This is a genomic window from Actinomadura sp. 6N118 (assembly GCF_044326415.1).
GTDB lineage: Bacteria > Actinomycetota > Actinomycetes > Streptosporangiales > Streptosporangiaceae > Spirillospora.
The window spans coordinates 226220-283890 of the sequence record NZ_JBIRAZ010000014.1; the positions used below are offsets into that span (position 1 = coordinate 226220).

Annotated in this window: 51 protein-coding genes, 6 tRNA genes and 1 pseudogene (2 of these 58 running past the window's edge); 24 read left to right on the plus strand and 34 right to left on the minus strand. The window is 68.5% G+C overall.

Going from position 1 to position 57671, the window contains the following annotated elements:
• Positions 1-1356: the 3' portion of an FAD-dependent monooxygenase gene (locus ACH34W_RS33355; protein WP_395965127.1), read on the plus strand. The gene continues 168 nt to the left of window position 1, outside the view; 1356 of the gene's 1524 nt are visible here — the last part of the coding sequence; the start codon falls outside the window, past its left edge; its stop codon occupies positions 1354-1356.
• 7 nt (positions 1357-1363) lie between these two features.
• Here the strand turns inward: ACH34W_RS33355 and ACH34W_RS33360 are convergent, their stop codons facing one another.
• Positions 1364-2167, minus strand: a complete 804-nt coding sequence (locus ACH34W_RS33360; protein WP_395965128.1) for a helix-turn-helix transcriptional regulator — start codon at positions 2165-2167, stop codon at positions 1364-1366.
• Between the two features lie 199 nt (positions 2168-2366).
• Here ACH34W_RS33360 and ACH34W_RS33365 point away from each other — a divergent pair, with 199 nt between their 5' ends.
• Positions 2367-3332 carry an aldo/keto reductase gene (locus tag ACH34W_RS33365; RefSeq protein WP_395965129.1) on the plus strand — a complete coding sequence of 322 codons (966 nt, stop codon included), beginning with the start codon at positions 2367-2369 and terminating at the stop codon, positions 3330-3332.
• Here the strand turns inward: ACH34W_RS33365 and ACH34W_RS33370 are convergent.
• From ACH34W_RS33370 to accD, 9 genes and pseudogenes are all read right to left on the minus strand, one after another.
• A complete protein-coding gene (locus tag ACH34W_RS33370; RefSeq protein WP_395965130.1) occupies positions 3300-4010 on the minus strand; it encodes a response regulator in 711 nt (236 codons plus the stop codon). The two genes, ACH34W_RS33365 and ACH34W_RS33370, sit on opposite strands and share 33 nt — an antisense overlap.
• Positions 3988-5061, minus strand: coding sequence for a sensor histidine kinase (locus tag ACH34W_RS33375; protein WP_395965131.1), 1074 nt, complete (start codon positions 5059-5061; stop codon positions 3988-3990). The genes ACH34W_RS33370 and ACH34W_RS33375 overlap by 23 nt, the downstream gene beginning before the upstream one ends.
• 238 nt (positions 5062-5299) lie before the next feature.
• Positions 5300-6280: a dTDP-glucose 4,6-dehydratase gene (gene rfbB, locus ACH34W_RS33380; RefSeq protein ID WP_395965132.1), complete on the minus strand. Its 981-nt coding sequence runs from the start codon at positions 6278-6280 to the stop codon at positions 5300-5302.
• The gene (locus tag ACH34W_RS33385; protein ID WP_395965133.1) at positions 6277-8190 is read right to left on the minus strand and encodes an AfsR/SARP family transcriptional regulator; all 1914 of its coding nucleotides are present in this window, start codon (positions 8188-8190) and stop codon (positions 6277-6279) included. The genes rfbB and ACH34W_RS33385 overlap by 4 nt, the downstream gene beginning before the upstream one ends.
• Before the next feature lie 285 nt (positions 8191-8475).
• Positions 8476-8784, minus strand: a complete 309-nt coding sequence (locus ACH34W_RS33390; protein ID WP_395965184.1) for an acyl carrier protein — start codon at positions 8782-8784, stop codon at positions 8476-8478.
• A pseudogene (gene rfbA, locus ACH34W_RS33395) lies at positions 8770-9630 on the minus strand (glucose-1-phosphate thymidylyltransferase RfbA); the annotation flags it as partial. The gene ACH34W_RS33390 and the pseudogene rfbA, both read right to left, overlap by 15 nt.
• A 1-nt stretch (position 9631) precedes the next feature.
• Positions 9632-10987 (minus strand): acetyl/propionyl/methylcrotonyl-CoA carboxylase subunit alpha, encoded by a 1356-nt coding sequence (locus ACH34W_RS33400; RefSeq protein WP_395965134.1) that lies wholly within the window; start codon positions 10985-10987, stop codon positions 9632-9634.
• Between the two features lie 4 nt (positions 10988-10991).
• A complete protein-coding gene (locus ACH34W_RS33405; RefSeq protein ID WP_395965135.1) occupies positions 10992-11516 on the minus strand; it encodes an acetyl-CoA carboxylase biotin carboxyl carrier protein in 525 nt (174 codons plus the stop codon).
• Positions 11517-11525: 9 nt separating this feature from the next.
• Entirely contained in the window at positions 11526-13208 is a 1683-nt protein-coding gene (accD, locus tag ACH34W_RS33410; protein ID WP_395965136.1) for an acetyl-CoA carboxylase, carboxyltransferase subunit beta, read from the minus strand.
• Positions 13209-13421: 213 nt separating this feature from the next.
• Between accD and ACH34W_RS33415 the strand changes: the two genes are divergently transcribed.
• A complete protein-coding gene (locus ACH34W_RS33415; protein ID WP_395965137.1) occupies positions 13422-14078 on the plus strand; it encodes a hemerythrin domain-containing protein in 657 nt (218 codons plus the stop codon).
• A 13-nt stretch (positions 14079-14091) separates the two neighbouring features.
• Here the strand turns inward: ACH34W_RS33415 and ACH34W_RS33420 are convergent, their stop codons facing one another.
• The 3 genes from ACH34W_RS33420 to ACH34W_RS33430 all read right to left on the minus strand — a co-directional run bounded on the left by ACH34W_RS33420 (position 14092) and on the right by ACH34W_RS33430 (position 17392).
• Entirely contained in the window at positions 14092-14535 is a 444-nt protein-coding gene (locus tag ACH34W_RS33420; protein WP_395965138.1) for a DUF1801 domain-containing protein, read from the minus strand.
• A gap of 92 nt (positions 14536-14627) precedes the next feature.
• On the minus strand, positions 14628-15974 hold the full coding sequence (locus tag ACH34W_RS33425) for a cation:proton antiporter (RefSeq protein WP_395965139.1): 1347 nt from the start codon (positions 15972-15974) through the stop codon (positions 14628-14630).
• 47 nt (positions 15975-16021) lie between these two features.
• Complete coding sequence (locus tag ACH34W_RS33430) at positions 16022-17392, minus strand: NAD(P)/FAD-dependent oxidoreductase (protein ID WP_395965140.1); 1371 nt, start codon at positions 17390-17392, stop codon at positions 16022-16024.
• Between the two features lie 500 nt (positions 17393-17892).
• Here ACH34W_RS33430 and ACH34W_RS33435 point away from each other — a divergent pair, with 500 nt between their 5' ends.
• The 5 genes from ACH34W_RS33435 to ACH34W_RS33455 all read left to right on the plus strand — a co-directional run bounded on the left by ACH34W_RS33435 (position 17893) and on the right by ACH34W_RS33455 (position 24642).
• The gene (locus ACH34W_RS33435) at positions 17893-18186 is read left to right on the plus strand and encodes a hypothetical protein (protein WP_395965141.1); all 294 of its coding nucleotides are present in this window, start codon (positions 17893-17895) and stop codon (positions 18184-18186) included.
• An 84-nt stretch (positions 18187-18270) separates the two neighbouring features.
• Positions 18271-19275, plus strand: a complete 1005-nt coding sequence (locus ACH34W_RS33440; protein ID WP_395965142.1) for a helix-turn-helix domain-containing protein — start codon at positions 18271-18273, stop codon at positions 19273-19275.
• Between the two features lie 610 nt (positions 19276-19885).
• Positions 19886-20383: a hypothetical protein gene (locus tag ACH34W_RS33445; protein WP_395965143.1), complete on the plus strand. Its 498-nt coding sequence runs from the start codon at positions 19886-19888 to the stop codon at positions 20381-20383.
• A 35-nt stretch (positions 20384-20418) separates the two neighbouring features.
• Entirely contained in the window at positions 20419-21726 is a 1308-nt protein-coding gene (gene secY / locus ACH34W_RS33450) for a preprotein translocase subunit SecY (RefSeq protein WP_395965144.1), read from the plus strand.
• Between the two features lie 357 nt (positions 21727-22083).
• On the plus strand, positions 22084-24642 hold the full coding sequence (locus tag ACH34W_RS33455; RefSeq protein WP_395965145.1) for a glycoside hydrolase family 9 protein: 2559 nt from the start codon (positions 22084-22086) through the stop codon (positions 24640-24642).
• Between the two features lie 169 nt (positions 24643-24811).
• On the opposite strand, the gene ACH34W_RS33460 is transcribed toward ACH34W_RS33455, so the two are convergent.
• Complete coding sequence (locus ACH34W_RS33460) at positions 24812-25108, minus strand: RidA family protein (RefSeq protein ID WP_395965185.1); 297 nt, start codon at positions 25106-25108, stop codon at positions 24812-24814.
• 270 nt (positions 25109-25378) lie between these two features.
• Here ACH34W_RS33460 and bioB point away from each other — a divergent pair, with 270 nt between their 5' ends.
• Positions 25379-26458: a biotin synthase BioB gene (gene bioB, locus ACH34W_RS33465; protein WP_395965146.1), complete on the plus strand. Its 1080-nt coding sequence runs from the start codon at positions 25379-25381 to the stop codon at positions 26456-26458.
• 39 nt (positions 26459-26497) lie between these two features.
• Here the strand turns inward: bioB and ACH34W_RS33470 are convergent, their stop codons facing one another.
• From ACH34W_RS33470 to ACH34W_RS33495, 6 genes are all read right to left on the minus strand, one after another.
• The gene (locus tag ACH34W_RS33470) at positions 26498-27253 is read right to left on the minus strand and encodes a cupin domain-containing protein (RefSeq protein ID WP_395965147.1); all 756 of its coding nucleotides are present in this window, start codon (positions 27251-27253) and stop codon (positions 26498-26500) included.
• A gap of 27 nt (positions 27254-27280) precedes the next feature.
• On the minus strand, positions 27281-27847 hold the full coding sequence (locus ACH34W_RS33475; RefSeq protein ID WP_395965148.1) for a TetR/AcrR family transcriptional regulator: 567 nt from the start codon (positions 27845-27847) through the stop codon (positions 27281-27283).
• Positions 27848-27940: 93 nt separating this feature from the next.
• Positions 27941-28831: a helix-turn-helix domain-containing protein gene (locus ACH34W_RS33480; protein ID WP_395965149.1), complete on the minus strand. Its 891-nt coding sequence runs from the start codon at positions 28829-28831 to the stop codon at positions 27941-27943.
• A gap of 410 nt (positions 28832-29241) precedes the next feature.
• Positions 29242-30306, minus strand: a complete 1065-nt coding sequence (locus tag ACH34W_RS33485; protein WP_395965150.1) for a CU044_5270 family protein — start codon at positions 30304-30306, stop codon at positions 29242-29244.
• On the minus strand, positions 30303-30809 hold the full coding sequence (locus ACH34W_RS33490; protein WP_395965151.1) for an RNA polymerase sigma factor: 507 nt from the start codon (positions 30807-30809) through the stop codon (positions 30303-30305). Before ACH34W_RS33490 ends, ACH34W_RS33485 begins: the two co-directional genes overlap by 4 nt.
• A gap of 224 nt (positions 30810-31033) precedes the next feature.
• Complete coding sequence (locus ACH34W_RS33495; protein ID WP_395965152.1) at positions 31034-31492, minus strand: Lrp/AsnC family transcriptional regulator; 459 nt, start codon at positions 31490-31492, stop codon at positions 31034-31036.
• A 143-nt stretch (positions 31493-31635) separates the two neighbouring features.
• On the opposite strand from ACH34W_RS33495, the gene ACH34W_RS33500 reads away from it, so the two are divergent.
• A complete protein-coding gene (locus ACH34W_RS33500; protein WP_395965153.1) occupies positions 31636-32850 on the plus strand; it encodes an ArgE/DapE family deacylase in 1215 nt (404 codons plus the stop codon).
• 49 nt (positions 32851-32899) lie between these two features.
• On the opposite strand, the gene ACH34W_RS33505 is transcribed toward ACH34W_RS33500, so the two are convergent.
• From ACH34W_RS33505 to ACH34W_RS33530, 6 genes are all read right to left on the minus strand, one after another.
• Positions 32900-32971 (minus strand) — tRNA-Glu (locus ACH34W_RS33505).
• A gap of 181 nt (positions 32972-33152) precedes the next feature.
• Positions 33153-34352 (minus strand): glycosyltransferase family 4 protein, encoded by a 1200-nt coding sequence (locus tag ACH34W_RS33510; RefSeq protein WP_395965186.1) that lies wholly within the window; start codon positions 34350-34352, stop codon positions 33153-33155.
• 148 nt (positions 34353-34500) lie between these two features.
• Positions 34501-35745 (minus strand): Ig-like domain-containing protein, encoded by a 1245-nt coding sequence (locus tag ACH34W_RS33515; RefSeq protein ID WP_395965154.1) that lies wholly within the window; start codon positions 35743-35745, stop codon positions 34501-34503.
• Positions 35746-35944: 199 nt separating this feature from the next.
• A complete protein-coding gene (locus tag ACH34W_RS33520; protein ID WP_395965155.1) occupies positions 35945-36988 on the minus strand; it encodes an Ig-like domain-containing protein in 1044 nt (347 codons plus the stop codon).
• 321 nt (positions 36989-37309) lie between these two features.
• Complete coding sequence (locus ACH34W_RS33525) at positions 37310-38086, minus strand: VC0807 family protein (RefSeq protein ID WP_395965156.1); 777 nt, start codon at positions 38084-38086, stop codon at positions 37310-37312.
• A gap of 461 nt (positions 38087-38547) precedes the next feature.
• Positions 38548-39486: a LysR family transcriptional regulator gene (locus tag ACH34W_RS33530; protein ID WP_395965157.1), complete on the minus strand. Its 939-nt coding sequence runs from the start codon at positions 39484-39486 to the stop codon at positions 38548-38550.
• Positions 39487-39625: 139 nt separating this feature from the next.
• Between ACH34W_RS33530 and ACH34W_RS33535 the strand changes: the two genes are divergently transcribed.
• Complete coding sequence (locus ACH34W_RS33535) at positions 39626-40978, plus strand: pyridoxal phosphate-dependent aminotransferase (RefSeq protein WP_395965158.1); 1353 nt, start codon at positions 39626-39628, stop codon at positions 40976-40978.
• A 77-nt stretch (positions 40979-41055) separates the two neighbouring features.
• Here ACH34W_RS33535 and ACH34W_RS33540 read toward each other — a convergent pair.
• The 6 genes from ACH34W_RS33540 to ACH34W_RS33565 all read right to left on the minus strand — a co-directional run bounded on the left by ACH34W_RS33540 (position 41056) and on the right by ACH34W_RS33565 (position 42057).
• Positions 41056-41143: transfer RNA gene (locus ACH34W_RS33540), tRNA-Ser, on the minus strand.
• Positions 41144-41148: 5 nt separating this feature from the next.
• A tRNA-Lys gene (locus ACH34W_RS33545) sits at positions 41149-41221 on the minus strand.
• Between the two features lie 6 nt (positions 41222-41227).
• A tRNA-Gly gene (locus tag ACH34W_RS33550) sits at positions 41228-41299 on the minus strand.
• A gap of 22 nt (positions 41300-41321) precedes the next feature.
• Positions 41322-41392, minus strand: a tRNA-Ala gene (locus ACH34W_RS33555).
• Between the two features lie 16 nt (positions 41393-41408).
• Positions 41409-41480: transfer RNA gene (locus ACH34W_RS33560), tRNA-Trp, on the minus strand.
• 79 nt (positions 41481-41559) lie between these two features.
• Positions 41560-42057 carry a PaaI family thioesterase gene (locus ACH34W_RS33565; RefSeq protein ID WP_395965159.1) on the minus strand — a complete coding sequence of 166 codons (498 nt, stop codon included), beginning with the start codon at positions 42055-42057 and terminating at the stop codon, positions 41560-41562.
• 230 nt (positions 42058-42287) lie between these two features.
• On the opposite strand from ACH34W_RS33565, the gene ACH34W_RS33570 reads away from it, so the two are divergent.
• The 7 genes from ACH34W_RS33570 to ACH34W_RS33600 all read left to right on the plus strand — a co-directional run bounded on the left by ACH34W_RS33570 (position 42288) and on the right by ACH34W_RS33600 (position 49583).
• Complete coding sequence (locus tag ACH34W_RS33570) at positions 42288-42827, plus strand: hypothetical protein (RefSeq protein WP_395965160.1); 540 nt, start codon at positions 42288-42290, stop codon at positions 42825-42827.
• A gap of 234 nt (positions 42828-43061) precedes the next feature.
• Positions 43062-43622, plus strand: a complete 561-nt coding sequence (locus ACH34W_RS33575; protein WP_395965161.1) for a CGNR zinc finger domain-containing protein — start codon at positions 43062-43064, stop codon at positions 43620-43622.
• Positions 43623-43860: 238 nt separating this feature from the next.
• A complete protein-coding gene (gene gmd / locus ACH34W_RS33580) occupies positions 43861-44895 on the plus strand; it encodes a GDP-mannose 4,6-dehydratase (RefSeq protein WP_395965187.1) in 1035 nt (344 codons plus the stop codon).
• A 171-nt stretch (positions 44896-45066) separates the two neighbouring features.
• The gene (locus ACH34W_RS33585) at positions 45067-45330 is read left to right on the plus strand and encodes a UBP-type zinc finger domain-containing protein (RefSeq protein WP_395965162.1); all 264 of its coding nucleotides are present in this window, start codon (positions 45067-45069) and stop codon (positions 45328-45330) included.
• Positions 45330-46874, plus strand: coding sequence for an MFS transporter (locus ACH34W_RS33590; RefSeq protein ID WP_395965163.1), 1545 nt, complete (start codon positions 45330-45332; stop codon positions 46872-46874). The genes ACH34W_RS33585 and ACH34W_RS33590 overlap by 1 nt, the downstream gene beginning before the upstream one ends.
• A gap of 146 nt (positions 46875-47020) precedes the next feature.
• Positions 47021-47887: a LysR family transcriptional regulator gene (locus ACH34W_RS33595; protein ID WP_395965164.1), complete on the plus strand. Its 867-nt coding sequence runs from the start codon at positions 47021-47023 to the stop codon at positions 47885-47887.
• 91 nt (positions 47888-47978) lie between these two features.
• Complete coding sequence (locus tag ACH34W_RS33600) at positions 47979-49583, plus strand: Na+/H+ antiporter (RefSeq protein WP_395965165.1); 1605 nt, start codon at positions 47979-47981, stop codon at positions 49581-49583.
• Positions 49584-49744: 161 nt separating this feature from the next.
• Here the strand turns inward: ACH34W_RS33600 and ACH34W_RS33605 are convergent, their stop codons facing one another.
• The gene (locus ACH34W_RS33605) at positions 49745-50656 is read right to left on the minus strand and encodes an Lrp/AsnC family transcriptional regulator (protein WP_395965166.1); all 912 of its coding nucleotides are present in this window, start codon (positions 50654-50656) and stop codon (positions 49745-49747) included.
• A gap of 707 nt (positions 50657-51363) precedes the next feature.
• Here ACH34W_RS33605 and ACH34W_RS33610 point away from each other — a divergent pair.
• The 6 genes from ACH34W_RS33610 (at position 51364) to ACH34W_RS33635 (ending at position 57421) form a co-directional block, all read left to right on the plus strand.
• Entirely contained in the window at positions 51364-52800 is a 1437-nt protein-coding gene (locus ACH34W_RS33610; protein ID WP_395965167.1) for a GuaB1 family IMP dehydrogenase-related protein, read from the plus strand.
• Between the two features lie 230 nt (positions 52801-53030).
• Complete coding sequence (locus tag ACH34W_RS33615) at positions 53031-54542, plus strand: LCP family protein (RefSeq protein WP_395965168.1); 1512 nt, start codon at positions 53031-53033, stop codon at positions 54540-54542.
• Between the two features lie 50 nt (positions 54543-54592).
• On the plus strand, positions 54593-55027 hold the full coding sequence (locus ACH34W_RS33620; RefSeq protein ID WP_395965169.1) for a hypothetical protein: 435 nt from the start codon (positions 54593-54595) through the stop codon (positions 55025-55027).
• Positions 55028-55122: 95 nt separating this feature from the next.
• Positions 55123-55419: a hypothetical protein gene (locus ACH34W_RS33625; protein WP_395965170.1), complete on the plus strand. Its 297-nt coding sequence runs from the start codon at positions 55123-55125 to the stop codon at positions 55417-55419.
• Between the two features lie 356 nt (positions 55420-55775).
• On the plus strand, positions 55776-56837 hold the full coding sequence (locus tag ACH34W_RS33630) for an enolase C-terminal domain-like protein (protein ID WP_395965171.1): 1062 nt from the start codon (positions 55776-55778) through the stop codon (positions 56835-56837).
• The gene (locus tag ACH34W_RS33635) at positions 56834-57421 is read left to right on the plus strand and encodes an AAA family ATPase (protein ID WP_395965172.1); all 588 of its coding nucleotides are present in this window, start codon (positions 56834-56836) and stop codon (positions 57419-57421) included. The genes ACH34W_RS33630 and ACH34W_RS33635 overlap by 4 nt, the downstream gene beginning before the upstream one ends.
• Here the strand turns inward: ACH34W_RS33635 and ACH34W_RS33640 are convergent.
• Positions 57418-57671 carry the end of an RDD family protein gene (locus ACH34W_RS33640; RefSeq protein ID WP_395965173.1) on the minus strand. It continues 958 nt past the right edge of the window, so the window shows 254 of its 1212 coding nt (coding positions 959-1212); its start codon lies beyond the right edge, outside the window — the gene reads right to left on this strand; its stop codon occupies positions 57418-57420. The genes ACH34W_RS33635 and ACH34W_RS33640 overlap by 4 nt on opposite strands.

Below are 57671 nucleotides of genomic sequence, written 5' to 3' on the forward strand. Positions count from 1 at the left end.
CGAGGGCTGCTGGGCAGGCTCGGCGAGGTGGAACCCGCCGACAGTCATCTCGGCGGTGTGCGGATCGACCTCACCAAGGCCGAGGAAGATCATTCCGGTGTCCGGGGAGTCTCCCAGTTCCGCACCGAGCGGATGCTGGAAGGCTGGGCGGGCGAGCTCGGGGTACCGGTGCGGCGCGGTTACGAGGTGACCGGCTTCCGCGAGACGCCGGACGGCGTCACCGTCACCTTCGACGGGCCCGAGGGCCCCGGCGCGGACACCGCCAGGTACCTGGTCGGCTGCGACGGGGGGCGCAGCGCCGTCCGCAAGCTGGCCGGCATCGATTTCACGGGCTCGGCGCCCAGGCGGGGTTTCTACACGGCCGACGTCACCGGGATCGAAACCCGCCGTCGGCTCACCCCCGAGAACCTGCCGGGCGGCAGCATGGTCCTGTCGATGGACCTGGAGAACGGCGTCACCAGGGTGGTCGTGCACGAGAAGGGCATGGCGCCACGGGACCGGGACTCACTCAGCTACACCGAGCTCGCGGACGCGTGGCAGCGGCTCACCGGCGAATCCATCCATCACGCGCGATGCCGCTGGCTGAGCTGCTTCACCGATGCCTCCAGGGTGGCCGCCGAATACCGGCGCGGCCGGGTGTTCCTGGCCGGCGACGCCGCACACGTGCAGCCTCCCGCCATGGCTCAGGGGCTGAGCGTGGGCGTGCAAGACGCGGTGAACCTCGGCTGGAAGCTCGCCGCGACGATCAACGGCTGGGCACCCGACGGCCTGCTCGACACCTACCACGCCGAACGCCACCCCATCGGGCGGCAACTGGCGCGCAACGCCCGCGCGGCGATCGAGCTGCGTCTCACTGGCGAGGAGATGGATCCTGTCCGCGAACTGATCGGCGAGCTGGTCTCCCACAAAGACGCCGCAAGCCACCTAGCCGGAATGCTCAGCGGACTAGGCATCCGCTACGACATGACCCCCGACCGCCACGAGATGGCCCCCGTCGAGCACCCCCACCTCGGCGGCCTCGGCCACCTCGGAAAACGCATGCCACCCAATCACCAACTCACCCTGCCCAACGGCACTCACACCAGAATCGCCGACGTCCTCCACACCGCCCGAGGCCTCCTTATCATCACCAACAACACCCACCACATCCACAAACAAGCCCAAAACTGGACCGACCGAATCGACATCATCATCGCCACATGGCACCCCCACCAACACCCCACACCCGACGCCACCCTCATCCGCCCCGACGGCTACATCGCCTGGACCACCCCCGACACCCACCAGCACCTCACCCACGCACTCACCCAATGGTTCGGCACCGCACGAACCCTGGCCACCTCACCATCCGTGTAGATGGAGTTCAGCCGCAGTGCGCACGTGGCGCCGGAGGCGAACCGATGACGGGGCACCCGGTAGCCCCCGTGAGGGCAGGCGGCGGTTCGAGGTCGGGCAGCGCGAGCAGGATCGGTGGGTCGGCCGGCTGCGGGCGGTGCAGGCGGACCGCGGCGCTGGTGATGCTGCCAGCGGTCACCGTCACCGTGTCCTTCCTGCCGACCAGCGAGCTCCGGGTGGACGACGGATCGGGTCCCACCCCTTCGGCCACTCCCACTGCGTGCACGAACCAGGTTCCTTCGGGTACGTCCGGAAGCTGATAGCACGCCGGACGGCCACCGGGCACGTCGACTATCACTCCTGCGGCCGGCGAACGCTGGACGATGGGAGTCGGGAAGGCCCCCAGGTACACGCGCGCGTTCCCGTGGCCCTCCGACAGGCTGATCGTCCCCGCGACCGCGCCGGTCGCGGTAGGCCGATCCGGCTGCGGGCTGGGCACGCCGAACCCGCCGGTCCGCGACAGGCGGCGGAACCTCGCGGGAGAGACGCCGACGCTGGCCGTGAAGTAGTTGGTGAACGAGCCCAGGCTGCTGTACCCGACCGCGGAAGATACGTCGCTCACGCTCATCGGGGTGTTCAGGAGCAGGAGCTTGGCCTGGTGGATTCGGATCGCGGCAAGGAACCTGCCCGGGGTGACTCCGGTCGCGTCCCTGAACAGGTGAGCGAAATAGAAGCGGCTGAGCAGAGCGCTTCTTGCGATTTCCGTGAGAGACAACGGCTCGCTGTAGCGCTCCCAGATGCACTCGATCGCCTTTTCGACCGCGTTGTCCATATGTACCTCACCACCTCGGCCCAGCCGTCAGGTTGGCTCGCGGTCGTCGCGATTGGCTCGAGCAGCGCTAGGACATGTCTCCCTTTTGTTCAACCGCGAAGACTTCGCGGACGAACACGCGGTCCGTTATCTCCCGTCACAATGTGAACCAATGATTGCGAGCTAAGGGCAGGGCGTCGACGGCCGAGGGTACCTAGAGATGCAGGTGAGGAAGCTCGGCGATGCCGGTCTGGCTTCGTCGGCCATCGGATTGGGCACGCTCGCCCTCACCGGACGGTCCGGTCCGGTGGACGACGCGGCGAGCGTGGACACCATCCGCTTCGCGCTCGACATCGGCGTCACCCTGATCGACGCCGCGACCGGCTTCGAGGCCGAAAGGGCCGAACGGCTCGTCGGGCGTGCCGTCGCCGGGCGGCGGGACGAGGCCATGATCGCGGTCGGCGGCGGGAGCCGGCCGGACGCAGGCGGCCGGAGGAGACGGCTCGACGGGACGCCCGAGCACCTGCGGCGATCCTGCGAGGCCTCGCTCGCCCGCCTCGGCGTCGACCACATCGATCTCTACTACCTCGACGGAGCCGACCCACGGGTTCCACTCGAAGACAGCATGGGAAAGCTCGCCGAGCTGGTCGCGGCCGGCAAGGTCCGGCACGTGGGCCTGTCGGGCGCTTCCGCCGACCAGCTTCGACGTGCCCACGCCGTGCATCCCGTCGCCGCGCTCGCCGCCGAATACTCGCTGTGGGAGCGGCACGTCGAGGCCGAATGCCTGCCCGCCGCCAGAGAACGGGGCGTCGCCGTCTTCGCCTGCCGCCCCCTCGGCCGGGGCTTCCTCACCGGCCGGATTCGCTCGGCGGACCAGCTCTCCGCCAACGACCTCCGCCGTGACGACCCGCGCTTCTGGCCGGAGAACCTGCCGGCCAACCTGGATCTGCTGCGGGCGGTGGAAGAGATCGCCGCGCAGCGGGACCTCGGCCTCCCTCGCCTCGCCATCGCCTGGCTCCTGGGCCGGGGCGACGACATCACGCCGGTTCCGAGCACCCGCGACCGGGTTCATCTTGAGATGAACTCGGCCGCGGCCGGGGTGCGACTCACCCCTGATGAATGCGAGCACCTGGCGGCTCTGTTCCCGCCCGCGTCAGTCGCCGGGCGCGGATGCACCTTGCCCTAGCGGCGCGGCGGACTCGGCTCCCTTGTGCTTCCCCTCCCCCGTCTCGATCAGCGCCGCCGCCACCGCCTTGTTGACGGCGTCGATGCGGGAGACCGCGCCCAGCTTCACGAAGATGTTGCGCAGGTGCCGCTTGACGGTCGCCTCGGTGAGCGAGAGCTGGGCCGCGATCTGCCGGTTGCTCAGCGCCTGGGCGGTGAGCTCCAGAACCTCGCGCTCACGCTCGGAGAGGGTCATCGAGCCCGCATGCCTCATGGTGATGGTCTCCCGGGAGACCGACACGATCACCCGCCTCTTGTCGAGGCGAACACTGCGGATCGCCGACACCAGGTCCTGTCTTGTCACGCTTTTCAGCAGATAGCCTCGGACGCCGACATCGAGAAGGCTCTGCAGGAGTTCCGGCCCTTCGTACATGCTCAGAATGAGAACGGCCGAGTGCGGCGACCGCTTGCGGATCCGGCCCACCGTGGTAATGGCGTCGTCTCCGGGAATCTCGATGTCGAGCAGGACGACATGAGGGCGTTTCTCCGCGGCCAAGGCCACGGCGCCTTCGCTGTCGCCCGCTTCCCCCACGACGACCAGGTCCTCCTGATATCCCAGGATTTCCCGCAGCCCCTCCCGGACCAGATCGTGGTCGTCCACGAGCAGTATCGTCGTCTTACCTTCCTCGAGCTGAACCATGTTCGCTTCCCGGAAGCGGTATGAACAGTTCCACGTGGGTGCCCTGGCCCGGCGTGCTCGACACGGCGAGCGTGCCGCGCACGAGCTCCGCTCGTTCGCGCATGATGGACAGGCCCATGCCCCCGGAGGCCGGAGTCCTGCGCGTGTCGAAGCCACACCCGTTGTCGTCGACGTAGATGCGCATCTCGTGCGGCGCGATGTCAATGCGCACCAGCACCAGCTTGCTCTTGCCGTGAACCACCGCGTTCCGAACGGCTTCCCTGACGACGAGGAACGACTCGTCCTTGACCGCGGGCGGCGCCCATATCTCGTCGCCATTGATTTTCAGCTGAACGGTCGGGTCGTCGGTCGCCACCGCCTCGAACGCCCGCAGCAGCGCCTTCTCCAAACCGCTGGACGGCTCGGAGAGGCGCAGGTCAGAGGTGATCTCCCGCAAGATCCGCATCGCTTCCCGAACCGCGTCGTAGGCGGCAGTGATCCGTTCTTCCGTTGCGGGGCAGGGCCCCTTTCCGTTCTTGTCGAGGTCGTACAGTTCGAGTTGCCGGTAGGCCGTGCTCAGCCACAGTCCAACGTGATCATGTAGCTCGCGGCCGATCCGGTGCCGCTCCTCCACCTGTGCTTTGTGGATCACGTCGAGCAAGTAGCCTTTATGGGCGAGTAATTCCTCACCGATACGCAAGGTCATACTTCGGTAGAGCGCACGAAAGGCCAACGTGAGCAGCTGCGAGGAGCGCTCCTCGAATCCCAGCCGGCGAAGCAGCTCCTGCTGGACGACGTCGAAGAACGCGGCCCCGGTGCGCAGCGACTCCCGCGGTTGCACGGCACGGGCCGGGCGCGCCGGGCTCTCCTGGAGCGTGAGCCGGTAACCCCCGTCAACGCGGACGGTGCCCGCGCGCAGGCTGTCGATGACGTCGGTGAGGATGTGCTCCGCGTTCGTCATGAGTTGCCGGCGCGCCAAGGGGTCGGACGCGATCGGCCCGCCGAGCTCGTCCAGGACCCGGTCGTAGGCAGCCATGATCTCGGCCCGGTCGGCCTCCAGACCCGAAGCCACATCAGCACCGGCAGGCTCCGCCCGCCGAGGAGATCTCTCTGCCACTAGCGCCCCCGTGTGGGCGAGAAGTCCGGCTTTCACCCTGACCATAGCCGCTGACGACACAGGTCGCTATGACAGAAAAGACCGTTATATTCCCATCGTGACGTCACGATTCGGGTCCGCTACCGCCCGCATACACTTTCCTTTCGGTTGCCGGGAGAGCCGAGCGGAACCGTTCAGCCCGCGTCGGCCCATGTCACGCGACTGCTCGATGCCGCTTGACCAGCTCCCACCATGAACGGTTCGCCCGATACCAGCGAACCGTTTCGGCGAGCCCCTGAAGGAAAGGAACACGGGGCCGGAAACCGAGCTCGCTGGCGATCTTCGATCCGTTCAGGGCGTACCGCTGGTCGTGGCCTTTCCGGTCCGGGACGAAGCGCACCCGCTCCCAGCCCGCGTCGCAGACGGCCAGCAGCATGCGGGTGAGTTCGAGATTGGTCAGCGCCACGGTGCCTCCGATGTTGTAGGTCTCACCCGGGCTCCCGCGTTCGAGCACCGCCTGGATCGCCCGGCAGTGGTCGTCCACGTGGATCCACTCGCGCACGTTCATGCCGTCCCCGTACAACGGCACGTCCTGCCCGTCCAAGAGGTTCGTCACGAACAGCGGGATCAGCTTCTCGGGATGCTGGTACGGCCCGTAGTTGTTCGAGCAGCGGGTGGTCGACGTGCGAAGCCCGTGAGTCCGATGGAACGCCCGGACGATCAGGTCGCTGGCGGCCTTGGACGCGGCGTAGGGCGAGTTCGGTGCGAGCGGATGGTCCTCGGGCCACTCCCCCTCGTCGATGGACCCGTACACCTCGTCGGTGGAGACGTGGACGAACCGGCGCACACCCGACCGCAGGCAGCATTCCAGGAGGGTGTGCGTCCCGACGACGTTGGTGTCGATGAACGCGGCGGATCCCACCAGGGACCGGTCCACGTGCGACTCCGCGGCGAAGTGCACGACGGCGTCGTGGCCAGGCAGCACGTCCATGAGCAGGTCACCGTCGCAGACGTCGCCGCGAACGAACATCAGCCGGGAGATGTCCGCCGGAAGGTTCGCGAAGTTGCCCGCGTAGGTCAGCTTGTCCAGCACGGTCACGTGCGCGTTTTCGAGCGTGGGGTACCGTCCGGCCAGCACGGAACGAACGTAGTGAGAACCGATGAAGCCGGCACCACCCGTCACGAAAAGGTTCACGCTTCAAGGCTGCTGGCGGCTGGTCGAAGGTGGGTCGAACGCTGATGGGCGGTGGCCTGGTTGTCGCGAGCCTGGATGGAGGTGGTGAGGCGCTCACGCGCGTACATCCGGGCCAGCTTCGGCAGCATGTAGCGCACGGTGCCGTTGTCTTGAACGCATCGCAAGAGGTGATGGTTGAGGATGTGGTCCAGAGCCCGCCTGGACTCGGGGACCTCCCAGCCGAGCAGGTCGGCCGCCGCGTCGGCGGTGAACTCCGACGGCAGGGTGCTCAGCAGTACGAAGACGGCCTGTTCCTGGTCTCCGAGCCGCTCGTAGCTGGAGTCGAACCTGGATCGCAGGTCGAGATCGCCGAACTGCATCTCCGGGAGCCTTTGGCGCGAGCGGGTGAGCTCCTTCGCCATGCGGGCCAACGGATATCCGGGCATCGCGGCGAGCCGGTTGCCGATGCAGCTCAACGCCAGCGGGAGGCTGTCACATGCCTCGACCAGCATTTCGGCGCCGTCCCGCTCCCTGCAAATGCGCGGATGGCCGATGATGCGCGCGAGCAGCTCGATGCCGTCGGCCCGGTCCAGAACGTCGATGACGATGTTCAAGGCGCTCGCGAGACCTTCCAGCTTGCGCCGGCTGGTGATGATCACCGCGCACTGCGGACCGGCGGGCAGCAGGGGCCGTACCTGAGCCGCCGACGCGGCGTCGTCCAGCACCAGGAGAAGGCCTCGCCGCGCGGCGACGGAGCAGAGCAACGAGCTGCGGTCCTGCAGCGCCTCCGGGATCTGGTCCCTCGGGAAACCGAGCGCGCGGAGGAACGAGTGAATGACCTCGGCGGGGTCACGCGCGGCGTCCGATGAGCCCTTGAGATCCGCGTAGAGCAGTCCGCCCCCGAAAGCGGGCCGGATGCGATGCGCGGCGTGCACCGCCAGCGCGGTCTTCCCCACCCCGGGCATCCCATTGATCACGCTGATCCGCCCGGCTTCGCGAGATTCCCGGCGCGGCGCCGCCACGGTCTGGCAGAGCTTTTCCATCTCGCTCCCGCGGCCCGCGAACTCGGTGTCCTCGGGAAGCCGCGCCGGCGCCTCGGCCTTCTCGGGCACATCAGGCTCGTCGACCGCGGGCACGTCGACCGCCATGGGTACGAGACCCGCACCCGACTCGAACTCTGCGGCCGCCGGCTGGTCCGCCGAGAGCAGCGCCTGATGCAGCTGCTGAACCTCGCGGCCGGGCTCCAGGCCGAGCTGCTCCACGAGGTTGTGACGGAGCGTCTGGTAGACGTCGAGCGCCTCGTAACGGCGTCCGGAGTGGTGCAGCGCCGTCATCAGCGACATGTGGAACCCCTCGTGCAACGGGTACCGCACGGCCAGGGACTTCAGCTCGCCGATCAGCTCCAGATGACGGCCGACCCTGAGATCGGTCTCGATCCGCAGCTCCAGCGCCCGGAATCTGACCTCCTCGAGCCGTGCCACGTACGCCGACAGCAGGTTGCCCGCTATCACGTCGACCAGGGCCGGCCCGCGCCACATGGCGAGCGCGTCCGCCAGGATCTCCCCCGCCCGTACCGGATCGCCACGATCCAGGATCGCCCGTCCCTCCTTGATCGCCTGCTCGAACCAATGGAGATCGACGTTCTCGTCCGGGACGGTGAGCATGTACCCCGCGGGCCGCGTCTGCAGGATCTCTCCGGCACCGCACTCCTGGAAGATCTTTCGGAGCTTGTAGATGTACGTCTGCAGCGTGGTCATGGCGCTGACCGGCGGATCGTCCTCCCACAACTCGTCGATCAGCTCGGCCGTCCGCACCACCGAGTTTCTGCGCAGCGCGAGCAACGCGATGACCTGACGCGGCTTGGGGGCGGTCGGCGCGATATTCGCCGATGAGTGAATGACCTCGAAGGAGCCTAGAAGGCGGAATTGCATTGCACCCTCCCCTGACCGGGAGTAATGGCTGAATCGACCAGATATCGACTACTCCTGTACGTTATCCATGGCCCCGCGAAAAAGACAATATCGACACACAAAAGATGGCCGGGAGGTGGCCCGGATTGGAACGCCCGGGGGAGTATCGAGGAACCCCGCCCACCACCAAGGTTGTACTCCTTCTGATTCCCCCATGAAGAAGCGCCCGGATGATCTCGACCGTCGTCCCGGACCTGCCGGCCGGGCACTGAGTCACGATCATCCGGGCGCTGCAGCCCCCGGGGTTCAGAGAGTCGTTTGGCGCACCAGCACGCCGTTCACCTTGTCGAGGAATACCTGCGGAGTCTCCTGCACATCAATGTCATCGTCATTCAGCGCCACCTCGTACTCCCGCTTGATGAAAGCCGCCGCCTCCAGCAACGCGATCGAGTCGTATCCGAGATCCACGAAGGATGTGCCGAGGATGTCCCCGCCGTGGTCCAGCGATTCGTCCTCACCCGCGCACGATCGCATGATGCGCTTCAGGTCTTCGATGGTCAGCTCCTTCATGGCGGTCTCCCTCCGGTCGGACATTTCAGTGCGTGCCACGGTCATGACGTACTGGCCGTATCGCGACGAAGCCAGCCTTGCTCCGAGCTGGTGACAGGCCTCGGCGTCGATGAACCCCATTCGCAGGGCGATCTCTTCGACACAGGCGACGTGCAGGCCTTGCCGCTCTTCGAGGGTCAGCACATATTGGCTGGCGGCCAGCAACGCCTCCGGCGTGCCGGTGTCCAGCCAGGCGAAGCCGCGGGTGAGCTCGACGAGCTTGGCTCTCCCCCGGCTCAGGTAGGCGCGGTTCACATCGGTGATCTCAAGTTCACCGCGGGTCGACGGCCGCAGGCCCTTCGCGATGTCCACGGCGTCGTTGTCGTAAAGGTAGAGCCCGGTGACCGCCTGGTTGGTACGAGGCCGGGCGGGCTTCTCCTCGATGGACAGCAGCCGGCCGTCGGAGGTGGTCTCCGCGATCCCGAAGCGCTGGGGGTCCTTGACCGGATACCCGAAGAGCACGCAGCCCTGCACGTCCCGTGCCTGCTCACGCAGGATCTCCGCCAGCAGGTGCCCGTAGAAGATGTTGTCGCCGAGTATGAGCGCGACCGGCTCGTCTCCGATGTGGTCGGCGCCGATGATGAGCGCCTCCGCGATGCCTTTGGGCTCGTCCTGCACCGCGTAGGAGAAGCTCATCCCCAGGTCTGACCCGTCGCCCAGCAGCCGGCTGTAGCGCGGGACGTCCTCCTGGGTCGAGATGATCAGAATGTCCCTGATCCCGGTGAGCATGAGCACCGACAGGGGGTAATAGATCATCGGCTTGTCGCCGACCGGCAGCAGTTGCTTGGACAGGACCCGGGTTATCGGATACAGCCTGGTACCGGAGCCGCCTGCGAGGATGATTCCCTTCATGTCAACGGCTCCCGTCGAGTAGGTGGGTGGCGAGGCCCGTGGTGTGCTCGGCGCACCGGAAGTCGCAATGGTCGAGGACCCGATCGAGGAACGGCGCCGTCGTGTGAACACCGGGCCCGTCGATCCGGAACTCGCCGAGCGCCCGGCGCATCCGCGCGATCGCCTCCGCCCGGCCGGGCGCCCACACGATCACCTTGGCCAGCATCGAGTCGTAGGCCGCGGAGATGCGCATGCCGGGGAAGCAGTGGGTGTCCACGCGGACGAAGGGACCACCGGGGGGCTGGAACCCGGTGAGCAGCCCCGGCGCCGGCGTGAACTGCCGCTCCGGGTCCTCCGCGTTGACCCGGCATTCGATCACGGCGCCCTGGGGCCGCACGTCGGACTGGTCAAAGCCGAGCCGCTCCCCCGCCGCGATGCGGATCTGCTCCTGCACCAGGTCGATCCCGGTGGCGACCTCGGTGACCGGATGCTCTACCTGGATGCGGCAGTTGACCTCCATGAAGTAGAAGCGGTGGTCGCTGTCGACGAGGAACTCGAAAGTGCCCGCGCCCACGTACCGCGCGGCGCGCGCGCCCGCGACCGCGGCCTGGCATATCCGCTCGACCAGGGCGGGTGGCAGTCCGGGAGCCGGGGTCTCCTCGATGAGCTTCTGGTTCCTCCGCTGGATGGTGCAGTCCCGTTCGCCCAAGCAGACGACGGCGCCGTACGCGTCGCAGAACACCTGCACCTCAACGTGGCGCGCGGCCTGCACGAAGCGCTCGGCGTAGACCCGTCCGTCGCCGAAGAACGCGTGGGCATCGGCGCACGCCTGCCGGAACGCGCCGGGCAGCTCTGCGGGGCAGCGGACGATCCGCATCCCCCTCCCCCCGCCTCCCATCGCCGCCTTGATGATCAGCGGGTAGCCGATCTGGTCCGCCGTCCGCCAGGATTCGTCGAGGTCCCGCAACGGCTGCAGGCTGCCCGGCAGCAGGGGAAGCCCACAGCTCGCCATGAGCTCCCGCGCTCTGGATTTGTCGCTGAGCTGAGCCAGCACGTCATGGGGCGGCCCGATGAACGAGAGCCCCGCGTTCTGGCAGACCTCGGCGAAGTCGGGTTCCTCCGAAAGGAAGCCATAACCCGGATGCACCGCGTCGGCGCCGGACAGCGCCGCGGCCTCCACCATCGCCGGAATGCTGAGGTAGCTGCGCCGCGGATGTTCGGGTCCGATCCGGACGGCCTCGTCGGCGCCGGAGACCGCGAGCGAGTCCTCGTCGGCTGACGAGTACGCGGCGACGCTCCTGATCCCCAGCTCCCGGCAGGCACGGATCACCCGGAGTGCGATCTCACCCCTGTTCGCGACCAGGACCTTGTCGAACACGGCGTCAGCCCGCGTTCCGGCAAGCCTGCGGGGAGATGTCGAGCGCGACCAGCGTCGCCCCGTACTCGACGGGCGTGCCGTCAGTGACCAGCACGTCGACCACCCGGCCGGGGCGATCGGCTTCGACGGGGGTCATCAGCTTCATCACCTCCAGAATGGCGACCTGCTGTCCCGCTTGGACCTCGTCGCCAACGCCGATGAACGGCTCCGCGCCTGGTTCCGGGGCGCTGTAGAACGTCCCGACCATCTCGGCACGGAGATAGTGGAGCGACTCGAGTTCGGTCGCCGTGGCGTGCACGGCCTCTGCCTGGACGGCCTCAGCCGGAACGGGCTGCGCTGGAACGGCGAGCACGCCCGGTGGTGCCGCAGTGGAGGCGGCGGTGGCGGGCGACCATTCCAGCTCGACCGCGGTGTCCCCTGCTCGGATCGAGAGCTTGAGCAGCCGTGCGTCGGCCGCCGAGATGAGCTGTGCCGCGTGGTCGCAGAGGTCTTCGAGTACGCCGTTGTGCTCGGCGCGTCCACTGGTCATCGATGCCCCCTAGACGAGCGCTTGGAACCGGCGGAACCGTACCCGGCGGTTCTCGACGAGGCGGGCCGCATCGAGCGTCGAGAGCTCGTCCAGGCCCGCGGTTATCGCTGCCTTCAAATTCCTGGCCGTGGCGCCGTGGTCGCCCTGAGCACCGCGTTCCGGCTCCGGAATGACCGCGTCGACGACCTCGAGCTCCAGCAGGGATCGGGCATCGAGGCGGAGGGCCCGTGCCGCCTGCGGGGCGGCACTCGAGTCGCGCCACAGGATGGCCGCGCACCCCTCCGGGCTGATCACGGAATAGATCGCGTTGGAGAAGGCGAGAACCTGGTTGGCCACCGCGAGCGCCAGCGCGCCGCCGCTGCCTCCCTCTCCGGTGACCACCGAGACCACCGGAACCGGCAGGCCGGTCATGAGCCGGAGCGTGTCGGCGATCGCCACGGCCTGCCCCTCGGTCTCGGCCTCGACTCCGGGATGGGCGCCCGGGGTGTCGACGAGGGTGACCACCGGAACGCCGAGCTTCGCGGCAAGGCGCATGAGCCGGGCCGCCTTGCGGTACCCCGCGGGCGACGGCATGCCGAAGTTGCCGTCCGCCAGCTCCTTGGTGGTCCGGCCCTTCTGATGGCCGATGATCACCAGCGGAACCCCGTCCAGCCGTGCCAGACCACCGATGATCGCCCGGCAGTCGCCCGCCAGGCGGTCGCCGCGCAGCTCCACGAAGTCATCGGTGATCGCCTGGATGTACTGCAGTGCCGTCGGCCGGTCCAGCGCTCTGGCCAGCCGGACCGCGTCCCACGGCTCGCTGGCGGGCAAGTCGCGCGAATCCCTGACCAGCACCGCTCCTGCCGCGCCTCCCCGGTCGGCGGCGCGCGGTGCCGCCGGACGCCGTGAGCCCGCCGACAACAACCGGGCCAGCGTGACGCGGAGCGCCTGGCGCGGCACCACCATGTCGATCATTCCCCGCTCGACCAGGAACTCAGCGGTCTGGAAGCCCTCCGGCAAGGACTGGCGGATCGTCTGCTGGATCACCCGAGGCCCGGCGAAGCCCATGCGCGCGCCCGGCTCGGCGACGATGGCGTCGGCCTGGGTCGCGAACGAGGCCGCGACCCCGCCATAGGTCGGGTCGGTGATCAGCGAGATGGTGAGGATGCCGGCTTCGTCGAGCTCGCGAAAGGCATGGCTCGTCTTGGCCATCTGCATCAGGGACAGCGCGCCCTCCTGCATGCGCGCTCCGCCCGACGATGTCACGACGAGAAGAGGCGTTCGCTCCGCGAGCGCGAGCTCGGCCGTCCGGGTGATCAACTCCCCGACCGCCGCTCCCAGGCTTCCACCGAGAAAGCAGAAGTCCATCACGGCGGCCATGACCGGATTCCCGTCAATGGTGCCGCGAACGCATACCACCGCTTCCATCATTCCGGTGGCGGCTTGCGCCTCGCTCAGCCGAACCGTGTAGGGCTTGGAGTCGACGAAACCCAGCGGATCCCCGGTGTCCACGGAAAAATCGAGCTCCTCGACGGACCCCTCGTCCAGCAGAGCGGCGATCCGCTCCTCGGAGCTCATCCGTTCATGGAGGCCGCACTCAGGGCATACAAGCAGATCACGCCTGAACCGCTTGCCGTATGCCAGCGTGCGGCAGCCTGCACATATAACCCATTCAGGCAGATCAACCGATCGGCCCATCAGCACGTCAGTCACGTGCGTCTCCCAACCGTCGCTCCATGACCGACTTTGGGCCCGCGGTTTCAAGAGACGATAGAGAGACGCTAGAGCGCGCCGTGCGCTGCCGGGGCCCTCAACGGCGCAGCGGCCCGGTTTCACGGCGGCGCGTCCAAGCCGGTTCCTAGCCCGTTTTTAGAGCAGTGGCCGACGATTAACACCTACGACCATGACCGGCAAAAGGAGCCGTCGATGGCCACAGTGTCCCGCCAGCATCCCGACACCCACGAGATGGTCGTCACCCATCGCGCCTCCCGGCGCGAGTCACGGGTCCTGGCCGCGCAGGTGCCATGCGTAGAGCCGGGAGATACTGACCGAGCCCAGGTGCTCGCGGCGCACCTGGCCGACTACCTGCTGGCTCTGCACTTGCACCATTCGGCTGAAGACGAGCTGCTGTGGCCGGTGCTGCTGGACCGTATAAATGAGGCGAATCTCGTCCTGCGCATAAAGGAGCAACACGAGCGGCTGGCCGAGGGCATGACGCGCATGGCCGAACTGGCGCCGGCGTGGGCCGAGCGTGCGGACGAAGAGTCACGCGACACGCTGAGCATTCTGCTGGCCGAACACGTGGCGCTCCTGAACGAGCACTTGGACGACGAGGAGCAGAACGTCCTGCCCTTGGTGGAGCAGCACGTGAGCGTGAGCGAGTGGGACAGGCTGTCCGAGCATTTCTCAGCCCACGCGCCCAGGGAGAAGATGTTGTTCTTCCTAGGGGCGGCCTTGGAGGATGCGGACCGGCGGGAGCGGGCGCATCTGCTTGGGGCGCTCCCGCTCCCGGCGCGGCTGATCTGGTACACCATCGGGCGCGTCAAGTACGCGCGCCGGGTCCGCAGTGTGCGCAGGGCCTAACACTTGAGCGGCCCTAGTCCCTCCTGCCGGGCAGTTTCTGCGCCTGCTTGATCCACGAGACGAACTGGTCCTCGTCGAGCTCGTCGTCTTCGCGGAAGTTGAGGTAACGCATTCCCTCGTGCTTGGACTCCTTGGGCGGAACGGGGTCAAGCGAGGTCCCGCTAGAGAACTGCAGCTGGATGTACTCGGTGTAGCAGCGGAAGGCGAAGAACCAGCCGTCGCCTTCGTTGCCATAGAACGGCTGATTCCACTTCACGACCTTGTGCACGTCGGGAACGGTGCGCACGACCAGGCGGTCGAGCCGCTTGCCCATCGAGCTCTTCCAGCCGGGCATGGCCGCGATATAGGCCTGCACCGGCTCGTCGCCCACTCCCTTCGGGATCTGCGGGTTCCCACCGGAGAGCAGCTTCGGTCCAGAGCCGGACTTCTTGGCGGTGTCCTTCTTGCTGTTCGGCATCGGTACTCCGTCGTTCGTGCTCGTCAAGACGTCTACCCGGATCCCACGATTGAAACAAACCAGCGGAGCGCTGAACCACCAAGGCTGAACCACTAAGGAGGAGCCGCGCGCGGCGAACTCGTCCCGGGTCGCCAACGACCGACCGGTCGGTCAGGGGCCGGCCCGATGTCCAGCGCCTTCTCGCGTTCGGTCTCTTCCGGGCTCACGGCCTCGCCGCGGCGTACTGCGTACCGCAACATCGGCGGCGCCATCAGCGAGGTGCCGACGGCCACCAGGACGACGATCGTGTACATCTCCATGGTCAGCACGCCGAGCCGCAGCCCGACCATCGCGATGATCATCTGAATGACGCCGCGGGCGTTCAACCCTGCACCGAGGGCCAGCGCGTCCCAGTGGCCGATCCCGCCGACGCGCGCACCCATGTATCCCCCGGCCAGCTTGCCGACGACGGCGACCATCAGCATGAGGCTCGCCGCACCCAGCACCACGGGGTCGCCCAGCGCGGTGAGGTCCATCCGCAATCCGGCCGTGGCGAAGAAGAGCGGGGCGAGCACGGACAGCACGAACGTCCGCAGCGGTGCGAGGTGTTCGCGGTCGACCCATCGCGACGAGCCGATGAGGATGCCGGCGAAGAACGCGCCGAGGACCCCCTCCATGCCCAGCGCCTGCGTCCCCGCTGCCGACAACATCACGATCAGCACCGCCACCGCGACGACCACGCCCGGGTCGGCCGACCGGGAGGGCAGCCGCAGCATCGTGCCCACAACGGGACGTCCGACGAACCAGGCGAACAGGAGAACGCCCGCGAGGCAGCCGACCGCCGCCGTCGCCTCGCGGACCCGGACCCCGGTGGTGGCCATGGCCGACACCATCGACATCAGCAGCCAGCCGGCGACGTCGTCGACCGCCGCCGCACTGATGATCAGCTGGCCGACGTTCCGGTGGAGCAGGCGCATGTCCAGCAGCGTCTTGGCGATGACGGGGATGGCGCTGACGCACATCGCCACGCCGATGAACCAGGCGAAGACGGCACGTTCGGCGCCCTCGGCGATCAGCGAAGCGGGCAGCACGAACCCGACGGCCACTCCGAGCGCCAGCGGGACCAGCAACCCGCCGGCACTCACCTGCGCCACCGCGAGGCTCCTGCGCCGCAGCAGCTTCATGTCGATGCTCATACCGGTGACACCCACCAGCAAGAGCACGCCGAAGTGCCCCACCGCATCCAGCAGATGCATCTGGCTGGGCGTGCTCGGAAACAGCCAGCCGGACAGACCGGGGGCCACGTGGGCGAGCAACGAGGGCCCCAACAGCACGCCGGCGGACAGTTCACCTACGACGGCGGGCATTCCCAGCCGCCGCGCCAGCTGCCCCAGTACCACCGCGAGGCTTAGCAAAAGGCCGATCTGCAGCAGCAGAACGAGGGTCTCATTGGCGTTCATCGGGGCGATCGGGGGTGCCGCTACGGCAGGGACCACGGCGGCAGGGGTCAAGACGCCTGCTCTCCGGCGTGGACGGGGCATTCGTAGAGGGGATCGAAGTCGTCGAACAGCCCCCAGGCCTTTTCTTCACGCAGCCGCTGGAAGAACCGGTTCTCGCCCGACCAGAAGTCCCCGTTGAGGGCTCGGACGAGCCAGAAGTGCTCGATCGATTCCCTGGTGTCGAACGGCCCACCCGACGTGGCCTGGAGTCTCTCCTGAATCCCCCACCACCCCGCGCCGGCGAGGCGGCCATTCTGCGGGCTCACCCTGAGTTCCCGGCCTTCGGACACGTACCTGTTGTCGTACACCGCGCGAATGAGCCGGTAGTACGTCTCGTAGCCGGTCTTGAAGAAGTTCTGGTAGCGCAGCGCCGCCTCCTTCTCCTCCGCTTCCCCGGCCAGCACCCGGGCGGTCTCCTCGGCCGCCCTGCGGCCGGTCGTGAGGGCGAGGAGCACACCACCGGAGAAGACCGGGTCGGTGAAGCATCCGGCGTCGCCGATGATGAAGAAGCCGGGCCCGGCGAGGGTGTCGCAGTGATATTCGAAGTTGTTCTCGCCGGTGAGCTCGCGGATCACCGTCGTGCCCTTGATGCGCTGGGCGATCCGGGGAATCCGCTCCAGGTTCTTGGTGAACATGTCCTCGGGCACCGACTCCCGCAGGATCTCCGCCGGCGCCAGGCAGCCGATGCTGATGACATCGGGCCGGATCGGAATGGCCCAGAACCAGCCGTCCTCGTACAGCCCGAGCTGGATGTCGCCTTCGGTGGCGGGGTTGTTGCGTTCGTCCAGGCCGCCGAAGTGCTTGAACACCGCCGCCATTCTGAGGTCGTTATCGGTCTTGCGCAGGTCCAGCCCACGGGCGATCACACCCGCCCGGCCGCTCGCGTCGATGACGAAGCTCGCGGTGGTCTCGTGGTCCTCGCCGTCGCAGGTGTACCGGACACCGGAGACGCGCTCGCCGGAGAAGAGGAGTTTCCGCACCCGGGCCTTCTGGAGGACGGTCACCCCCGGCATCTCCGCCGCGGCGTCGAGGAGGATCTTGTCGAAGTCCGAACGCTCCACGTGGAGGGTCCAGCCGCGCCGTCCGTCCCCGATCTGGCCCAGGTCGAGGCGCCGGAACGTGCCTTCGGTCCCGGTCAGCTCGATTCCCCTCTTGATGACGAAGCCGCTCTTGGCCACCCGGTCCAGGAGCCCCATCTGCTCCAGCACGTCCGCGGTGTAGGTCAGCAAGGACTCGCCAATGTGGAACCGTGGCATCTGCTCGCGCTCCAACAGGAGCACCGAGTGGCCTTTGCGGGCGAGTGTGATCGCGTACGCAGACCCACTGGGGCCCCCACCGATCACGATGGCGTCATAATCGTCGTTGCGAGCCTCGGCCACTGGTTACTCCTTCACGCTCGAACGGGGCCCTGCGCGAGATCCGTATTTCGGAGATTCCCGCGGGGGCACAGTCGATTCTCTTCAGGGCCACATCATGAAGAGCCCCGGCATTTCTCAGGCGTATGTCCCTACCAGATGCCAGAATCCATATCCGCCGACGGAAAGTCAACGCATTCGGCCAAGCGTGGAGCAAGCCTTTGAACATGCCTGTCACCACTGCCGTACCAAGGCGAGGGTGGCGCCTGCCTGCGTTCGACTGCGGAAGTTTCTCGGTTGAACGTCTCGACGGCACCCCAGGCCAGGCCGGACACAGGATCGGCCGGAAAGGCGAACATACAGAGCGCCGGGCATCGACATCAACAATCTTCAGTTGAACACTAGGCGTGATTTACTGAGATCTGCCCGCGGCGCGCGCCATTCTGCAGGATCCGGCGTCGGAATTACGACGAGCCGAGGCTTGAATTCATGGGACCAACGCGAGGAGCTCGACCGTGCTCACTTTGACCGGCACCGCCGTTGAGGCCATCCGCATCCTGACGCACAAGCCCGGGCTGTCAGAGGATTCCGGCCTCCGCATCGTGCATCACGATTCCGCCGGCGGGCTCGAACTGTCCATCGCACCCGGGCCGGATGCGGAGGACGAGGTCATCGAGACCGACGGCGTGCGCGTATTCCTGCAGACCACGGCCGCCCGCATGCTGGGCGGCAGAGCCCTGAACGCAGAGATCGCCGAGGACGACGTGGTCTTCCGCATCACGAACCCGGCAATGGCGAAGGGCCCGCATAGCGCGTGACGAGTCCGGTGGCGAAGCTGGATCATATTCGATAGTATGTTCGAGTCATGCTGACCCCGCAGCGACGACACCGTGGGGTGGGCCATGGACGTGATCAGCACCGAGGAGATCCCGGCGCAAGAGCGGTTCGCCTTTTGGCACGAGGTGACCTCGAAGGTCTGGGTGCCCCTCGATGCACACTGCGAACCGCATCTGGAAACCGGATTTCGGGCTCAGGTCAGTATCAGCGAGCTCGGCCCCGTCCAAGCGACCTTGGTGACCACGACGCCACACTCGGTCCGCCGTACGCCCAAGCTGATCCGCCAGACCGATCCCGAAGCGTTGTTGCTGACCTGCGCCGTGCGCGGTCGCGGCATGATGGGAGAGCAGGACGGCCGGCACACGGTTTACCAGGTCGGGGATCTGGGCCTGTATGACAGCTCGCGCCCCTTCCTGGCCGGGCATATGCCGGTGGTGCCAGTGAGCCAGCACCTGGGCCTGCAGTTCCCGCACGCGTTACTGCCCTTGCCTCCCCGCGACCTGCGGCGCCTGACCGCGGTCCGCATCCCGGGCGACCGGGGCATCGGTGCGCTGACGTCGCAGTTCCTGCAGCAACTCGCCCGGCACATGGACGAATTCAGCCCCTCCGACACCGCCCGGCTGTCCACCCTCGTGCTCGATGTGCTGACCGCTGCGCTGGCAGGCGTGCTGGACGTCCAGAGCGCGGTGCCGACGCACACCAGGCGGCGCGCGTTGATGGCCCAGATCCACGCCTTCATCCAGCACAACCTGGGTGACTCGCAGCTGACCCCGGATGCGATCGCCGCCACACACCACATCTCCCTGCGCTACCTGCACAAGCTGTTCCACGCCGAAGGACACACCGTCGCCGGCTGGATCCGCGAACGCCGCCTGGAACGCTGCCGCCGCGACCTGGCCGACCCGCGCCTGGCCGCCTACCCCATCAACGCGATCGCGGCCCGCTGGGGATACACCAACCCCTCGCACTTCAGCCAGGCCTTCCGCGCCGCCTACGGCCTCTCGCCCCGCCAATTCCGCCAGCAGCAGGCAACAATGCACGCAAGCCAAGAAGAGTCCACTTTCGCGTAGGTACCGACCGCCAACATAGGTAGATCTCACCTTGAGGTGACCTGTCGGACCCGTGTGGCAGCCTCGCTTCATGCCTGTTCACGTGGCGAGCCGCCGCCGGACCACGCTCCCGTCACAGCGATCCTGCCCGAGGCCGGACAGATCGAGCAGGAGACGTTCCTGCTCTCTGACCGGTCCTGCGATCCAGTCCCCCTGATCGATCAGCACGCATCTGCGACGGGCCGAACGCGCCGCCGACCTCAGCCGAGGGCGAAGACGAGCCCGAGCAGAGCCACCCCATCGTGACGCCGGTGGCCAGCAGGATCGAGCCCGGGTCGGCGACTGATTCGCCGCCGTGGAGACGGCGGCGGTGCTGGACGCGGGTACGGCGGAGGTGGTGCGCCGCCGCGCCGCAGACCATGGCGGCGGCCAGTGCTGCCCCTGCGGCAGAGGGCGCCAGCCGGACGCACGGCAGGGGGAAGGCATGTGGCGCGGAGCACGGAAGGCCTGGACTTCGGCGAGGTTGACCAAAGCCGATCCGGTGGACGGTGACGGCGGTGCCGCTTATGGTGATCTCTTGAACGGGGCGCTCTCAGCCCGTTCCAGAGCTCACGGGGTGAGACGACCGGCCATGACGGAATCCGGGCGGGCTTCAGGCGAGGGAGAGGGCGGCCACGTCGCCCGTCGTCAGCGTGTGCTGATGCTCCTGGCCGGGTTCTTCGGCTTCGCAGTCGCCGGCACCATCTCGGTCTTCCCCGGGACGACCGGCGTCGCCGAGCTCCTTCGTACGGGCACCCTCGCCGCCGCGAACTCGGCGACCACCCGTACGTCCGTGGCGAAAGCCCTCACTCCCGAGCATCGCAGCAGGGTCGCCGCGAAGGCGTGGCAGACCGCATGTGGCGCCGACGCCGTCCGGTGGGCGATCTCGCAGGCACACGCCTCCGAGAAGACCATCGCGTCCGACCACCACGACGTCGCCGTTCTCCGGCCGCCGCGCGTCCCAAGCGCGACCGGCTCCTCCGCACCGGCCGCGGCCAAGCGCGGGTCTGCGCTTCCGGCCGTCGCCCGTTCCACCGTCCAGGTCCGCGGGCCGCCTCCAGCACGGGTTTTCGAGGCTCTCAGTTCCTGACCGCGGCGTCCCCATCGGGCGCTGCGGCGTTACCCGTGTGGAGGCTTGCCATCTCTCGCTTCACCCTGGCGTTTCGCACGCCCGAACTCCGTAAGAAGATTCTTTTCACCCTGCTGATCGTCGTGATCTTCCGGGTGGGCCAGAGCCTGCCGACCCCGAATGTGAACGTGCCCGCACTGAAGGCCGCCGCTGACGCCGCCGAGCAGAACAGCCGCCTGTTCGGCATGCTCGACCTCTTCAGCGGCGGCGCGCTGCTCAAACTCTCGGTCTTCGCGCTCGGTGTCTTCCCGTACATCACCGCGAGCATCATCCTGCAACTGCTGACCGTCGTGATCCCGCGCCTGGAGACCCTCCGGAAAGAGGGCCAGTCCGGCACCACCAAGATCACGCAGTACACCCGCTATCTCACCGTCGCGCTCGCCGTCCTGCAGGGCGCGAGCGTGGTGGCGATGGCGGCGACGGGCCGCCTTTTCCAGAACGTTTCCGGGAGCGAGGACATCCTCTACGAGAAGACCCCGTTCGCTGTCATCACCATGGTCATCTGCATGGTGGCCGGGACCGCGGTGGTCATGTGGCTGGGTGAGCTGATCACCGAACGCGGCATCGGCAACGGCATGTCGATCCTCATCTTCACCCAGGTCGTGGCGGTCTTCCCCGGTCAGCTCTGGGGCATTCTGCAGGCCAAGAACGGCTTCGCCTTCACCTTGGTGATCCTGGTCGGCCTCGCCATCATGGCGGGTGTCGTCTTCGTCGAGCAGGCCCAGCGCCGCATCCCGGTCCAGTACGCCAAGCGCATGGTGGGACGCCGCATGTACGGCGGCACCGCCACCTACATCCCTCTCAAGGTCAACCAGGCGGGCATCATCCCGGTCATCTTCGCCTCGTCGCTCTTGTATCTGCCGATACTCGCGACCGAACTCTGGCCGGAGAGCAAGCTGCTGCGCGAGATCGCTCCCCACACCCAGCAGACCGACCCCTGGCACATGGCCGCCTTCTTCGGCCTCACCGTCTTCTTCACGTTCTTCTACGTCGCGATCACGTTCAACCCGACCGAGGTAGCCGACAACATGAAGAAGTACGGCGGTTTCGTCCCCGGCATCCGCCCAGGCCGTCCTACCGCCGAATATCTCGACCACGTCCTGACCCGCATCACGACCCCGGGCGCGCTCTACCTCGGCCTTGTTTCACTGGTCCCGATGGTCGCGCTCGCGCTGCTGAAGGTCGGCAACGAGTTCCCCTTCGGGGGAACGAGCATCCTCATCGTCGTGGGCGTGGCGATCGACACGCTCAAGCACGTCGACGCCCAGCTCCAGCAACGCAACTACGAAGGCTTCCTCCGCTAGGGGCCTTCTCCAGAGCTGAGTTCCAGGCCGGGTTGGTGACACGCCGCCAAGGCACGCCGCCAAGGGCGTGCCACCAACCAGGCATCAAGATCCGCTAACCGGGATCCAGGGCACCGTTACGGGCGGGGCAGGGCGGCGCGGGTGCGGGCGGGGCAGGGCGGCGCGGGTGCGGGCGGGGCAGGGCGAGGGCCGGGCGGGGCCTGCGGGCTCGGCGACGATGAAAGATTTCACGGGGCGTCGCGCAGGCCAGGGCGGTCCGCGCGCACCGGGTCTTGACGGCGTGCGGACAGCGGGTGACCATTGGGCCGCCCGAGCCATGTGGGAGCGCTCCCACCTCGACGGCCCGCGAGGAGTGCCGTGAGAAGACGACTGGGACAGAGCGTGATGGGAAGACGGCTGGTACTGATCGCGGTCGCCGCGCTGGCGGCGACGTGCGTCACCCCGGCGGCGGCCAGGGCCGATGAGCCGGAACAGATCCGTAACGGCACGTTCGACACCACCGCAGAGCCCTGGTGGCACACCGGCAACCTGGCCTTCGACATCTCCAGCGGGCGGCTGTGCTCCGACATCCCCGCCGGAACGGTCAATCCCTGGGACGCCATCATCGGGCTCGACGGCATCCCGCTCGTCAAGGACGAGACCTACGCGTTCAAGTTCTTCGCCACGGGCACCCCGGCCAAGACCGCCAAAGCGCTGATCCAGCTTCCGGTCGATCCGTGGACGCAGTACCTGGGGGCCAACCCGGAGCTCAGCGTCTCCGGCAACACCTACACCTACACGTTCACCTCACCGGTGGACATCCCCAACGCGCAGGTCGCCTTCCAGCTCGGCGGCAGCGCGACCGCGTGGCGCTTCTGCCTGGACGACGTGTCGCTCAAGGGAGGCGCGGAGCCGGACGTCTACAAGCCCGACACCGGTCCCCGCGTGCGCGTCAACCAGGTCGCCTACCTGCCGAAGGGCCCCAAGAACGCCACCGTCGTGACCACTTCGGAGACGGCGCTTCCCTGGAAGGTGGAACGCGACGGCGCCGTCGTCGCCGAAGGCACCACCAAGCCGCGGGGACTGGACGCCTCCTCGGGACAGAACGTCCACAGCATCGACTTCAGCTCCTACACCACCACCGGAACCGGCTTCACGCTGACCGCCGACGGTGAGACGAGCCGCCCGTTCGACATCTCCGCCACGGCGTACGAACGGCTGAAGGCCGACGCGCTGAAGTTCTACTACACCCAGCGCAGCGGCACCGCCATCGACGACGGCCTGCGGCCCGGGTACGGCAGACCCGCAGGCCACGTCGGAGTGAGCCCGAACCAGGGCGACACCGAGGTGCCGTGCCAGCCCGGCGTCTGCGATTACACCCTCGACGTCTCCGGCGGCTGGTACGACGCGGGCGACCACGGCAAGTACGTCGTCAACGGTGGCATCTCCGTCGCCCAGGTCATGAGCGCGTTCGAGCGGACGAAGAACGCCCCGACGGCCAGGCCGATCCCCGGGCTGGAGATCCCTGAGAGCTCCGACCGGGTGCCCGACGTCCTGAACGAGGCGCGCTGGGAGCAGAGCTTCCTGCTGAAGATGCAACGCCCGGACGGCATGGTCCACCACAAGATCCACGACCAGAACTGGACCGGCCTGCCGCTGCTCCCCCACCTCGACCCGCAGAAGCGCGAGCTGCATCCGGTGTCCACGGCCGCCACCCTGAACCTGGCGGCCACGGCCGCACAGGCGGCGCGCGTGTTCGCCCCCTACGACGCCCGGTACGCCGCGGCCAACCTCGACGCGGCACGCAAGGCGTGGAAGGCGGCCAAGGCCAACCCCGCCGTCTACGCCTCGCCGAACGACGGCATCGGCGGCGGCACCTACTCCGACGACAAAGTCACCGACGAGTTCTACTGGGCGGCCGCCGAGCTCTACATCACCACCGGAGAGACCGAATTCCGGGAGTACGTGCTGGGCTCACCGCTGCACACCGACGACGTCTTCGCCGAGCGCGGCTTCAACTGGGGTTCGGTGGCGGCGCTCGGCCGCCTCGACCTGGCGACCGTCCCCAACGCCCTGCCCGGCCGCGACTCCGTACGCCAGTCGGTGCTGGCCGCCGGCGACAAGTACCTCGGCATCATCGACGGCTTCGCCTACGGCTCGCCGTACAACCCCGACACCTACGAGTGGGGTTCCAGCAGCCAGGTGCTCAACAACGTCGTCGTGCTCGGCGCCGCCTATGACATCTCCGGTGCGGAGAAGTACCGCGACGGCGCCCTCCAGGGCATGGACTATCTGTTCGGCCGTAACGCCCTCAACATCTCCTACGTGACGGGTTACGGCGAGGTGCATTCGCGCAACCAGCACAGCCGCTGGTACGCCCGCCAGCTCAATCCCGAACTGCCCAACCCGCCCGCCGGCACCGTCGCCGGCGGCCCCAACTCCGACATTCAGGACCCGATCGCCCAGGCCAAACTGCGAGGCTGCAAGCCGCAGTTCTGCTACATCGACGACATCGAGTCGTGGGCGACCAACGAGCTGACCGTCAACTGGAACGCCCCGCTGGCGTGGGCCTCGGCGTTCGCCGCCGACCAGGGTGACGGTTCGGCCCCCGCGCCGGGCCAGTGCAAGGTCGACTACACCATCCACGGCTCATGGACGTCCGGCTTCACCACCCAGGTCACCGTCCGCAACACCGGCACCACGGCGATCAACAGATGGGCACTGAAGTGGTCGTTCCTCGGCGGGCAGAAGGCGGGTAACACCTGGAACGCCACCCTGTCGCAGGACGGCGCGACGGTCGTCGCCAAGAATCGGTCCTACAACAAGAAGATCCCGCCCGGGCAGACCGTCACCTTCGGCTTCACGGGCACCAACCCCCTCGGCGCCAACCCCGCACCCGACCTGTTCACCCTGAACGGAGCAGCCTGCGCACGCTGACACCCCACGAGGGCCTGCGCGGGGCCCCGGTCCGCCACAGGAAGGACCGGGGCCCCGCGCAGGCCTTGCCCTAGTACGGCGTGAGCAGCGGCTCGCCAAAGCCCACAGGTCGTAGCCCATGCCGTGTCCGCTGAGCAATCGCACTTGGGAGGTCAGGGACATCGGGGCGTCACACTACGGCGATGGCGTCGATTTCGACGAGGACCCCAGGGCCCAGGCCGGCGACGATGTGGACGGTGATGGCCGGCGGCGGGTCGGCCGGATTCCATACCTGCTGGAAGGCGGCCACGCCTTCGTCGAACGAGTGGCCGTCAACCGCGGCGATGGTCCAGTGCACGATGTTGGCCAGGCTTGCCCCTTCGCTCTCCAGAATGGTTGCGAGATTGCGGAACGCCTGAACGGCCTGCTCTTCAAGTGTGGGCCCGACGACCTTACCGGCGGCGTCGACGCCGTTCTGCCCGCCGATCTAGATCGTCTTGGCCGGTTGTTCGACCACGACGGCCTGACTGAAGGCCGGGCTGCGGTGAAGTCCCTCGGGGTTGATGTGCCGTGTGCTCATGTGGTGCCTCCTCCGGTCATGAAACCTGTAATAGTGGTTTCGTTAAACACCGGTTATAGCGGTTTCACGCGAGCGACCACAACCGGACGGGGTGCTGCGCGAGAACAACAGACGGTCGGCGATCTTGTCGGCGGCCGTCATTGGACGGACGGGCGACGGCGATCAGGATGGGTTGTCATGACGGACACTCTTCCCCATGACCTGCTGGGATCGCTGGCCGCCAAGGGCCTGCGGTGCGAGACGCCGACCCGTGAGGAGGCTCTGGCGGTCTTGCGCACCGCGGATGAGGACATCCTCGACGTGGTGGCGGCGGCCTCGAAGGTGCGGCGACGCTTCTTCGGCACGCGGGTCAAGCTCAACCACCTGGTCAACATGAAGAGCGGGCTATGCCCCGAGGACTGCGCGTACTGTTCCCAACGGCTCGGCTCGACGTCGCAGATCCTCAAGTACTCCTGGATCAGCTCCGGCGAGGCGGCGGGCAACGCCGAACGCGCCATCGCGGCCGGCGCCAAGCGGGTGTGCCTGGTCGCCAGCGGCCGTGGCCCGGCCGATCGCGACATCGACCGGGTCGCCGACACGATCGGCGCGATCAAGGAAGCCGCTCCCGAGGTGGAGGTGTGCGTCTGCCTGGGCCTGCTCAAGCCGGGTCAGGCCGACCGGCTGCGCGAGGCGGGCGCGGACGCCTACAACCACAATCTCAACACCAGCGAGGACAACTACCGCGAGATCTGCTCGACCCACAGCTTCAAGGACCGGGTGCAGACAGTGAACGACGCCAAGCGGGCGGGTCTTTCGCCCTGTTCGGGAGCCATTTTCGGGATGGGTGAGGTCGACGACGACATCGTGGACGTCGCCTTCGCGCTGCGCGACCTGGATCCCGACTCGGTGCCGGTCAACTTCCTGATCCCCTTCGACGGCACCCCACTGGGCGGCCGCTGGGATCTGACCCCGCACCGCTGCCTGCGCATCCTGGCGATGTTCCGGTTCGTGTTCCCCGACGTGGAGGTGCGGCTGGCCGGCGGCCGGGAGATCCACCTGCGCGGACTGCAGCCGCTGGCCCTGCACCTGGTCAACTCGATGTTCCTGGGCGACTACCTGACCAGCGAGGGCCAGCCCGGCGCCGACGACCTGAAGATGATCGCTGACGCCGGGTTCGTCGTCGAAGGCGCCGACGAACAGACCCTGCCCGATGCCCGCCACGACCTGGTCGCACTGCGCCGCCGGGGCGCCGGGACCGACCTGCCCGCCAACACCTGAGCTTCGGCCTTAGCGCAGAACGCAGGGATTCTGCTGCCCTCAGAGGTCGGGGAACTCGAGTTCGGGTGTCTCGTCGGCGGCGAGGAGGAAGTACCCGAGAAACGTCACGCCTTCGTCCTGGGCGTCGAATCGCGCGACACGTACACCCTTGGGCTCGTAGAACACGTCTCCGGGACCGAGTACGGATGCCGCTTCGCCTTCGATCTGATAGACCGCCGAACCGTGCTCGATGCTGCCGAACACGGGGCCGTTGTGCACATGCAACCCGGCCACATGGCCGGGCGCGATCGTGATGCGCCGGACCTCAACCCGGTGTGTGCTCTGCGGAACCGTCAGGAGCTGATCGAGCAGCACCGAGCGGGTGACCGGCGGGCTGCCCTCAGCGCCGGCAACGTGATCGTCGCGGTGGTATTCGCCGTCGGTGACCGGGGCTCCGGCCTCGGGGGCGGCGCCGTCGTCCGGGATCGGCTCGATGGCCAGGTGGGTCATGGGAACGGTGGGGGCGGCGCCGTGCCAGTGCCATTCACCGGGTGCGATGTGCACGGTGTCGCCGACGTGAATTGTCTCGACGGGCCCACCGCGGCGCTGCACACGCCCGGTGCCCTCGGTGACGAGGAGCACTTGTCCGAGCGGGTGGCGGTGCCACACGGTGCGGCCACCGGGAGCGAAGCGGACGCTGTCGATCTGAGTCCGCGTCCCGTCCTCGGGTTCGGCGACCGGCTCGATCCACGCGCCGCCGGTGATCCACTGGGACGGAGCGGCGACGCTGGTGGCGGCCCTGCGGGTTATGCGCATGATGTCGTGGTCTTCCTTCGGTCGAGGTCAGTGGACGGTGCGCGCGCTGAGTAGAGCGAGGACGCCTGCAACCGCCTGGTCGAACGGTTCTGTGGTGTCCGCGGCGCGGGCAAGGACGTATCCGCCCTGGAGGGCGGCGACGATCGCGGCTGCGGTGGACGCAGGGTCCACGGCGGACTCCAGTTCTCCGCGGTCCAGTCCCTCCTGCACCACCGCCGCCAGGCGGGCGCGCAGCCAGGCGAAGGTCTCCTCGATGGGTGCCCGAAGGGCAGGTGTGGCCATGACGTCGGGGTCCTGGGTGAGTCGGCCGATGGGGCAGCCCCGCAGGACGTCGCGTTCCCGGTGCAGGTATGCGGTGATGCGCTCGACGGCCGTGCCGGGGGCGGACAGCTGCGCGTCGACGGTGGCTCGCATGTCGTCGGCAGTGCGGCGGATGGCGGCGTGTGCGAGGTCTTCCTTGCCAGCGAAGTGGTGGTACATGCTGCCTTGGCCGGCGTCGGCTCGCTGCTGGATGGTTTTCGGGCTAGTACCGACGTAACCGCGTTCCCAAAACAGCGCACGAGCGCTCTCGACAAGCCGTTCCCTTGTGTTCACCCGATCAGTGTACATACCTATAGGTACAGAGATCGCCCCCGGGGACCGGTCACTTGACGCAAGTGGCCGCGGCGACGTTCACACCGGTAGCCGTCACACCTCCGGTCGGCGATCGAGCCGGAGATCTCTGGCGGCGTCAGGTTGGGTGGGTGTGCTGCGGTTGGGCCATGCGATGTCGTCGACGGCGAGAAACGGTTCGTCGGCCAGGGTCGCGGGGGTTGCGCCGGTGAGCTCCATGACGTCTCGATGCAGGTGGGATTGGTCGGCGTAGCCGGCGTCGGCCGCGACTTGGGCTGCGCCTTCACCGGCGACCAGACGGTGGGCGGCGTGGTCAAAGCGGACCAGCTTCACCGCGCGTTTGGGCGGCAGGCCGAGCTGTGACCGGAACCGGGACCACAGCCGCTTACGGCTCCACCCGACCTCGGCGGCGAGTCCGTCGACCCGGGCCCGGCCGCGGCTGCTGAGGATCCGCTGCCAGGCCCAGGCCACCTCGGGGTCCACCGGCGGGCCCGCCTCATGCCGGCGGGCGAGCAGCGCGTCGGTCAATGCGAAGCGATCCTGCCAGGACGAGACATCGCCCAGTTGCTCGCGGATCTGTGACGCCTCCCGGCCCCACAGGTCGGCCAGGGACACCACGGCGCCGTCCAGGTCGGCGGGGGAGGTGCCCAGAACCGCGCGTGCGATTACCGGGGACAGGCGCACCTGCACGCACTGGAGGTTCTCTCCCCGCGCCCGGACCGCGCCTCCGGACCCGAGCCCGGGCCCGGCGACCATGCTTCCTCGCTGCTGCCGCCCGGCAGCACAGTCAATGACGGGCGAACCGGCGCCGAAGTCCAGGAGCAGCGTCACGGCCGGATGCGGGACCATCCGGAGCGCGTCCAGGTCACCGACACCGAACCCGGCCATGGTGACACCGGCCACCCGGCTGGGCCGCCGCGGGCACGCGACGCCCCAAACAGCCCCACCGTGCACGAACGTCCGCACCGTCCCATGCTACGTGCGCCGGCCGAGGGGAACATTCGTTCAATCCACCGGCACCTACCGGCCGAGACAGTGGGCTCATGACTGTTCCTGACGGCGGCCCGTACGTGAACGACGGCGCCGAGACCACCGAGAGCTCGACCCTGTCGCTGGACGACGGCGACATCTACCTCTGCCAGGATGGCTCCCGCGACCCCCCTGCTGGCCTTCACCGCGATCCACGCCGTACGGGACGGTCGTCGGTCTGGTCATGGGCGGCCCGGCGGATCCCGAGCTCGACCTTGACGCGCCCCTCTGATCCGGCTGCCAGACCCCAGCCGCGTTCCCCGCCGAGCATCCTTCGAACGCCACCCCGGGGAGTCGGCCGCCCGTCCCCACCGTTCGGGACGGGCGGCTGGCAGGAGTGCGTTCGTTCAGGGGCGGCGGTCCACATCGTCGACCCGGGCCGCCTTCAGGAAGAGCGTGTAGTCGGTGACCGCCGGGATCTGCACCGGCAGTTTGCCCGGGTCCTTTATCAACACCTCTTCCGTGCTGAGCAGGGCTCCGGTTCGCCGGTCGAAGATGACTACGTCCCGCGAGGGCAGGCCGTGCTGGCTGTGTTCGAGGATGAACGCGGCACCCGGCCGCCCGGCCCGGTCCTTGACCGTCCCGGCGTAGCCCAGCTCATCGTCGTCGGCCAGCAGGCGCAGCAGCGCCCCCTGCACGCGAGGCCGGATTGGCTGCTGGCGGTGCAGATCGACGATGGTCTCCAGCATGGCGAGCGTGCCCCTGATCTCGCCGCGACTCGACACCACGCGGCGTAGAGCGGCCGGATCCACGGGCAAGGCGTCAGCGTTGGGCTGAAGAGACAATTCACCCGGGCCGTACCGGTCATCTTGATTCTCAGCCCCCCACTCAGGCTTGCCCTGCTTCACCCACTCCTGCCGGCTGCGCTCTGTGGGGAACCATGGCTGCCCGGCCTGGCTCACCTGGCGGCCGGACCCGTCGGGCCGGATCCACTGCTCCTCAGTTGTCGGCACAACCGCCGCCGACGTCCGCCGATCCGCCACAGTGGTGTGGAGGTACCAGTTGCTGGTCTTGGTGTAGACGACGGGGCCGCGCCCGATGGTGTCGGGCTGGCGCTCGGCCTTGGCCGCCAGATCCCGGAGGACCGCGTCCACCTTGGCCCCGTACACCGGCTTGCCCGTCGCCAGCGGCAGCGGCGTCGTCGCAAGCGCGACGGAGCGATCATTCACCGACACCAGGAGGTCGGCGGCAATGACGGCCAGCCCGGCCGCTGCGGTCGCCATGGTCAACACCACCCGCCGCCGGGTGAGCCGCGGGACGAGCCCCTTCCGCCGCTTTGCGGCTCTGGCCGGTGGGGATCCGGCCAGGATGGTCTCCATGAGGAGCCGGCGTTCCCTCAGGTCGCCGTGAACGTCCTTGGCGGGATCGTGCTCGGCGAGAAGCTCACGAACAACCTCGGCATCGGTCTTCACGACGTTACCTCCTCAAGCGATGAGTTCATGAGCTTCTCGATGCGCCTGCGGGCCCGATGGAGCCGTACGGTCACGGTCGGCGTCCTGCACCCCAGGACGGTGGCCGCCTCAGACAGGCTCAGCCCTTCCCAGGCGATCAGCCGCACCAGTTCCTGATCCTGCTCGGGAAGGTTGTGGAACGCCGCAACCGCGAGTTCCCGCTGGCCGACGGCCTCGGCTTGATCGGTCTCGGCCGGATGCATGTTCTCCTCCAGCCCCACCAGCGGATCACTGTTGCGGCGATTCTTCCGCGCCCGGTTGGCTATCAGGTTGCGCGCCACCCCGTACAGCCACGGCAGCGGCGCACCACCGGGCACCTCCGGCAACCGCCGCCACGCGACCGTGAAGGTCTCCGCGGCGACGTCGGCAGCGTGATCGGGACCGACCCGGCGCCACGCGTAGCGCAGCACGGCGTCATGGTGACGTTCGTAGATGTCGACGAACCGTTGCCTGTCCGCGGTCATGGATACCGCCCATCTTCTGTGTTCGGCATACCAGGCTTGTGTCGCAGCACAGGCGTTCATTACCGGGACGAACTCGTGATTTCTCGCAGAAGCCGTCCGTGATCCGGCTCGTCATAAGGTCGCCGACCTGGTCGTCCTGGACGCCGGACCACTCGCCGACATCACCTGTACCACCAGGATCCACGCCGTCGTCACCGCCGGGCACCTGATCACGGTTCTGGACCTCAGTCGATGACCTTGATCTTCTTCATGGTCGGCTGGGAGATGACGCGGGCGATGCCGGGGATGCCGATGATCTTGTTGGTCTGGAAGGCCTCGTAGGCGGCGTAGTCGGCGACCATGACGCGCAGGTAGTAGTCCGGCCTGCCGAACACCCGGCGGAACTCAATCACCTCCTCGTATGCGGCGACGGTGGTCTCCAGCTCCTCCAGGGTCTTCAGGTCGCTGATGCTGACCTCGATGGAGACGATGACCTCCATGCCGCTGCCGAGGGCCTCGTGATTGATGATCGCCCGGTAGCCGGAGATGATGCCGGCCTCCTCAAGGCGCTTGACCCTGCGCAGGCACGGGGGTGGCGTGAGGCCGACCCGTTTGGCGAGTTCGACGTTGGTCAGACGACCATCCTGGCGCAGGTGAAACAAAATTTCGCGATCAATTGGATCTAGTTTGTATTCATTGCCCATATACGCAGTTTAACAGCACATATAGAAACCAAATTAGGTAAATATCGACTTAGAATTGCCGAGTCCAGGTCGCTGCCGCCGTACGGGGTGGCCGTACGCGCCCTCCCGTGTTCGCAGCAGTGCTCCGACGAAAGGTGATGATCATGACGGCTTCCGCCGCGCAGCAGGTCCAGGAATGGCTGGAGGAACGGGCACACGAGATGACCGTGCTCCTGGAGCGGCTGGTGGCCGTGGACTCGGAGAATCCGCCCGGGCGGGCGCTGGGGCGCTGCGCGCAGATCCTGCGCCAGGCCATGGACGACCTCGGCCTGTCCCCAGAGATCATTGAGATCCCCGGCGCGCCCGCCGAACTAGAGGAGCCGTGCATCGTCCGTGGCACCGCCGGCGAAGGGGACAAGCTGCTGTACTTTCACGGGCACTTCGACGTCGTGCCAGCCCAGGACGGTCAGCAGTTCACCGCGGTGCGCCGCGACGGAAAGATCATCGGCCGTGGCACCGCGGACATGAAAGGCGGCATCGTCAGCATGCTCTACGGCGCCGCGGCCGCCAAGGAACTGGGGCTTCTGGGGGAAGGACGGATCGTCGTTCACCTGGTGTGCGACGAGGAGACCGGCAGCGTCGCCGGCGCCGGCTACCTGCGCGACGCAGGGCTGATCGACCCGTCCGCCGTGGCCATGGTCACCGGCGAACCCAGCAGTGGCAGCATCTGGAACGCCGCCCGTGGCGCCGTCTCCCTCCGGGTGGACATCCAAGGCCGTGAGGCCCACGTTGGTCAGGCGAGCCGGGGTGTGAACGCCTTCCAGCACATGCTGCACGTCGCGCGCCCTGTCGAACGGTACGCAGCCGAGATGGCCGAACGGCACACCGCCTTCCCTATGGACCCCACCGACGCGCCGGGCACGATGCTGGTCGTGGGCGGACGCTCGGGTGGCGGGTCGAACTTCAATGTCGTGCCCGGATCCGCGTACTTCACCGTGGACGGCCGCTACAACCCAGAGGAAGACCTCGACGGGGAGGTCAAACGCCTCACCGCCCTCATCGACGAGGCAGCGGGTGAGGTCGGCGCCGAGGTATCGGTACAGGTCACCCAGCTGCAGCCCTCGGCGAGCACCGAGGACGGTCATCCTGCCGCCGCCGCGCTCGCCCGGGTGGTCAGTGAGGTCGAGGGTGGCGAGGCTCGTTTCGAGATGTGTGCGGGCATCCTGGAGATCCGCTGGTACGCGCAACTCGGCATCCCCGCGTTCGGCTACGGCCCGGGCCGCCTCGACGTTTCCCACGGCCCCAGCGAGTACGTCGAAGAGGCCGCGATGCGCCGCGCCGCCGCGGTATATGCCCGGTACGCGGGCGAGATGCTGTGATCCGACCTTTGGACGTGACGAGGTTGACCCGGTGGATGCGGGCCTTGCGTAGCGCGTACGAGGATCGAACTCGTGTCTCCAAGGTGAGAGCCTGGTGTCCTGGCCACTGGACGAACGCGCCTGGAAATGAGGAGGGCCGCCGCTCCGCGATCGGAGGGCGGCCGTAGGGCGTGTGGGCCTACGGGCGTTCTCCGGAGCGGCGTTCGCGCTCTTCGGTCATGGCGGCCGCTCCCTTCTGGCTGACCCCTACGATGCCCGGCTCCGAGCGATGGCCGCAACGCATTTTCTCGGCGGGCGCCGGGTCACAGGCGTGGGTGGAGTTCGGCTAGGAGGCGCTGCCATTGGGCTCCGATTCGGGTCAAGTCGTAGGCACGGACGGAACGGATGGCCTCCTCGCCTAGGCGGTCCCGCAGGGTGGCGTCCTCGATCAGCTTGCGCAGGGCGGCGGCGAGGCCTGGCAGGTCGCCTGGCGGGACCAGGAGGCCGTCGTGGCCGGTGGTGATCATTTCGGCTGGGCCGGTGGGGCAGTCGAACGCCACCACGGGGAGGCCCAGGGACATCGCTTCGATGATCACCATGGGCATGCCCTCGAAGCGGGAGGACAGCACGTAGATCGAGGCGCGGCGCATCTCTTCCGCCAGGTCGAGGGTCCTGGCACGCAGGTCGACGCGGCCCGCCAGGCCCATATCGGCGATCATCTTCCGAAGCCGGTCGCGGTGGGGTCCGCCGCCGAAGATCCGCAGCGTCCAGTCGGGATGCTCGGCTGCGAGGGGCTCGTACGCCCGGATCAGCAGGTCGAAGCCCTTCTGACGGGTCAGCCTTCCTGCGGCCAGGACCACCTTGGAGTCTCGTGGTGAGGGGCCGCCGCTGCTCAGCGTGGGGACTGCGTTGGGGATCTGGACGATCCGGACAGGTGTGCCTGCCAGCGCGGTCTCGTAATCGGCGCGGGACACCTCGGTGAGGACCGCGAGTGCGGTGAGGCGGCCGTACGAACGCAAGATCTCGCGGCGCAGGTGCGGGCGGTACGACGGCAGGTTCATGTGGTCCTGCCCGATCGTGGTGGTCCCGCGCGGCGCGAGCGCCGCGATGAGGAGGTTGAGCGACGGGCGCGTTCCGACCAGGACGTCGGGGGCGGGACGGCAGAGCGTTCGGACGAGTTGCAGGTCGGCCCACAGGTTCATGCTGCGGAACGAGGCGTCACCCGCCGGAGTCAGCAGGCTCGGCAGACGGGTCAAGAGCCGGGCGGCCTTGCTGATTGGTTTCTTCCTCCGGTCGTCCGCGACGGTCACCCTCACGCCGTCGGGGATCCGGAAGCACGGGTCCTGGCGGTCGCGGACGACGCTGACGAGCTCGACATCGTGCTCCTGGGCCAGATAGCCGCACAGGTTGAGCACTGTCCGGATAGTCCCGCCCGCGCCGTAAGCATGCTGCAGGAAGACCCGGATCCTCAGCCGGTCCGTCCGCCGCACCCGGCGCAACCGGACTAATGGCGCCAGCGCCATGAGCAGCACTCGCCTCAACGCTCGGTGCCCGCGCCGACGCAGTCCGTGTCCGATCTGGCCCAGTAGGCCTCTTTCGTCCGCCATCTGTCCCCGATCTCAGGCAGGTCGTCTTTCCTACCTTCCCGAGATCGGGCGCAGATCAACGTGGTCAGCCGGTGGTGACCGTCCGGTCCAGGGCGCTGCCCTTCACCCACCGGCTCCACGACATGGCGTAGAAGCTCCAGCCGTTGAACGGGTCGAGCCCGCGCTTGCTGCCGGTGACGATCACCGGGTCGCCGCGGTAGGACAGGTTGTAGAACCACTGGGCCACGGGCGGCGGCAGGTTCACGCAGCCGTGGCTCGCGTTCGTGCGGCCGAACGCCCAGTAGCGATCGGGGCTGGCGTGCAGGTACTCGCCCGAGCTGGAGATGCGGACCGCGTGCGGCAGCTTCAGGTCGTAGTAGTCGGGGTCCTTCTTGTCCGTGACGCCCATCCAGGCCGAGGTCATCCGCTCGACCAGGTGCTTGCTCATGGTCAGGTGGACGCCGCTGGTGGTCAGGTACGTGTCGACGCCGTTCCGGACCCGGCCGCCCTTGCCGGCGCTGACGCCGCTGCGCTTGACGACCTTCCCGTTGACCTTGAACGTGGCCTTCTTGGTCTTGGTGCTGACCGTGGTGATGTGCTCATTGCCGATCCGGAAGCCATGGGAGACGTCGCTGACGCCGTAGGTCTTCTTGCCCGCCTTGATCCCGGCCAGCTTCGCCGTGAGCGTGACCTTCTGGTTCGGCTTCCAGTAGGTGCCGTTCTTCGTACGGAAGATCACCTGGCTGTCGCTGACCCAGTACCAGGCGCCGACGACGGGCTTGGTGGACTTGATCCCCAGCGCCTGCTCGACGGCCTTGCGGTCGTCCACGCCGCGGTTGAACGTGACGATGATCGGCATTCCGACGCCGACCTTCTCGCCCTTGGTCGGCGTGATGTCGGCGACGGTCAGTTCGGCGGCGGGCTTGAGCGTCTTGAACTTGCTCGTCGCCGCGGTCGTCTTGCCCTGCGGGTTCTTGGCGACGACGGAGACCTCGTAGTCGGAACTCGGCCGCAGCGTGCGCGACTTCCAGCTGGTCTTGTCGGGCGACAGCTGCCCCTCGACCGGCTTGCCCTTGCGGGTGACCGTGACCTGCTCGAGCGCGCCGTTCGCGACCTTGACCTGGACGCCCTCTTCGGGCTTGGCCTTGCCGAACCCGTTACCCGGTGTGATCGTCACCTGTGGCGCGTTCGGCTCGTTCTTACCGCCGACCGTGGTGCCGCCGGCGCCGTCGTCACCGCCCCCCGAGCAGGCGGTCGCGAAGAGAAGCACGGCCCCCGCAAGCCCCGTGCCCGCCCGCACCCCTGCGGTAAGACCTCGCTGCACCATCATCCTCCCGACCCCGCCTGATACCAGGGAGACATTAGCGACAAAAATCGTCGATGATGCCACAACCACTGGTTTTGACCGACCTCCGAGATCAAAGCGTTGCAAGATCCACCAACTCGGTCTCGGAAGTCATGCAGGGCGATACAAAAGCCTCACGCAGAGTGAAGACCCGCCGCTCATCACGGCGGGTCTTTTCGTCGGCTCAGGTGAGAGCGCTGCCCTGCTTCCAGTCGTCGAACGACTCCTGCCAGAAGCTCCAGCCGTTGTTCCACTCGACTTCCCGGTCACTGCCGGTCAGCTTGAGCACGTCACCGCGCTGCATGATGTCGTAGTACCACTTGGCGTTGGAGGGGCTGAGGTTCAGGCAGCCGTGGCTGACGTTGGCCGATCCCTGTGAACCCACCGACCACGGCGCCGAGTGCGTGAACTCACCACTGTTGGAGAACCGCACCGCATAGTCGACCACGGTCTTGTAGTAGCCGGGGTCACCCTCCTTGCGGCCCGGCGAGGTCATCGTCACCGGGCTGGCCTTCTCCATCAGCAGGTGAACGCCGCTCGTGGTGGTGTACTCGCGGGTCTGGCCGTTGCCCGCACTGAACGGGAGGGTGCGCAACTCCTCACCGTCGCGGGTGACCGTCATCCGGTGCTTGCTGATGTTCCCCGTCGTGATCTGGGCGGCGCCGATGCTGATGGTCTGGGTGACGTCCTTGGCGCCGTAGACATCCTTGCCCGCGGGCACCCCGGCGAGCTGGGCGTTGAACCGCACCTTCTGGTGCGGCGCCCAGTATGTCTTGGTCCGGTAGATCACCTGGTCGGACGTGATCCAGCGCCAGGCACCCTCGACCGGCTTCTCAGGCGTGACCTGCAGTACCCGCTCGACGGCGGCCTTGTCGGTCACCGGCCGGTTGAACCGCACCATGATCGGCATGCCGACGCCGACCTCCTCCCCCTTGAGGTTGGGGGTGACGTCGATGACCGACAGCGTCTTGGCCGGCTTGAGCGTGCTGAACTTGCTCGTCGCCGTGTTGAGCTTGCCGTCGTGCTTGGACTGCGCCGTCACGGTGTACGAGGCGCCCGGCGTCAGCGTGCGGTCCGACCGCCACGTCTTGCGGTCGGCGGACAGCTTCCCGGTGATGGTGGCGCCCTCACCCTGGACGGTCACGTTCTCCAGCGTGGCGTTCGAGGCCTTCACCTCGATGGGGCTGTCCGGCTTCACCGACGCGCCGCCGTTCCCCGGCGTGATCATAACCGATCCGGCGTCATTCGAGGCCAGCAGTCCCGAGCCGCCGCCCCCGCTGCAGCCGGCCACGAGCACGGCCGCGCTCGTCCCACCGACCACCACAAGCCCCAAACGACCCCGTATACGCACAATCTCCCCCAAATCCGTCTATTTTCCCCACAGACAGGGAAATGTATCCGAGATTTTGAGACAGACCGAACGACCGAAAAGTTCAATCTTCCAGGAGATAACACGATCGGTAAGCTGTGCATCACCTTGTGCCACCCAGCCGCCTCGCTGGATGAGCTCCTGCTGAGCGACGGCCGTGGCTGTGCCTGTGGATGTTGATCAGGCAGGCGTGCCGTTCACGTGGGTCAGGCAGCGGCGGAAGCCCAGGATCGAGACGCCCACGGCCGCCGCACCCAAGGCGGCCACCAGGCTGGTCCGCACCCAGAGGTACATGCCGATGGACTCGTTGAAGAGCATCCAAAGGCTGATGACTGCGTTGGAGAAGAAGACCAGCGACCACAGCAGTGAGATGCGCAGGAAGAACTGGCGGACTCTGGCGTGCTCGAGGAAGGCCTCGGGCATGGGGACCATGTCGGTCGCGAGCTTCTGTGCGAGGGGGCGGCGCAGGGGGACGGAGGCGAGGAACGCCATGGCCACCATGAGCGTGCCGAGGGTCGGCTGGAGGAAGTAGACGACGGCGCTGTGGGTGGCGGCGGCGAGGACGGCGCGGACGGTGACGCCGACGGCGGCGAGGAGGAGCATGCCCGGCACCCCGTGGCCGCGCGCGTAACGCCAGGCGATGCCTCCGTACACCCAGACGACGGCGGCTATGAGCGCGCCGTTGAGACCGAGCACGGCGAACGCGGCGTAGAAGACGACGACGGGCGCGATGACGCCTTCGACGAAGCGCGGCAGGGCGTGCCGGAGCATGGACGCGAGCCTGGGCAACTCGAAACCATGGTGACCGCCGTCCACCGTCGCAGGCGACTCAGCGGTCGCCGTCGCAGGCGATTCGGCGGTCGGCTTCGCAGGTCGTTCCAGCAGGACCGGCGCGGGTCGTTCCATCAAGCCTGGTGCCCCCGGTTCGGCCCGGAGGGCCGCTGAAGAAATGGTCACGATCCGCCCCACGGTACGTGATGATCGACCGTCTGCCGTACGGTTCGGCTCGTCACGTTCAGCGCCTCCCGTGCCGCGGCCCGCGAACCGGACCGGCTGGGGATTAGTTCGGATTCGCGCCGGGCAAAGTGCGGGTCCCGGCCGGATGCGGCCAATATCGAACCTTCACCGCATCTCTGACGGTATCGCGTCCGTGTGGCGAAGTCCCCGGTGACCTGGCCGTTCGGGCGCTATCGTCACCGTGCAACGCCATCCGTCGGCATCCTTGACCGTATTAGACTGTTCGTTAATAGTTCTCGCACACGTTCTCAATGAGGAGGCGCGGATGGGCGAGACGGCACCCCCCGACCACGACAACTCCGAGCAGCTCCGCGGCATGCTCCAGGCGGTCGGCACCCCCGAAGCTACCTCCCCAAGCTTCCTCTCCCGTCCAGGCTCGCCGCTCCGGGACGGCTGCCAGGTCACTCCTCCGGCCGAGCGTCGGAGGGCGGCTGCTGGACGTCCCGGGCGGCGGCGTAGATCGCGCGGAGGGTCACGGCCACCGACGGCCGCCGCACGCTGGCCGTACGGGTGACGGCGTACACCTCGCGGGCGAGCGAAGGGTCGGGCAGGCTCCGTACCGCCACGCCCTGATCCCCCGCGGTGAGGGCCAGCGCCGGGATGGCCGTGATGCCGAGCCCCTGGGCCACCAGGCTGAGGATGGTGTGCAGGCCCTCGAACTCCCACGGCACCGGCCGCGCGCCGCCCACCGCGTCCAGCAGCCGGTCGACCGCCTGGCGGGACGGCTCGCCGGGAGGCGCCGCCATCCACGGCTCCTCCCGCAACGCCTGCAGGTCGATCGGCCGGTCGGGGTCCGACATCGGATGCCCCGCGGGCAATGCCAGCACCAGCGGATCGCGGCGCAGATGAAAGAACTTCAGGGTCGCGGGCGCCTGATCCGCGATCTTGCCGGTCCAGTCGTCGATCAGAGCGATGTCGACCTCCCCGCTCTGTACCTGCCGGATGCCGTCTCCCGGCCGCGTCTGCCGCAGGACGAACGTGAGGCCCGGATGGTCGGCCAGGCTGTGCGCCAGCGCGGGGGCGAACGCCACCGCCGCTGTCGGGAACGACGTGACGACCACCCGGCCCATCGGTGTGTCCGCCTGGGCAGAGAGCTCTGCCTCCGCCGCCTCCACCAAGGTGAGGATCTGGTCGGCCCGTTCGGCGAGCCGCCGTCCGGCATCGGTCAGCTCGGCGCTCCGCGCGGTCCGGTCCAGCAGCGCGACCCGCGCCTCGCGTTCCAGCGCGGCGAGTTGCTGGGAGACCGCGGAGGGTGTGTATCCCAAGGCCGTCGCGGTCGCCGCGATGCTGCCACGGCGCGCGAATTCAGAGAGCAGGCGCAGCCTGCGGACCTCCAGCATTAGATCTCCTTACGGTCAGCATCGACGAGACTCGCTTGTGATGATGCTAGAAGCGGGCAAACATTAATCGAGCCCGGCCGGGTCACTGACAGGAATTCCTGTATCACACAACGCTATTCGCCATGCCCTGGAGTCACTGATGTCCGCCCAGCACACGCCCGCACCGTCCCGGCCGCTGCACCCTCCCCTACGCGACCTGCCGGTCTCCCCCACCTTGGCCGCCGACGACACCATCGCCCGCAGGCGCCGGGAAGGGCTCCCCGTCCTCCCGCTGGGCTTCGGCGAGGCCGGGATACCCATCCACCCCGCCCTCGTCCGCGAGCTGGCATCGGCCGCCGACCGCGGGGCATACGGCCCGGTCGCGGGCTCGGCGCCGCTCCGCGCGGCCGCCGCCGGCTACTGGAGCCGGCGTGGCCTCCCGACCGATCCCGGCCTGGTCGTCTGCGGCCCCGGTAGCAAAGCGCTGCTCTTCGGCCTGCTGATGTCGTTGACCGACGGCGACGTGGCGATCCCCGCGCCGAGCTGGGTGTCGTACGCGGCGCAGGCAGCTCTCACCGGGGCGAAGCCGGTCTTCATCGCCACCCCGCCGGGCGAGGGCGGCGTGCCGAGCCCCGCCCTGCTCGCCGACGCGATCGTCCGCGCCCGTTCCCAGGGCCGCTCGATCCGGGCCGTCGTCGTCACCTTGCCGGACAACCCGACCGGGACCCTCGCCTCCGAGGCCACGGTCCGCAAGCTCTGCACGGTCGCCCGCGAGCACGACCTTTTGATCATTTCCGATGAGATCTACCGCGACCTGGTGCACGACCCCGCGCGCAAGGTGCCGAGCCCGGCCTCCTACGCGCCGGAACGCACGGTCGTGACGACGGCGTTGAGCAAGCATCTGGCCGCGGGCGGCTGGCGCCTCGGTGTGGCCCGCCTGCCCGACGGCCCGTTCGGCCACGCCCTCCGCGCCAGCCTCCTCGGCGTGGCGAGCGAGATGTGGTCCAGCGCCCCGGCCCCGATCCAGCACGCCGCCGCGTACGCCTTCTCGGAGCCGCCCGAGCTGGTCACCCACGTCGACCGCAGCCGCCGCCTCCACGCGGCCATCGCGCGAGCCGTGGCTGACCGCTTCAGGCAAGCGGGCGCCCGCGTACGTTCACCTGAGGCGGCCTTCTACGTCTACCCGGACCTCGCCCCGTACCGCGAGACACTCCGGAAGGCGCATGGCATCCGCACCGCCGCCGAACTCTGCGGCCATCTTTTGGAACGTTACGGAATGTGCGTCCTGCCCGGCAGCGCCTTCGGCGAGCCAGCCGAGGCCCTCCGCTTCCGCGTCGCCACGACCCGCCTCTATGGCGAAACCGACGAGCAGCGCCTGACCGCTCTCGCCGCCCTGGACCCCGCCGCCCTCCCCTGGGCGGCCGAGTCCCTGGACCGCATCTCCGAAATCCTCACCGACCTCACCGCGGGAGAGGCCAAATCAGGTCTCCACCACGCGGCGGCCATCGCCTGAGGCACGTAACGTAAACGCCGCGGTCCGGCAATCCGATCTTCCCGATCGAATCGCCGGACCGCGGCGCCTTTCCCCGATGGCGGAGGACGAGAGAATCGAACTCCCGCAGGTGTCACCCTGATCTCCGTTTTCGAAACGGGTGCCTTGCCGCTCGGCCAGTCCTCCATGCGTACGTCGCCGGGGACTCGAACCCCGATATCGCAGATTAAGAGTCTGCTGCATTTCCAGTCATGCTCGCGACGCTCGTCGAGCCGTAGCGGAGAGTCGAACTCCGTTAGCCAGGGTGGAAACCTGGTGCCTCACCGCCAAGGCTTCTACGGCGGGTGATGGTGCTGCTACTGCGTGGACTAGCGGAGAATCGAACTCCGATCGCCTGTTTGCAAGACAGGTGTGTTTCCGTTACACCACAAGCCCATTGATCATTTCCCAGCAGGGGTGGTAGGAGTTGCACCCACATTTCACCGGAGTTGGAGGCCGGTCGCCTATCTGCTGGCTCACCCCTTCGTGCGTTCGTTTTCTTCGATGCACTCAATGATGGGGTGGTTCATGATCCTGGGGCAATTGATTTTCCGGGCGCCCGGTCAGAGGTCGGGGTCGGTGTCCTTGGCGGTGGCCACGGGGCGGAGCGGGCGGCGGAGGGGAACGAGCATCATCGAGAAGTCGGCGGCGGCGATGATGCGGTCCTCGACGTCGGTCACGCGGCATTCGACGATGACCAGCTGGCGGCCGGCCTTGAGGACCTCGGCGCGGGCGTACACCTGGTCGCCGTGCGGGCGGCCGAGGTAGCGGACGTGCAGGTCGGCGGTGACCAGGCTGTTCTTGCCGGGTTCGAAGCCGCTGCCGCGGGCGGCGGCGGTGCCGGCGGCCACGTCGATGAGGGTGGCGATGGCGCCGCCGTGCAGGTTGCCGGTGCTGTTGAAGGCCTGCTCGCGGACGGGCATCGAGAGGAGCGCGTGGCTGTCGCCGATCTCCACGATCTCCAGGCCCAGCAGCTCGTGGAGCGGGGTGGACCGGCGCAGGGTCGTGCGGATGAAGTCCTGCTCGGCCTCGGGCAGGTCGGCGACGCGGATGGTGCTCATGGTTCACTCCTCAGTCACGAACCCGCTCATCCTAGTTACGCCCCTGACCGGGGCGATCAGGGGTGGTGTATGGTGCGTCGTCGCACGGGCGAACGTCACAAACCACTCAAGTGCCGGTCAAGGCGCGGCATGACGTACTGCCCCGTGGTAAACCCAAAGCATCACGGTTGTGTTGAAAGAAGGCGAGGGGGCCCGCCATGAGGCATGCACGGGATGGGGCTGCCGCGGCGATGAACGCTGCCGCACGGGTTCTCGTCGCCCGGGGGAAGAACGAGCCGCAGGAGCTGGAAAACCCCGACGTCGCCTGGGGGCAGCGGGCCCGTGACGGGGTCTGGGTGCCGACCAAGGACGGGCAGCGCATCCACTTCGGGATCGATGTGCCGGCGGCCGACACGGTCGCGCAGGTGCTCCGGCCCAGCCTGCGGGTGTTCGTGGGCATCGAGGTCGACACCGACATCGTGGCGCAGACGACGTCGACCGGCATCCGGCTGCTGACGGTGATCCACGGGCCGGACGCGCCGAGCGAGTTCCGCTTCTCGGTGTCGCTGGCGGACGGGCTGGCGCTGGAGGCGATGCCTTCTGGCGGGTACGACGTCGTGCACCTGCGTTATGGCGCCACGGTGGGACGCCTCTACAACCCTTGGGCTTGCGACTCGATGTACCGGCCTGTGAAGGCCGACTACACCCTCTCGGGCTCGATCGTGACGATGCGGGTCCAGCACGAGGGGTCGTTCTACCCGGTGGTCGCGGACCCGCTCTACTCACGTTGAGCTTTGACTCACCGACCACTTGATCGCAAGGATCCTTGTGATCAAGTGGTCGGGCCGGTACGGCCGGTTACGGACAGCTGAATGTCGCCCGCTTGGCAGGCACGGCGGCATCGGGTTGCGCGGACGATCTAGATCTGCGTCATATGGTGGAGAACGGGCCAAGCCTCGAGCTGCTCCCCTCGGCTGGGCCCCCCTGTCCTGCGACCGTCCCGGTCCCCTGAGACTGGAGTCATTGTGATCTTCACTCACGACACCGAGCACGCGCTCGCCACCGTCGTCGATCTGATCAACACCGCGCCCGAAGCGTCCGGGGAGGAGCGGCTCGGTGATCTCGACGGCCTGCGCGCGTTCGTGGATCGCAACAGCTTCAGCGACATCCGCGACCTCACCGGGCGGGATCTGGCCCAGGTTCGGAGCCTGCGGGGCCGCTTCCACGCCGTCTTCGGCGCCACCGAGGTGCCTGAGGCCGTCGCGCTGATCAACGAGATCGTCGGCGGCGTCCGCACGACCCCGCATCTGACCGATCATGACGGGCACGACTGGCACGTGCACTTCTTCGCGCCCGGCGCCCCCATGGGCGAGCATCTGGCGGCCGACTGCGGCATGGCCCTGGCGTACGTGGTCTCCGCCGGGGAGCTCGACCGGCTGCGGACCTGCGAGGCGCCCGACTGCGCCCGGGTCCTGGTGGACCTCTCCCGCAACCGCTGCCGCCGCTACTGCGACAGCCGTACGTGCGGCAACCGCATGCACGTGGCCGCCTACCGGGCCCGCCAGCGCGAAGCCACCGCCCCTTGATCCCCGGCCCCAGCGCGAAGCCGCCCTCCCCCGGGAGCCACCTTGACGTGGGCCTCAAGCGCGCCTCCGGGCTTACGGCCGCAAGCGCCACTCTCGAAACTTGAAGCAAATTCGGTTTAAACGGCGCCCTCGCTCGTCAGCATCCCCATGGGGTCGCTAACCTCGTCGTTCACACCCTTTGCGGGTTTCCGCCCGCAGTGGGCTCCGACGTCTGACCCAATCAGCCATGGAGGATCCGCTGTCCAGGCGAGCGCTCATCACCGGCATCACCGGGCAGGACGGCTCATACCTCGCCGAGCATCTGCTCGAGCAGGGGTTCGAGGTCTGGGGCCTGGTGCGCGGTCAGGCCAATCCGCACGTGTCGCGGCTGCGCAAGCACATCGGCGACGTCCAGATCACCACCGGGGACCTGCTCGACCAGGGCAGCCTGATCTCGGCGGTGGAACGGGTCCGCCCCGACGAGGTCTACAACCTGGGCGCGATCTCCTACGTCCCGATGTCCTGGCAGCAGGCGGAGCTCACGGCCGAGGTCACCGGGATGGGCGTGCTGCGCATGCTGGAGGCGATCCGCGTGGTGTCGGGCATCAGCCCGTCCCGTACGCCGGGCGACGAGCAGATCCGCTTCTACCAGGCGTCCTCCTCGGAGATGTTCGGCATGGTCCGGGAGACTCCGCAGAACGAGAAGACCCCGTTCCATCCCCGCAGCCCGTACGGCGTCGCCAAGACCTACGGGCACTACATCACCCAGAACTACCGCGAGTCGTACGGGATGTTCGCGGTGAGCGGGATCCTGTTCAACCACGAGTCGCCGCGCCGCGGTGCGGAGTTCGTGACCCGCAAGGTCACGCTGGGCGCGGCCCGGATCAAGCTGGGGCTGGCTTCGGAGCTGCGGCTGGGCAACATGGAGGCCCGGCGCGACTGGGGCTTCGCCGGCGACTACACCCGCGCGATGCGGATGATGCTGGCGCAGGACGCGCCCGAGGACTACGTCATCGGAACGGGCCAGACCCAGTCGGTGCGCGATCTTGTGGAGTACGCGTTCACCAGCGTCGGTCTCAACTGGGAGGACCACGTCGTCCTCGACGAGCGCTACACCCGCCCCGCCGAGGTCGACCTGCTCTGCGCCGACCCCAAGAAGGCGCGCATGCACCTGGGCTGGGAGCCGCAGGTGGCGTTCGAGGAGCTCGTCTCGATGATGGTCGAGTCCGATCTCCGGCTGCTCTCTGAGTCGGCCCGCCCCGAGGACGAGCCGTTCAGCCCCGACCACTGGTGAGCCGGCCTCACGGATGAGCCGGCCTCACGGATGAGCCGGCCTCACGGATGAGCCGGCCTCACGGATGAGCCGGCCTCACGGATGGGCCGCGAGCATACGGGCAGGTAGAGCGGGCCGCACACCGGAGAGCCACCGTTCATGGAGTGAACGCGGGCGTGCGACGATGCCTATATGGCTATTTGTGAGCATGTGCAGACCTTGCCGGACGTCGATCCGCATCCGGTGACGCCGCAGGGCTGTGAGGAGTGTCTCGCGGAGGGCTACCGGTGGGTCCACCTGCGCCTTTGTCTCTCCTGCGGCCATGTCGGGTGTTGTGACTCGTCGCCGATGCGCCACGCGACGGCGCATTCCGGCAAGGAGGCGCACCCGATCGTCCGGTCGTTCGAGCCGGGCGAGGACTGGCGCTGGTGCTTCGTGGACGAGCAGATCGTCTGATGTCCGACATCCGGCTGGCGAGCGCGCCAGGGCGCTGGATCCTGCTGGCCACGGTGCTGGGCTCCAGCGTAGCGCTGCTGGACGCCACGATCGTCAACGTGGCGCTGCCGCGCCTGGCCCGTGACCTCGATGCGAACATGGCCGGGCTGCAGTGGACGGTGAACGCCTACACCCTCACGCTGGCCGGGTTCATCCTGCTCGGCGGCTCGCTGGGCGACCGTTACGGGCGCCGGAAGGTGTTCGTGATCGGCGTGGTGTGGTTCGCGCTCGCCTCGTTGCTGTGCGGCGCCGCGCAGGACGTCACCACACTGGTGGCCGCGCGGGCCCTGCAGGGAATCGGCGGCGCGCTGCTCACGCCCGGGTCGCTGGCGATCATCCAGGCCTCGTTCAGCTCTGACGACCGCCCGCGTGCGGTGGGCGCCTGGTCCGGGCTCGGCGGCGTCGCGGGCGCCATCGGGCCGTTCCTGGGCGGCTGGCTGGTGGAGGCCGCGGGCTGGCGCTGGGTGTTCCTGCTCAATCTGCCGCTCGCCGCGATCGTGGTGCTGGTGGCGGTACGGCATGTGCCAGAGAGCGTCGATCCCGACGCCCACGGCGGCTTCGACATCCTGGGCGCGGTGCTGGCGGCACTGGCTCTGGCCGGGACCACGTACGCGTTGACCGAGGCCCCGCAGGCGAACGTGGGGACCGCCGTGATCGGCGGTGCCGCCGCGCTGGGACTCGGCGCCGCGGTGGCGTTCGTCTACGTCGAACGGGCACGCGGCGGCGGCCGGCGCCTGCTCGGGCGGCGCGCGGACAAGCCGGTACCCCAGCCCATGCTGCCGTTGCAGATCTTCGCCTCGCGCCAGTTCACGTCCGTCAACATCGTCACGTTCGTGGTTTATGGCGGGATGAGCATCATGTTCTTCCTCTTCGTGCTGAACCTGCAGGTCGTCTCGGGCTTCGAGCCGATCGCCGCCGGTACGGCCCTGCTGCCGGTGACGGTGTTGATGTTGCTCCTGTCGTCCCGGGCGGGTGGTCTGGCCCAGCGGATCGGGCCACGGCTGCCGATGACGGCCGGGCTCGTGGTGGCCGCGGCCGGCATGCTGATGGCCTCGCGCGTCGGCCAGGACGCCTCGTACGTGCGCGATGTGCTGCCCGCCGTGGTGGTGTTCGGCCTGGGGCTGGCGGCGATGGTCGCGCCGCTCACCGCCACCGTCCTCGCGAGCGCGGACGTCCGGCACGCCGGGGTGGCGAGCGGGACCAACAACGCGGTCGCCCGGGCGGCCGGCCTGCTGGCGGTGGCTGCGATCCCGCCGCTGGCCGGGCTCACCGGGGAGGCCTACAACGACCCGGCCGCGTTCTCCGACGGCTTCCGCAACGCGATGATCGTGTCCGCCGTCCTCATGGCGGCGGGGGCGGTGCTGACCTTCTTCACCGTGCGCGACGACACGCTCCGGACGGCGCCTGCCGCGGCCGAGCCGCAGTGTAAGCACGCCTGCTGCGTGGGGGCGCCACAGCTGGAGCCTGAACGCGAGGGCACCGCCTCGCGCCACACCGCGAGTTGACGCCCGCCCCCAGCTCGCGGCTCAGCGGGGCTACCAACCATCACCGTGTGTGTGCACCTCTTTCTCGATCCTGGTGACTTGCAAATCTCAGGTCCTATTCCGGCTATGTCCAAGACCGGATCGGTTCGTTGTCATACGGTCAGGGAATGAATCTGCGGCAGCTGCGCTATGTCGTGGCGACCGCCGACCACGGCACGATGACGTCGGCGGCTCAGGCGCTCTATGTCGCCCAGCCCGCGCTGTCCCGCGCCGTCCGCGAGCTCGAACGCGAGCTCGGCGTGGAGTTGTTCGCCCGCTCCGGGCGGGGTGTCGTGCTCACCGCGGTCGGCGAACAGGTGGTCCGGCAGGCGCGCGTCGCCCTGGACGCCATCGACGCGATCGAAGGCCTCTCGGTCTCCCGCGCCAACGGGCGCGGATCCGAGCTGCGCATCGCCTCCACCTCCTCGCTGGAGCCGGAGCTGACCGGGCGGCTGATCCCCCGGTTCGCCCGCGACCAGCCCGCGGTCCGGGTCCGGGTGATCCGCTGCGAGGGCCGCGACCAGGTCGCCGCGGCCATCCGTACCGGCCGGGCCGATCTGGCCCTCACCGATCTCCCCGTCCCCGGCGACCTGGCGGCCCACCCGTTCGAGCAGCGCGAGGTGGTGCTGATCTCCCCGCCGGCCCTGAAGGTCCGGGATCCGGTGCCGCTCAGCGCGCTGGACGGCATGCGCCTGGTGCTGCCGAGCCGTGGCAGCGCGCGCCGCGCGGAGCTGGACGCGATGCTGGAACGTATCGGCGCCACACCCGTGGTGGCGGTGGAGTCAGACGAACGCGGATCGTGGCTCAGCTGGGTGCGTTCCGGCATGGGTTCGCTGCTCTGGTACCGCAACCAGATCGACGACACCGAGGGCCTGGTGGTGCGCTCGTTCATGCCGCCGCTCACCAAGTTGATCGGCCTGGTCCACGCGCACCGGCAGCTTTCCCCCGTGGCGCGCGACTTCCTGGCCTTCGCCAAGGAAGCCTCTCGCGGCTGACCCGGCCCGCGCCCACCCGCCGGCCGCGTACCTACCTGGACGCCCGGGGTCGGGAATCCAGCGCCTGCGCCTCCCGTGCCATGATCTGAGCGTGGAAGCGACTCATGCATTGTGGCTGCTGGCAGTGCCGATGGCAGCGGTCACGGTCGCCGGGTTGTCCCGGCGGTGGGGGCTCTCCGCACCGCTCGTCCTGGTGATCGCCGGACTGCTCGTCACGTTCGTCCCCGGCGTGCCCAGGTTCGAACTCGATCCCGAATTCGTCTTGTACGTGTTCCTGCCGCCGCTGCTGTTCTCCGCGGCCTGGCAGAGCTCGTACTACAACCTCCGCGAGAACATCCGGCCCATCGGCCTGCTGTCGGTCGGCCTGGTGCTGTTCACCACTTTCGTCGTCGGATACACCGCGTACCTCCTCGTGCCGGGTCTGCCGCTGGCGGCGGCGTTCGTGCTAGGCGCGATCGTCGCGCCACCGGACGCGATCGCCGCGGTGAGCGTCGCGCAGAGGCTGGGGTTGCCGCGCCGGACAGTGACGATCCTGGTGGGCGAGAGCCTGTTCAACGACGCCACCGCGCTCACCGCGTTCCGGGTGGCGGTGGCCGCCGCGGCGGGCGCGGGCTTCACGCTGCTGGACGGGGTCGGCCGGTTCCTGTTCGCGGCATTGGCCGGTGCCGCGATCGGACTGGTGCTCGGGCCGCCGCTGCACTGGCTGCGGACGCGCCTGAACGACCCGCTCGTGGAGAACGGGGTGGCGGTGCTCGCGCCGTTCGCCGCCTATCTGATCGCCGAGGCGCTGCACGCCTCCGGTGTGATCGCGGTGGTGGTCAGCGGCCTGTATCTCGGGCACCGCTTCACCGAGTCGGCCGCCGTGACCCGGATCATCGGGCACTCGTTCTGGAAGATCGTCATCTTCATTCTGGAGTCGGTGGTCTTCCTGGTCATCGGGCTCCAACTGCCCGAGGTGCTGGACGGTGTGTCCGGGCACGGATGGATGAGCCTCACGTGGTGGGCGTTCGCGATCTTCGCCGTCACCGTCATCACGCGGTTCGTGTGGGTGTTCCCGGCGGGCTACCTACCTCGGCTGCTCTCGGAGCGGATCCGCACCAAGGAGTCCTGGTACGGATGGCGGGCGCCGGTCGTGGTGTCCTGGGCGGGCATGCGAGGCGTGGTCTCACTGGCCGCCGCATTCGCGATCCCGATCCTCACCTCGTCCCGCGAACCCTTCCCTGGCCGCGACCTGATCCTCTTCCTCACGTTCACCACCGTGCTGGCCACGCTGCTCGTCCAGGGCCTGACGTTCCCCATGCTGATCCGCCGCCTCGGCATCGGGAGCGCGCGCGAGGAGTACGCCGACAGGGTCGCCGAGGCCGGCGCCCAGCACGCCGCCGCGAAGGCGGCCCTGGACCGGCTGGAGGAACTTCTCGCCGCCGAGCCCTCCCCCATCGACGAGACGGTGACGGAACGGCTGCGGCAGCTCGCCGAACACCGGCAGCTCCGCGCCTGGGAACGGCTCGGCGGAGGCACCGGCCCCGAGGGCGAGGAGGTGCCGACGATCACCTACCGGCGCCTTCGCCGCGAGATGCTGGCCGCCGAACGGCAGGTGTTCATCCAGATGCGCGACGAACGCCGCATCGACGACGAAGTACTGAACCGCGTACTGCACGAGCTAGACCTGGAAGAAGCAGCCCTCCACCGCGACTGACAACCCCGCCGGGCGAAAGCACCACGCGCCACGTTCAGCACCACGCGCCACGACTGGCAGCGCGCGTCACGCTCAGCGGCGCGCGCCAAATTTGGGCGCGCGGCGACCGCTGGCGTGGGCGAGGGGCCCGCGTTCTCAGGGTGAACGCGGGCACCCTCGTGTCACGAACCGTTGAGCGGCTTTTCGGGGAGCTCCACGGCGTAGGACTCCTTCACCACGTCCAGGTGGTGCCAGGACTCCCGGACGGTCGCACCGGGCACCGCGCGGATCGCGTCCATGACCGCGACGAGTTCCCCGCGCGAGGCTGCCTCGGCCTGGCCGACGATGTCGTAGCGCCCGAAGCCCGTCGCCAGGTAGCGCACGCCGTCCTTCTCGGCCACCGCCTCGGCGACCCGGCGGAGACCGCCCGTCACCGTGAGCCCGAAGCCGCCCAGCTCCGCGGCGCCCAGCGCGAGGGGATCGGCGAGGCCGGTCACCTGTATCACGCCCGAGCGCATCAGCCGGACGACCCGGGCCCGCGTCGCGGCCTGGGACAGCCCGATGATGTTGGCAAGCCGGGTGTAGGGGGCACGGCCGTCGCGCTGCAACTCCTGGAGCAACCGCCAGTCGATGTCGTCGAGGGTGATGTCCCCGAGCTCGCGGACCACGGCATGGGAGTCGCGCACGGTGGCGACCGAGCGGAACACCTCCGCCGACCGCACGCCGGGCACGGCGCGGATGTGGTCGACCTCGGCGGCCAGCGCCGCGTCGTCCCTCGTCCGCACCTGCGCGACCAGGTCGTACGGCCCGGCGGTCAGCGCGGTGAAGCTGACCGCCGGCCGCTCCGCGATGGCCGCCGCCACCTCCCTGGCGGATCCGTCGACGGTGACCGAGACATGCCCGATCGCCTCCGCTCCCACGACGGCGGCGTGCACAATGCCGACAACGCGGACGACCTGGGTCTCGAGAAGGTTCTGCACGCGTGCCCGCACTGCCGTGCGGGAAAGCCCGACGCGGTCGGCGAGCGCCTGGAAGGTCGCCCTGCCATCCCGCTGGAGCTCGCGGACGAGCACGGCGTCGACCGCATCCAGCACGGCTCTCCTCCTCGACATGCAATGAATCGTTTCGCCAGCAACTGCAAGATCATTCCATTTCAGGACGGTATGACGTCAAATATTGATCTTGCTCGTGTTCGTCACGTCCGGTCACCGTCGATGCGTCGGTGAACGGCCTCTCCAGCGACGAAAATGACGCCGCTAAACCGGTGCGGCAATGCATTGACGCCCGGCCACCTCCGTCAGGCCGAGCACGCCCGTGCCCGCACGGCTTGTGCCCCGGATCAAGCGGGGGACGGCCGGATCGGGCGCGGCACACCGGGCCCAAGAGCGTTAACTGCATGCGCCTCTCCCGGTGTTCTGCTGTGTCAAGCCTCTATGGGGGGACGGCCGTCCGTGTGAGGCACATGTAAAAAAAGTGCATCCACGCCGCACCATCGTCAAGAGGTAACTTTACAGAGAGCGAAACCTCTCGTTGCCCCTCATTCCACAGAGTCCGCCACATCCCACTGGTCACGGACGTCCGGCAAATGACAGAGAAGCTGGTCAGAGGGGTCGCACGCGGCGGTCAGCCATGAGTCACCCGGAAGTACGATCCGTTCTGCGAGAGGGTCAAGCTCGCCTTGTCCGCCGACGGACGGCGTGAGCGGGACGCGGTGCCCGCTTTGGCCGGAGCACTGCCGGGTATGGATCACAATGTACGGTGGCCCAGCCACTTTGATCCGCGATTGGTGTGTAGAACAGCCGTGCGCTTGTTGAACGGTGAGCATTCCGCTCACGACCTCACGTACAACGACGTCTTCATGGTCCCCCGCCGCTCGTCGGTCGGCTCCCGGCTCGAGGTCGACCTGTCGACGGTCGACGGCAGCGGGACGACCGTTCCGCTCGTCGTCGCCAACATGACCGCGGTCTCCGGCCGCCGCATGGCCGAGACGGTCGCCCGCCGCGGCGGCCTCGCGGTCATCCCGCAGGACATCCCGGTCGAGGTCGTCTCCGACGTGATCGGCTGGGTGAAGGACCGCCACCTGGTCTTCGACACGCCGATCACCCTCACGCCCACCGCGACCGCGGGCGATGCGCTCGCGCTGCTGCACAAGCGCGCCCACAACGCCGTGATCGTGGTCGAGGACGACCGCCCGGTGGGCGTGGTGACCGACGCCGACTGCCACGGCGTGGACAGGTTCGCCCAGCTGCGCGACATCATGTCCCGCGACCTGGTCACGCTCCCGGACACCGTCGACCCGCAGGAGGCGTTCAACCGGCTCCACGAGCGCGGCCACCGCCTCGCACCCGTGGTCGACGGCGGGGGGCGCCTGACCGGCATCCTCACCCGCACCGGCGCCCTGCGCGCCACCCTCTACACGCCGGCCGTGGACGACGCCGGCCGGTTGCGCGTCGCCGCCGCCGTGGGCGTGAACGGCGATGTGGCCCGCAAGGCCAAGGCCCTGCTGGAGGCCGGTGCCGACCTCATCGTGGTCGACACCGCGCACGGCCACCAGCAGAAGATGATCGGCGCGCTGGCGGCCGTCCGCGGCCTGGACCCGCAGGTCCCGATCGTGGCCGGGAACGTCGTGACCGCCGAGGGCACCCGTGACCTCATCGAGGCCGGAGCCGACATCGTCAAGGTCGGCGTGGGCCCGGGCGCCATGTGCACCACGCGGATGATGACCGGCGTGGGCCGGCCCCAGTTCTCCGCCGTCCTGGAGTGCGCCGCCGAGGCACGCCGCCTCGGCAAGCAGATCTGGGCCGACGGCGGCGTGCGGCACCCGCGTGACGTGGCGCTGGCGCTGGCCGCCGGGGCGGCCAACGTGATGGTGGGCTCCTGGTTCGCCGGGACGTACGAGTCGCCGGGCGATCTCCAGCGGGCCGCCGACGGGCGCCTCTACAAGGAGAGCTTCGGCATGGCCTCCGCGAGGGCCGTGCGGCTGCGCACCGCCGACGACTCCCCGTTCGACCGTGCCCGCAAGGCGCTGTTCGAGGAGGGCATCTCCACCTCGCGCATGTTCCTGGACCCGCAGCGGCCCGGCGTCGAGGACCTGATCGACTCGATCGTCGCGGGTCTGCGCAGTTCGTGCACCTACGCGGGCGCACGTTCGCTGGAGGAGTTCCACGAGCGCGCCACGGTCGGGATCCAGAGCTCCTCCGGCTATGCCGAGGGCATGCCGCTCTCCAGCAGCTGGTAACGCCAGGTAATAGCCGAATCCGACAACCCGCCGTGTTCGTAACACCACGGGACGTCATAGGTCAGGATCCGTTTCCCCAGCAGCGCCGAATTGCATATTCTAGGCAAAGCCGCACATAACAGCAGCACAGCCCGCATTTGGTCGACTACTACGTAAACCAGCTCCGGTTTTGCGCGTCCATAATGTAAGGCAGCGCCTAATTTCACCTTGGGTGGGGGATCGGAGCGTACATGGCGAGTCGTTTGGCCGGTGGGCGCGCCCAGCGGGACGATGACACCCTCCCCCGGGACGGCGATGGCGCCGCCGAGGGAGGGCTGCAGCGTGCCCTGGGGCTGACGCTGGCCTCCGCACTCGTCTGGGGGGTGGCTCACCTGTGGGCCGGCCGCCGTATGGTCGGCTCGATCCTCCTGGGGGCCTTCGGCCTGCTGATCATCGCGGGCACGGTGACGGCGGTCGTCTTCCGGCCCGACCTGATCCGGCTGGCGGTGCAGCCGACCTGGCTCTCCGCGTTCGCCCTGGGCATCCTCGCGCTGGGCCTGGTGTGGGTGACCGTCGTGATCCGCTCATACCAGATCGTGCGGCCCGACGGGCTGTCCACCGGCGCCCGCACCGTGGGGGCTGTGACGGTCGCGCTGCTCTGCTTCGGGGTGGCCGTACCTGTCACGTGGGCCGCACACAACACCTACGTCTACAAGGACGCGCTGACGAGCATCTTCCGCACCGGCGACAGCAACGGCCGCCCGGTCAACACCGCGGACCCCTGGAACGGGCAGCCCCGCGTCAACGTTCTCCTGCTGGGCGGCGACGCGGCCCCCAACCGCGTGGGCGTGCGCACCGACAGCATGACCCTCGCCAGCGTCGACACCAAGACCGGCGACACCGTCCTGCTCGGGCTCCCCCGCAACCTCGAGAGCTTCCATCTGCCGCCGGGGCCCGCCCGCGACCGCTTCCCGTACGGCTTCACCGGCGACGGCGCCGGCACTCCCGGCCTCCTCAACGAGGTGTACCAGTACGCCGAGGAGCACCCCGACCTGGTGCCGGGCGTGACCAAGAACAACCGCGGCCCGGAGCTGCTCAAGGCGACGATCGCCGGCATCCTCCAGCAGCGCGTCGACTACTACATCCTGGTCGACATGCGCGGGTTCGCCGACATCGTCGACGCCGTCGGCGGCGTCAAGATGACGATCCCCGAAGACATCCTCTACAGCCGCGAAAACCGCGTGCTGAAGGCCGGAACCCGCACGCTGTCGGGCAAGGAGGCCCTCTGGTTCGGCCGCTCCCGCACGAACAGCGACGACTACACCCGGATGGGCCGCCAGAAGTGCATCATGCGGGCGATCGCCAAGCAGGCCGACCCGCAGACCGTGCTGACGAAGTTCGACAAGCTGGCCACCGCCACCAAGCGGGCGATCTCCACCGACATCCCGCAGGAACTGCTGCCGGCCTTCGTGTCGCTGTCCAGCAAGGTCAAGAGCGGGGCCCAGATCGACAGCCTGCAGTTCGTGCCGCCGCTCATCAGCACCGGCAACCCCGACTTCGGGCTCATCCGCAAGCTGTCGGCCCAGGCCGTCGAGAGCAGCGGAGCCAAGCCGAGCGGCACGCCCACGGCTCCGACAAGCCCGCCGGCCAGCGGCTCCCCCAGCGCCACGCCGACCGAGTCCGGGAATGCATCACCTGGGGCCACCACCACCAAGGCACCGCAGTCCAAGCCCGTCTCGCTGGACGCCACCTGCCCCTCCTGAACGCGCCTCAAGCGGGTCTCCAGAGCTAGGTTTGCGGGAAGAACTCCCATGTGAAGCCGGCTCACCGCCTCCGTCAGGTCGTCAACATGGTCAACCTGTCGACGCCGCTGGGACTCCTCCTCATCGTGGCCGGGACGCGGCGGCCAGCCGTCCATCGCGGACCGGACGGTTTGCTGGTCGCCGGCCGCTACCGGCTGCCGTTGCCCGACGCGCATGCCTTCACGTGCGGGAACGTGATCCTCATTCGGAGTGAGGCGGCCGATCTCCTGGCCCGTCCCAGGCTGCTGCTGCACGAGGGACGGCACGCCACCCAGTACGCGTTCTGCTTCGGCCCGTTCATGATCGTCGCCTATCTGGCCTGTGCGGGTGTCTCCCTGGCCCTGTGCGGCGATCACTGCTCGTACAACCCGTTCGAACGGCTGGCGGGGCTGGACGACGGCGGGTACGAGCGGCGGCCGCTGCGCGGGTTCCGGCGGCGTTCCTGACCCCTCGGTCAGGTCGATCTCACCGCCGTTCCACAAACTTCCGCCGGTTTCCCGGCGTCCAAACTCTTGACGCCAAGGACTCAGGGGGAGCGGAAATGATGCAGACGGTCGAAGTCACCGACACGGAACTGGCGGCTCTGGAAGAGCTGGGCCAGGCGCTGGTCCGCAACGGCCACCTCACGATGTTGGTCACCGGTGGGACGCGGCCGCAGCTGGAGGTGCTCCACCGCACCGAGCCGGGACGGTCGGGCACGATCGTCTGCGAACGGGACACCGACGGCGAAGCCTGGTTCTGGTGGACCTGGGCCGACCGCATCGCGCCCGCGCGTGAACTCGACCGCGCTGCCGCCCTTGTGGACCGCAGCCTCCAGCAGGCCTCCGGCGCAGCCTAAAAGATCACCCGACGCCACCTGAACGACTACCGCCATCGCCTCCCGACACCCCGCACCACCTCCCAACCCCCCGCACCACCTCCCGATCACCCGCACCACCTCTCGGAGCCTGGCTCAGCGGCGTCCTACGGCCTCCACAGCGCCCCTCACGGCACAACCGGCACTGACCCACTGGTCTGCTCATTGCCGCTGCCACAGACCGTCTGGCGCCGCGTCAGGGTTGGCTGGTGCTGCCTGAGGTGGCCGTAGGGCGTCTCGTCCGTCTGTAGGGTCCCGCCCGTCCGTGTTGTCTTCCCAGGTCCCTGAAGGGGGGATCATGGGAGGGACGACTTCTCCGAGGCGAAGGGCGGGCGCGGGTGCCTCAGATCCAGGGCTGCGATGCCTTCCGGGCCGCGCTGCCGCGCGGGCAGCGGCCGGAGAGCATTCTCGTGCGGCTCACCGGCGACGACGGCGCGGTGGGCTGGGGGGAGGCCGCGCTGTCCGGTGGCGCCGGGACACCCGATTCGGTCTGGGCCGACATCGCCGAGCGCATGGGCCCGGCGCTGATCGGTCTGGACTGGGAACGGCCCGAGGACGTCTCGGCGGCCGCCGAGCTGGGCGACCGCCCGGCCGCGGCGGCGATCGACGTCGCCTGCTGGGACCTGTGGTGCCGGGCCAAGGGCCTGCCGCTGGCCCACGCGCTGGGCGGCACCCGCACCTCGATCGTGACGGGCGCCCGGATCAGCCCAGAGCCCGTTCTGGAGACCGTGGTCTCCCGCGTCAACCGTGCCGTCGGTGCCGGGCATACCCGCGTCACCGTGAGCGTGCGCCCCGGCTGGGACATCGAGCCGGTACGGCTCATCCGCGAGGCCTACCCGGCGCTGGCCCTGATCGTCGACGCAGGGCACGCCTACCGCGAGTCCGCCGAGCACATGACGGTGCTGGAGGGCCTCGCCGCCTATGACGTGCTGGCGATCGAACGGCCCTTCCCGGCCGGCGACCTGGTCTCGCACGCACGGCTGCAACGTCTGATCGACACCGCGGTCGCGCCCGACATCGGCGACATCGACACCCTCGACGCCGCGATCTCGCTGGAGGCGGGCCGCGCGCTCAACCTGCGGCTCGGCAACCTCGGCGGGCTGACGGCGGCTCGCGGCGCCCACGACCGCGCGTACGCGGCCGGCTGGGAGGTCTGGTGCACCGGCTCAGGCCCGTTCGGCATCGGCCAGGCCGCAGCGGTGGCGCTCGCGGCCCTGCCCGGCTGTGGCCTGCCGAGCGACGTGTCAGATCCGGCGGGCGGGCCCGCGTTCGTCACCCCGCCGGTCCGCTCGTCCGGCGGCGTGGTGGGAGTGCCGCTGACGCAGCCGGGGCTCGGCCACGAGATCGACGAGGAACGCATCGTCCGGCTGGCGAGCCGCAAGGTGCGCATCCACGCATGAGCGGCATGATGCCGTCTGAAGCGGTGGAGCCCGGCACGGCATGGGTCGTCGCCGGGCCGCCGGGCTCCGGCAAGTCGACCGTCTGCCGGCTGCTGCTGGACCGGCTGCGCCCGGTGCCCGCCCTGCTCGACAAGGACACTCTCTACGGCTCGTTCGTCGCGGCGACGCTGGCGTCGTACGGACGTGATCCAGGTGAACGTGAGGGGCCGTGGTACGACGAGCACGTCAAGCGGCACGAGTACGAGGGACTGACCGCCACAGCGCGTGAGATCCGTTCCCACGGCTGCCCGGTCATGCTCAGCGGTCCGTTCACCAGTCAGATCCGCTCCCCTGGCCGGTGGCGGGAGTGGGCAGCCGCGCTGGGTGGCGATCCGGTCCGGCTGGTCTGGATCCACACTGATGCCGCGACGCTCCGGCACCGGCTCACCGAACGCGGCCTCCCGCGCGACAGAGGCAAGCTCGCCGCCTTCGACACGTTCATAGAACGTATGCGACCGGGCCAGACGCCACCGGTCCCCCACATCGCGATCGACAACCGCCTGACGGCGGCCACTTCGCTTGAGACCCAGCTATCGGACCTCTAGGGCGTTTGCGACGGCGGCTCCGGTGGCGGAGATGGCGGCGAATACGGCTGCTGTGCGTAAGGCAGCTGGGGGGAAGGGTCGCTTTCAGGCTGCACGTAGGGAGTCTGGTAGGAGGGGTCGTTCCCTGCCCACTCGGGCTGACCGTAGGACGGCTGCGGCGGAGGCAAGGCTGGCTGCTCGCCAGGGGGCGGGACTGCGGCTTGCCGCGGCTCGGGAGACTTGCCTGTCCGCCGGTCCTGGTAGGCGCCCT

Coding starts and splice junctions, on each gene's coding strand:
- ACH34W_RS33405 (WP_395965135.1), bottom strand. CDS start 11,516: ATGACCAGTGGACGCGCCGAGCACAACGGCGTACTCGAAGACCTCTGC.
- ACH34W_RS33590 (WP_395965163.1), top strand. CDS start 45,330: ATGTCCGACATCCGGCTGGCGAGCGCGCCAGGGCGCTGGATCCTGCTG.
- ACH34W_RS33360 (WP_395965128.1), bottom strand. CDS start 2,167: ATGGACAACGCGGTCGAAAAGGCGATCGAGTGCATCTGGGAGCGCTAC.
- ACH34W_RS33570 (WP_395965160.1), top strand. CDS start 42,288: ATGAACGCTGCCGCACGGGTTCTCGTCGCCCGGGGGAAGAACGAGCCG.
- ACH34W_RS33365 (WP_395965129.1), top strand. CDS start 2,367: ATGCAGGTGAGGAAGCTCGGCGATGCCGGTCTGGCTTCGTCGGCCATC.
- ACH34W_RS33445 (WP_395965143.1), top strand. CDS start 19,886: ATGACGGAATCCGGGCGGGCTTCAGGCGAGGGAGAGGGCGGCCACGTC.
- ACH34W_RS33490 (WP_395965151.1), bottom strand. CDS start 30,809: ATGACCGCGGACAGGCAACGGTTCGTCGACATCTACGAACGTCACCAT.
- ACH34W_RS33635 (WP_395965172.1), top strand. CDS start 56,834: ATGAGCGGCATGATGCCGTCTGAAGCGGTGGAGCCCGGCACGGCATGG.
- ACH34W_RS33530 (WP_395965157.1), bottom strand. CDS start 39,486: ATGCTGGAGGTCCGCAGGCTGCGCCTGCTCTCTGAATTCGCGCGCCGT.
- ACH34W_RS33535 (WP_395965158.1), top strand. CDS start 39,626: ATGTCCGCCCAGCACACGCCCGCACCGTCCCGGCCGCTGCACCCTCCC.
- ACH34W_RS33415 (WP_395965137.1), top strand. CDS start 13,422: ATGGCCACAGTGTCCCGCCAGCATCCCGACACCCACGAGATGGTCGTC.
- ACH34W_RS33370 (WP_395965130.1), bottom strand. CDS start 4,010: ATGGTTCAGCTCGAGGAAGGTAAGACGACGATACTGCTCGTGGACGAC.
- ACH34W_RS33420 (WP_395965138.1), bottom strand. CDS start 14,535: ATGCCGAACAGCAAGAAGGACACCGCCAAGAAGTCCGGCTCTGGACCG.
- ACH34W_RS33385 (WP_395965133.1), bottom strand. CDS start 8,190: ATGCAATTCCGCCTTCTAGGCTCCTTCGAGGTCATTCACTCATCGGCG.
- ACH34W_RS33510 (WP_395965186.1), bottom strand. CDS start 34,352: ATGGCGCTGGCGCCATTAGTCCGGTTGCGCCGGGTGCGGCGGACGGAC.
- ACH34W_RS33500 (WP_395965153.1), top strand. CDS start 31,636: ATGACGGCTTCCGCCGCGCAGCAGGTCCAGGAATGGCTGGAGGAACGG.
- bioB (WP_395965146.1), top strand. CDS start 25,379: ATGACGGACACTCTTCCCCATGACCTGCTGGGATCGCTGGCCGCCAAG.
- ACH34W_RS33440 (WP_395965142.1), top strand. CDS start 18,271: ATGGACGTGATCAGCACCGAGGAGATCCCGGCGCAAGAGCGGTTCGCC.
- ACH34W_RS33565 (WP_395965159.1), bottom strand. CDS start 42,057: ATGAGCACCATCCGCGTCGCCGACCTGCCCGAGGCCGAGCAGGACTTC.
- ACH34W_RS33625 (WP_395965170.1), top strand. CDS start 55,123: ATGATGCAGACGGTCGAAGTCACCGACACGGAACTGGCGGCTCTGGAA.
- ACH34W_RS33595 (WP_395965164.1), top strand. CDS start 47,021: ATGAATCTGCGGCAGCTGCGCTATGTCGTGGCGACCGCCGACCACGGC.
- ACH34W_RS33520 (WP_395965155.1), bottom strand. CDS start 36,988: ATGATCACGCCGGGGAACGGCGGCGCGTCGGTGAAGCCGGACAGCCCC.
- ACH34W_RS33615 (WP_395965168.1), top strand. CDS start 53,031: ATGGCGAGTCGTTTGGCCGGTGGGCGCGCCCAGCGGGACGATGACACC.
- ACH34W_RS33495 (WP_395965152.1), bottom strand. CDS start 31,492: ATGGGCAATGAATACAAACTAGATCCAATTGATCGCGAAATTTTGTTT.
- ACH34W_RS33585 (WP_395965162.1), top strand. CDS start 45,067: ATGGCTATTTGTGAGCATGTGCAGACCTTGCCGGACGTCGATCCGCAT.
- ACH34W_RS33515 (WP_395965154.1), bottom strand. CDS start 35,745: ATGATGGTGCAGCGAGGTCTTACCGCAGGGGTGCGGGCGGGCACGGGG.
- ACH34W_RS33425 (WP_395965139.1), bottom strand. CDS start 15,974: ATGAACGCCAATGAGACCCTCGTTCTGCTGCTGCAGATCGGCCTTTTG.
- ACH34W_RS33470 (WP_395965147.1), bottom strand. CDS start 27,253: ATGCGCATAACCCGCAGGGCCGCCACCAGCGTCGCCGCTCCGTCCCAG.
- ACH34W_RS33390 (WP_395965184.1), bottom strand. CDS start 8,784: ATGACCGTGGCACGCACTGAAATGTCCGACCGGAGGGAGACCGCCATG.